Below are 56972 nucleotides of genomic sequence, written 5' to 3'. Positions count from 1 at the left end.
CCGCCGCGCGAGGCAAGGCGGAGGCGACGCCAGTGCGCCGCCGCCGCCTCATCCCGCCGCGAAGACCTGATTCAAGCGATCGAGATAGCCGCGCTTGGCGGCGGCGTCCGCGAAGCTGGCTTCGAAGCTGTTGACCGCGAGTTGCCACGCGTGTTGCACCGTGAGCCCCGTGGCCGCGAAGGTCTGCAGGAAGTTCTCGTTCATGTAGCCACCGAAATAGGCCGGATCGTCCGAGTTGACGGTGGCGACCAGTCCCGCATCGAGCAGCGCGCGCAGGTTGTGCCGGGCGAGGTCGGGGAACACGCACAGCTTCAGGTTCGACAGCGGGCACACGGTCAGCGGAATGCGGTCCTGCGCGAGGCGCTTCATCAGGGCCGGGTCCTGGGTGCTCTGCACGCCATGGTCGATGCGCTCGACCTTCAGCACATCGAGCGCGCTCCACACATAGGCCGGCGGCCCCTCCTCGCCCGCATGCGCGACGAGATGAAAGCCCAGCTCGCGGCAGCGCGCGAACACGCGGGCGAACTTCTCGGGCGGGTGGCCGAGTTCGCTCGAATCGAGGCCCACGCCGATGAACTTGTCGCGAAAGGGCAGCGCCTGCTCCAGCGTGGCGAAGGCATCGTCCTCGCTGAGGTGGCGGAGAAAGCACAGGATCAGCGCGGCATCGACGCCCAGCTTCTGCCCGGCGTCCACGCAGGCGCGGTGCAGGCCGTCGATCACGGTCTTCATCGCCACGCCGCGCTCGGTGTGCGTCTGCGGGTCGAAGAACATCTCGGTGCGCACCACGTTGTCGGCGGCCGCGCGTTCGAGGTAGGCCCAGGCCATGTCGTAGAAGTCCTGCTCCTTCAGCAGCACGCTGGCGCCGGCGTAGTAGATGTCCAGGAAGCTCTGCAGGTTGGTGAAGGCGTAGGCGCGGCGCAGCTCCTCGACGCTCGCATAGGGAATGGCCACGCCGTTGCGCCGCGCGAGCGCGAAGATCAGCTCGGGTTCGAGCGAGCCTTCGATGTGGATGTGCAGCTCGGCCTTGGGCATGCGCCGCAGCAGTTCGGGCAGGCGCTCGGCCGCAATGTGGTCGAAGCGCGGAGCGTCGGTCGTGTTCATCAGGAGAAGACTCCGAAAGTGATGCCGCGCATCTCGATGGCGGCGGTCTGTGGAAGAAGCCCGGTCCTCCAACGAAAAAGGGTTGCCACGGGGCAACCCTTCGCGCCGGAGATCCCGGACTGCCGTGCGAATTACTTCTTGTCGCCGCCGGGCACCTTGCCTTCGACGCCCTTGACGTAGAAGTTCACGCCCGAGAGGAACTTGTCGTCGGCGACCGTGTCCTTGGCGACCACTTCCTTGCCGTCCTGGCCGAGGATCGGGCCCTTCCAGATCGCGAAGCTGCCGTCCTTCAGGCCCTTCTTGATCTCATCGATCCTGGCCTTGGTGGCGGCCGGCACGTCATCGGCGATGGAGACCATGTCGATGGCGCCCTCCTTCACGCCCCACCAGCTCTGGCCCGTCGTCCACTTGCCGTCCAGCACGTCCTGCGTGGCCTTGATGTAGTACGGGCCCCAGTTGATCACGGCCGAGCCCAGGTGGGCCTTAGGACCATAGGCGGTCATGTCCGAATCCCAGCCGAAGGCGCGCTTGCCTTTTTCCTGCGCGGTCTTGAGCACGGCCGGCGAATCGGTGTTCTGGAACAGCACGTCCGCGCCGCCGTTGATGAGGGCCGTGGCGGCCTCGGTCTCCTTCGGCGGGCTGAACCATTCGTTGACCCACACCACCTTGGTCGTGATCTTCGGGTTGACCGACTGCGCGCCCAGCGTGAAGCTGTTGATGTTGCGCAGCACTTCGGGGATCGGCACCGAGCCGACCACGCCCAGCGTGTTGGTCTTGGTCATCGCGCCGGCGATGACGCCCGCCATGTACGCGCCCTCGTAGGTGCGGCTGTCGTAGGTGCGCATGTTCTCGGCGGTCTTGTAGCCGGTGGCATGCTCGAACTTGACGTCCTTGTTGTCGGCCGCGACCTTGAGCATCGGCTCCATGTAGCCGAAGGTGGTGCCGAAGATCAGCTTGTTGCCCTGGCTCACCATGTCGCGGAACACGCGCTCGGCGTCGGCCGACTCGGGCACGCTCTCGACGAAGGTGGTCTTGATCTTGTCGCCGAATTCCTTCTCGAGCGCCTTGCGGCCGTTGTCGTGCGCGAAGGACCAGCCGCCGTCGCCCACCGGGCCGACATAGGCGAAGGCGATGTTCAGGGGCGCCGCGGGCGCCGGAGCCGCCGCCGTCGGTGCCGGGGCGGCGGGCGCCGCGGCCGGGGCCGCCGCCTCTTCCTTCTTGCCGCAGCCGACCAGCGCGGCCGAAGCCACCGCCGAGAGGGCGACCAGTTTGAGCAGGGAACGCTTGTTCAGGTTATTCATTGTCAGGAATCCTCAAAGGACAGGTTGGCGACGCACGGAAACTAAACCAGGATTATGAGCCGGGGTAGAAGGGTTTCCCGATGGAAGCCGGCATGTTGATGCGGATGAACGCGGGGTTGCGCGAGATCAGCGCCAGCACCACGATCGGCGCGATGTAGGTCAGCATGCTCAGGAACTGGCTGGGCACGTTGACGCCCGTGCTCTGCAGGTAGAACCCGAGCATCGAGACGCCGCCGAACAGGTAGGCCCCGAGCAGCACGCGCACCGGCCGCCAGGTCGCGAAGGTGGTGAGCGCCAGCGCGATCCAGCCGCGGCCCGCGACCATGCCCTCGACCCACAGCGGCGTGTAGACCGTCGACAGGTAGGCGCCCGCCAGCCCGCACAGCGCGCCGCCGGCGATCACGGCCACGAAGCGGATGCGCCGCACCGGATAGCCCAGCGCATGCGAGGACTCCGGCGACTCGCCGACCGAGCGCAGCACCAGGCCGGCGCGCGTGCGGTAGAGGAACCAGATCAGGCCGAAGGTGAGCGCCACCGCGAAATACACCATCGGGTGGTGCCTGAACAGCGCCGGCCCGACGAGCGGAATGTCGCCCAGCACGGGGATGGCGTACGAGACGCTTTCCGGCAGCTTGGCCTGCACGAAATTGATGCCCGCGAAGGCCGAGAAGCCGACGCCGAAGAGACTGAGCGCGAGCCCGGTCGCGTACTGGTTGGTGTTGAGCCAGATCACCAGCACGCCGAAGAAGGCCGCGAGCACCGCGCCGGCCAGCATGCCGGCCAGGAAGCCGAGCCAGTGGTTGTGCGTGGTCGCCACGGTGGCGAAGCCCGCGATGGCGGCGCACAGCATCATGCCCTCGGCGCCGAGGTTGACGATGCCGGCCTTCTCGTTGATCAGCAGGCCCAGCGCCGCGATCGCGAGCACGGTGCCGGCGCTGAGCGTGGAGCCCAGCAAAAGTGCGTAGCTTTCCATCATGCAACTCCTTCGACGACGGGGGGCGCCACCGGGGCGGTGAGCGGGGTGCTGGCTTGCAGCGACGAGGTGCCCGCCTGCGGCGCCGTCTCGGCGGCGGGCTTGGGCGCGGCCTTGCGCCGGATGCGGTAGGCGATCAGCGTGTCGCAGGCCAGCAGCGTGAACAGCAGCAGGCCCTGGAACACGCCGGTCAGCGACTTGGGCAGCCCGAGCCGCGACTGCGCGAGTTCGCCGCCGATGTAGAACATGCTCATCAGGATCGCCGAGAAGACCATGCCCACCGGATGCAGCCGCCCGACGAAGGCCACGATGATCGCGGCGAAGCCGTAGCCCGCCGGCACATAGGGCGTGAGCTGCCCGATCGGGCCCGCCACTTCGAGCGCGCCCGCCAGGCCCGCCGCGCCGCCGGAGGTCAGCAGTGCGATCCACACCGCGCGCCGGGCGGAGAAGCCCGCATAGCGCGCGGCCGCCGGCGCCAGGCCGCCGACCTGCTGCGCGAAGCCGGCCCGCGTGCGGAACAGGAACACATAGAGCGCCCCCACGCCGACCAGCGCGATCACCAGCCCGATGCTGACCCGCGAGCCCTTGATAAGCCGCGGAATCTGCGTCACCGCCTCGAAGGTCTTGGTCTGCGGGAAGTTGTAGCCCAGCGGGTCCTTCCACGGCCCGTAGACCATGTAGCCCAGCAGCAGCGTCGCCACGTAGACCAGCATCAGGCTCACCAGGATCTCGTTGGCGTTGAACTTGTCGCGCAGGAAGGCGACGATGCCCGCCCACACCATGCCGCCGACGATACCGGCGGCCAGGATGGCGGCCACGATCCACTGCCCCGTGTTCTTGTCCGCCAGCAGCGCGACACCGCCGGCCGCGATGGCGCCGAAGACGAACTGCCCCTCGGCGCCGATGTTCCACACGTTGGAGCGAAAGCACACCGCCAGCCCGAGCGCGATGATCAGCAGCGGCGTGGCCTTCACCATCAGCTCGCCGAGCGCGTAGCCGCTCTTGATCGGCTCCCAGAAGAAGACCGCGAGGCCCTTCACCGGGTCCTTGCCCAGCAAGGCGAAGAGCGCCATGCCGATCAGCACCGTGACCAGCAGCGCCAGGATGGGCGAGCCGTAGCTCCAGAAGCGCGAGAGCTGCGGGCGGGGTTCGAGCTTAAGCATGGGCCACCTCCTTGGATTCGTTCGTGCGGGTCCACAGGCCGCTCATCCACTCGCCGATCTGCGGCACCGTGGCCGCGGCGCGGTCGATCGAGGGCGAGAGCCGGCCCTTGGCAATGACGTACAGGCGGTCGCTGATCTCGAAGAGCTCGTCGAGCTCCTCGCTGACCACCAGCACCGCGCAGCCGGCGTCGCGCAGCGCGAGGATCTCGCCGCGGATCAGCGCCGCGGCGCCGACGTCCACGCCCCAGGTCGGCTGCGAGACGATGAAGACCTTCGGGTTGGCGTCGATCTCGCGCCCGACGATGAACTTCTGCAGGTTGCCGCCCGAGAGCGACCGCGCCGCGGCGTCCGGGCCGCCGGCCTTGACATTGAAGCGCTTGATGATGTCGCTGGCCTGCTGGCGCAGCGCGCCGGCGCGGATCCAGCCGCCCTTGCCCACCGCGTCGCCGCGCGTGAGCAGCAGGTTGTGCGCGAGCCCCAGCGTCGGCACCGCGCCGCGCCCCAGGCGCTCTTCCGGCACGAAGTGCAGGCCGAGCGCGCGGCGCCTGCGCGGCCTGAATTGCGCGGCCTTCTGGCTCAGCACCTCGATCATCGCGGGCTGGGCGCGCGTGTCCTCGCCCGAAAGCGCGTAGAGCAGCTCCTTCTGCCCGTTGCCCGACACCCCGGCGATGCCGACCACTTCGCCCGCGCGCACCTGCAGCGAGATGCCGTCGAGATCGACCCCGAACTGGTCCTCGCGCGCCAGCGTCAACCCCTTGACCTCCAGCGCCACATCCCCCGCGCGCACCGGCCGGTGCTGCAGCGGCGGCGGCTCCGCGCCGATCATCAGGCGCGACAGCGACTCGTTGCTCTCGTTCTGCGGGTTGCACACCCCTGTGACCTTGCCGCCGCGCAGCACCGTGCAGGCGGTGCACAGCTCGCGGATCTCGTGCAGCTTGTGGCTGATGTAGAGGATGCTGCAACCCTCGGAGGCCAGCTTCTTCAGCACGACGAAGAGCTTGACGACGGCCTGCGGCGTCAGCACCGAGGTGGGCTCGTCGAGGATCAGCAGCTTGGGGTCGGTCAGCAGCGCGCGGATGATCTCGACGCGCTGCATCTCGCCGACGGAGAGCGTGTGGACCGGGCGCGAGGGGTCGATGTCCAGCCCGTACTCCGAGGCCTTGGCCGTGATGCGGCGCTCGACCTCGGCCAGCGCCAGGCTCTTCTCCAGCCCCAGCCAGACGTTCTCGGCCACGGTGAGCGTATCGAACAGGCTGAAGTGCTGGAACACCATGCTGATCCCCAGCGCCCTCGCCTCCTGCGGATTTCGCACGTTGACCGGCTGGCCGTTGAACATCACGCTGCCTTCATCGGGCTTGACCGAGCCGTAGATGATCTTCATCAGCGTGGACTTGCCGGCGCCGTTTTCGCCGAGTACCGCATGGGTTTCGCCGGGCGCCACCGTGAGCGAGACGTCGCTGTTGGCGACCACCGCGGGATAGCGCTTGGTGATGTGCGAGAGCTGGAGTCTGTGGATTGTCATGCCTGTGCCTGGCCTTCGTGGTTGTCCGGGGATGGGATCTGGTTTCGAATCAGTCTGCACCGCCGGCGGGCCCGGCCGCCTCGGTGGTTGCGCCAATGGGCCGCAGCGAGGCCGCGACCGCCTTGATCCGGTCGCGCAGCCAGCGCGCGGAGCTCGACGAGTGGGTGCGCTCGTGCCAGAGCTGGTAGTACATGAGGCGCGGCAGGGCCACCGGGCACTCGAGGATCTTCACCGGCAGCCGCTCGACGAAGCGTTCGCAGTACTGCCGCCCGGTCGTCAGCACCAGCAGGCTGGAGGCGACCATGTCCGGGATGAGGCCGAAGTGCGCGCAGCGCGCCGTGATGTTGCGCTGCATGTTCAGCTCGTCGAGCATCTGGTCGATGATCCCGCGCGCGCCCGGGTGCATGGGCGTCGGCGCGATGTGCTCGGAGGCGAGCCAGGTGTCGGTGTCCCAGCCGCGGCGCACGGCCGGATGCTCCTTGTTGACCAGCGAGACGATCTCGTCGCCGAAGAGCCGCGCCATGTGCAGGTCTTCCGGCGGCTTGAGCCAGTTGCCGACCACCAGGTCCACGTGGCCGAGCGACAGGTGGGCGTGGTAGTCGGAGTCGGGCGACAGCGGGTGGATCTCGATCCCGCACAGCGGCGCGTTGCTCTTCACCTGCGACACCAGCATCGGCAGGAAGAGCGGGTCGAGGTAGTCGCTGGCGGCGATGCGGAAGGTGGTGACCGCCGTCCGGGGGTCGAAGCCGCGCGCGTCGCTGAACAGCACCTCGGCCGAGCGCAGGATGGCCGCGGAGGGCTCGATCATGCGCAGGCCGGCGTCGGTGGGCACCATGCCCGCGCCGGAGCGCACCAGCAGCGGGTCGCCGGCCAGCTCCCGCAGCCGCTTGAGGGCCGCGGAGACGGCGGGCTGGTACATGCCCAGGCGGATGGCGGCGCGCGAGACGCTGCGGTCGGTCAACACGGTATGAAGAACCCTGATGAGATGAAGATCGATCTTGTCGAAAAGCGCTTGGTCTCTCATGGCTGCCCACATATTCCTGGAATGTGCGGGCAGTTATACAGCGCTGCATTCACATGAACATGCCCTCAGGCCGCGCTTTCGGCCCCGGCCTGCACCGCGGTCAGCGCGCGCAGGATGGCCTCGCTGGTCGCCGGCGCCCGCAGCGGCGGGTCCACCCGGTGGCCGCCGACCGCCGAGACGGCATCGCGGATCGCGAAGAACACGGAAAAGGGCAGCAGCAGCGGCGGCTCGCCGACCGCCTTGCTGCGGTGGATCGAGTCCTCGAAGTTCTGCCCCTCGAAGAGCCGCACGTTGAACACCGGCGGGCAGTCGTTGGCCGTCGGGATCTTGTAGGTGCTGGGCGCGTGCGTGGTCAGCAGGCCGCTCTGCGGATGCCACACCAGCTCCTCGGTGGTCAGCCAGCCCATGCCCTGGATGAAGGCGCCCTCGATCTGGCCGATGTCGACGGCCGGATTCAGCGACTTGCCGGCGTCGTGCAGGATGTCGGCGCGCAGCAGCTTCCATTCGCCGGTGAGCGTGTCGACGACCACCTCGCTCACCGCCGCGCCGTAGGCGTAGTAGTAGAAGGGGCGGCCCTGCATGGTGTCCTTGTCCCAGCTCAGGCCCGGCGTGGCGTAGAAGCCGTCGGACCAGAGCTGCACGCGGTCGATGTAGGCCTCCCCGACGACGGTGGCAAAGGGCAGCGTGCGGCCGTTGACCTCGACCTTGTCGTTGGCGAAACGCACCGCCTGCGCCTCCCCGCCGTGGCGGCTCGCGGCGCAGGCGGCCAGGCGCTCGCGCAGCTTGCGCGCGGCGTCCTGCGCGGCCTTGCCGTTGAGGTCGGCGCCGGTGGAGGCGGCCGTGGCCGAGGTGTTGGCGACCTTCTCGGTGTCGGTGGCCGTGACGCGCACGCTCTCGAAGCTCACGCCCAGCTCGTGCGCCACGACCTGCGCCACCTTGGTGTTCAGGCCCTGCCCCATCTCGGTCCCGCCGTGGTTCACGAGGATGGAGCCGTCGGTGTAGATATGGACCAGCGCGCCGGCCTGGTTGAAGTGCTTGACGTTGAAGGAGATGCCGAACTTGAGCGGCGCCAGCGCGATGCCGCGCTTGAGCACCGGGCTCCTGGCGTTGAAGCCGGCGATCTCTTCCCGGCGCGCGCGGTAGTCGCTGCCGGTTTCGAGCTCGGCCACCAGCTCATGGATGATGTTGTCGCTGACCACGGCGCCGTAGGGCGTGACGTTGCGCTCTTCCTTGCCGTAGAAATTGATGCGCCGCACGTCCAGCGGGTCGCGCCCGAGCTCGCGCGCCACCGTGTCGAGGATGTTCTCGATCGCGATCGCGCCCTGCGGCCCGCCGAAGCCGCGGAAGGCCGTGTTGCTCTGCGTGTTGGTCTTGCCCGAATAGCCGTGCATGGCGACGTCGGGCAGCCAGTAGGCATTGTCGAAGTGGCACAGCGCGCGCGTCATCACCGGGCCCGACAGGTCCGCCGAATGGCCGGCGCGCGAGACCATGGTGATCTCCGCGCCCAGGATGCGGCCCTCGTCGTCGTAGCCGACTTCGTACTCGTACCAGAAGCAGTGGCGCCGCCCGGTGATGAGGAAGTCGTCGTCACGGTCGAGCCGCAGCTTGACGGGGCGCTTGAGCCTGCTGGCCGCCACCGCGGCCACGCAGGCGAAGAGCGCCGACTGCGACTCCTTGCCGCCGAATCCGCCCCCCATGCGCCGGCATTCGACGTGCACCTCGTTGGCATGCAGGTGCAGCGCGTGCGCCACCAGGTGCTGCATCTCGCTCGGGTGCTGGGTCGAGCAGTACACGTGCATCGCGCCGCCTTCCTTGGGGATGGCGTAGCTGATCTGGCCTTCGAGGTAGAACTGCTCCTGGCCGCCGACGTCCAGCGTGGCCTTCAGGCGGTGCGGCGCCCTGGCGATGGCGGCCTGCGCGCCGCCCTCGCTGGTGCTGCGCACCAGGTGCATCGGCGGCACCACGTACTGGCCCTTGGCGTGGGCTTGCTGGGGCGTGAGCACGGGCGGGGCCGACTCGATGTCCAGCGCGTCCTTCGCGCGGGCGGCGGCGCGGCGGGCCGCATCGCGCGTCCGGGCGATCACCGCGAACACCGGCTGGCCCAGGTAGCGGATGTCGCCGTCGCAGAGGATCGGGTCGTCGTGGACGATCGAGCCGCAGTCGTTGCTGCCCGGGATGTCGGCCGCCGTCAGCACCGCCACCACGCCGGGCATGGCGCGGATCGCCTCCAGCCTCAGGTCCTTGAGCCGTCCGTTGGCGACCGGCGAAAGGCCCAGCGCGCAGTGCAGCGTGCCCGCGAGCTCGGGAATATCGTCGATGTAGGTGGCCTCGCCGGCCACGTGGAGCTGCGCCGACTCGTGCGGCCGGCTGATGCCCACGCGGGCGCCGTCGTCGTGCGCCTTGGCTTCGGCGCGCTCGTCGATGCGCGCGGCGGTGTTCGTCAGGTAGTCGGCGAAGGCCTGCGCGGGTTGCAGCAATGCGGGATCGATGGGTTTGTTCATGTCAGGCTCCTTCCACGGCGGCGATGGCGGCGTGCGGCATCACGCTCCAGACGCTGGTCGCCTCGATCGGCAGCGGGTCTTGCGTGCGCGTCTCCAGCCACAGGCGCTGCAGCAGGTTCTGCGCCACCTGCAGGCGGTAGTCGGCGCTCGCGCGCATGTCGGTCAGCGGCTTGAAGTCCTGCGCCAGCGCAAGCTTGGCGGCGTTGACGCTGGCCTGCGTCCAGGGCTTGCCCAGCAGCGCGGCCTCGGCCTGCGCGCCGCGCTTGACGATCGCGGCCATGCCGCCGAAGGCGAGGCGCACCTCCTTGACCACCTCGCCGTCGAGCGCGATGGCAAAGCCGCCGCACAGGGCCGAGATGTCGCAGTCGAAGCGCTTGCTGATCTTGTAGGCCCGCACCTGGCGCTTCATCGCCGCGAGCGGCACGGCGATGCCCTGCACGAACTCGCCGGGCTCGAGCCGGTTCTTCATGTAGTCGAGGTAGAAATCGGGCAGCGGCATGCGGCGCACGCGTTCGCCGCGGCGCAGTTCGATCTCGGCATCGAGCGCCATCAGCACCGGCGGCGAATCGCCGATCGGCGAGCCGTTGGCGACGTTGCCGCCCATGGTGCCGGCGTTGCGGATCGGCGGCGAGGCAAAGCGCAGCCAGACCTCGCCCAGGGCCGGCACGCGCCGCGCGAGCGCGCCGAAGGCGGCTTCGAGCGAGGCGCCGGCGCCGATGTAGAGCTGCGGGCCCGAGGCCCCGCCGGCGCGCTCCTCGACCGTCTTCATCTCAGCCACGTCGCCGACGAAGATGATGTTGCCCAGGTCGCGGAACTGCTTGTTGACCCACAGGCCGACGTCGGTCGAGCCGGCCAGCAGTTGCGCGGCGGGCTTGGCTTCGCGCAGCGCGGCCAGTTCGGCCAGCGTGGACGGCGCGTGGAAATGGTCCATGCGCTGGCCCAGCGGCGCGGCGTAGCTGAAGGTGCCGTCGCGCCGCAGGCTCTCCAGGGCCTCGACCACGGGCTTCGTCGCCAGCCGCACGGCGGGCAGGTCGAACATGCGCTGGCCCGCGTCGAGGATCGGCCGGTAGCCGGTGCAGCGGCACAGGTTGCCCGACAGCTCGTCGGCCAGTGCCTGGCGCGTCGGCCGCGTGCCCTCGGTCTGGTGGTGTTCGTACGCGGACCACAGCGACATCACGAAGCCGGGCGTGCAGAAGCCGCATTGGGACCCGTGGCAGTCGACCATCGCCTGCTGGACCGGGTGCAGGCGCTGCACCGGATGCTTGTCATGCGGCTGCGTGACCTGGCCCAGCCCGCACTGGGCCTTGAGGTCTTCGACCGTGAAGAGCGCCTTGCCGTGCAGCGTGGGCAGGAACTGGATGCAGGCATTGACCGTCGACAGCCGCAGCCCCCCGACCGCATGGGCCTCGCCGGGCTCGGCCAACTCGCCGATCACCACCGTGCATGCACCGCAATCGCCCTCGTTGCAGCCTTCCTTGGTGCCGGTGCAACGCGCGTCCTCGCGCAGCCAGTCGAGGACCGAACGGGTCGGATGGACGCCATCGACGTCGACGATCCGGCCGCCGTGGAAGAAGCGGATGGGTTGGGTGCTCGGGGTCATGCTCATGCTCGTGGGGCGACTCGTTGTTGCGCGGAAATGGACCAGGGCCTGAAGGTAGTGCGTTGCCGCACTCCACGCATACCATCGTGCCCATATTCCGTATGTGGGCGCCGGTATGCGAGGTACGGGGAAACCCTTGGAACTCAGAGCAATTGTCGCGCCATGGTGGCGCGCGGACCGGCGCTGCCGAGGCGCGACTCAGGCCGTCCCGTGCACCAGCCGCTCGAACACGTCCTCGGAGCCCATCTGCCCGCCCTTGAGCATGATCTCGACGCCGTCGAGCGAACGCGCATCGCTGTGCAGGCGGCACAGGGCGGTTCCGGGGCCGAGCGCCGCCAGGTAGGACAGGCCCCAGGCGTCGAGCGCCTGCACGGCATGGCTCGACGTGTCGCCGCCCGCGATGCCGACCCGGCGCAAGGGCGTATCGGCCAGCACGCGGGCCAGCAGGTCGGCGCAGGCCCGCGCGAGCTCGCGCGCATCGGCGCCGCCGCCGTCCGCCGGCGCCTGGCCGGGCCGATGCGTGCAGGCCAGCACGTTCCTGCCGCTGGCCAGGCGCGCCGCGATCTGCCGCGCCGCGGTCGCGCGCACGAGGGGATCCGGCCCCGCGAGCGAGCCCGCGTCGAGCCACACTTTCTCGAATGAGCGCGCGGCGGCGACCTGGCGTTCGGTCACGGGCGAGAGACTGCCGGCCAGCACCAGCACCGGGCCACGGGCCGGCGCGACCGCCGCGGGCGCGGGCGGGCGGGCGGCGAGCTGGGTGGCGATCGCCTGCACGACGCTGCTGGGCCCGACGGCGAGCAAGGGCGCCGCGCGAGCGCGCGACCACAGCGCCGCGCCGATCTCGGCGAGCTGCGCATCCTCGGCCACGTCGAAGAGAAGCGCCTCGGGCTCGTCCTGCAGCAGCGCCTCGATTTCCAGTTGCAGCGCCGCGAGGCCCTGGCCGTAGGCGGTGTAGGGCAGCGAGCGGATGTCCGCCAAGCCCTGCGGCGCCAGATGCCGTCGCAGGTCGGCCTCGTGCATGGGCGTGACCGGATGGCGGCTCATGGTCGGGTGGCGGTCGATGCGGTAGACCTGCGCGCCCGCGCCCGCCGCCGCGAACAGGTTGCCGAACAGGCAGTAGCGCCCGAGCTTCGGCTGCCCGCCGACGATGGCCGACCATGGTTGCGCGACCGACGCGCGCAGCGCGCCGACCGCCACGCCGATGCTGCCGATGCCGGGCGCGCTGTCGAAGGTGGAGCAGGTCTTGTAGTGCAGCACGCGCGCGCCGAGCGCCGTGAACAGCCGGCCCACCGGCGCCAGTTCCTCGCGCATCTCCTGCGGCTTCATGGCGCGCGCGGCGCCGGCGATGCCGATGCAGTCGAGCGGGCCCGCGCGCGCGAGCCGCGCGGCATCGGGCGGCTCGAGGAACAGCAGCGCGCGCAGCCCGGCCCGCGCGGCGGTGCCGAGCGTGTCGGTGGCGCCGGTGAAATCGTCGCCGTAGAAGAGGATCGCCGGCGCCGGGCTCATGCGCGGCCGAAGAATTCCAGCGCGCGCGCCAGTTCCGGCGCCTCGCGCGCCCGCTCGGCGAGCGCGACGCCCTCGCGCGCCGCGGCCCAGGCCTGGCGGATGCTCGCCACGCCGGCGGCCGCGCCATCCGGGTGCGCGAGGATGCCGCCGCCCGACATGAAGAGCAGGTCATCGGTGCCGACGGCCGACCAGGTCGCCGGCACCGTGCCGGCCCACTGCCCCGAGGAGAACGCCGGCATCACCCGATCGTCGATCTCCCCGGCCAGCGGCGTGAGGCAGTCCCTGGCCGACTCGACGACCTCGCTGTCGGCCTGGGCGAACTTGCCTTGCAGCCCATGCACGTGCATGTGGTCCACGCCGGCCAGCCGCCAGAGGGTCTGGTAGGCCTGGAAGGAGATGCCCAGCAGCGGGTGGCGCGACAGCGCGCCGTAGCCGTTGCGGTGGCCGTGCAGGGCGAGCGGCGTATGGCGGCGCAGCGTCTGCACGGCGGAGAAGCCGCACCAGTTCAGGCTCGCCATCACGCAGCTTCCGCCCTCGCGCTCGACCAGGTCGGCATGGCGGCGCATGGCATCGGTCTCGTCGGTGATGTTGAAGGCGACCATCACGCGCCGGCCGGTGCGCTGCTCGTGCGCGCGCACCACCGCCATCACGGCCGGCACGCGTTCGGCCAGCGGCGCGTGCGCCGGGTCGGCCGACACCTCGTCGTCCTTGATGAAGTCGACACCGGCGGCGCACAGGCGGCCGACCAGCGCCGCCGTCTGCGCCGCCGACAAGCCGACATTGGGCTTGATGATGGTGCCGACCAGCGCGCCCCGCGCCACGCCGACGGCGCGCCGTGTGCCCGCCATGCCGACGCGAGGCAGCTCGAAGCGCGCGCGGTAGGCGGCCGGCAGCCGCATCGATTCGAGGCGCATGCCCGTGACCTCGCCGAGGTCGTAGAGGTTGCCCGCCACTGTCGCGGCCAGCGTCGGCAGGTTGGCGCCGATGTTCGCGAGCGGAAAGGAGATGCCGATGCGCGCGCGCCGCCACGGCCCGCCCGTCTTCCCGCGGTCGAGGAGGGCGTTGGGCAGCGAGGGCGTCTCGGCCGGCGCCAGCTCCAGCACCGATTCGACCGTGGCGCGCGAGCGCCCGCGCAGCTCGTCGGTCTCGCCCTCGACCCGCACGAAGGTGCCGCTCGACTGCTCGCCGGCCATGACCTGCGCGACCTCGGCCGGATCGAGCGGCGTCTCGATCAGGTAGTGCGCCAGCAGGTGATCGGGTCGGGGCGTCACAGCAGGCCCAGGTCCGGAAAGGGCCGCACCGGGTCGAGGCCGTCCCAGCCCTGGGACGACGCGCGGATGAGGTCGAACATCCGGCCCTTGGGCCCCGCCACTTCCGACAGCTCGATCACGGTGCCCGGGTGGTATTCCGTGTCGAAGTAGATGAAGCGCCCGCGCTCGCCCACCTCGCCGCTCATCACCGGCTTGAAGCCCTGGCGCTGCAGGCGTTCCAGGTCGGCGTCGTAGTCGGCGGTCCAGTAGGCGACGTGCTGCAGGCCCGTGCGGCCGGCTTGCAGGAAATCGCGGTACATCGAAGGCACGTCGTTGCGCGTCTGGATCAGCTCGACCTGCACGAAGCCCGAGTTGGCGAGCGCCACCGAGTTGTGCGGCGCATGCGACTCGCCCCGGTAGCGATAGTTCTCGATCGGCACCTTGGGGTTGTAGAACCACGGGCCGACGCCGAGCGTCTGGCTCCAGTGGTTCATGGCGGCTTCGATGTCGTGCACGACGTAGCCCAGTTGGCGAATCTCGCCGAGGAATCGACTCATGAATAGCTCCAAGGAAAAGTGACGCCGCGCGTCGAGCGGGCAAAGCCGGGAACGCCGCGGCCCGGCTCCGCCGGTCCGCAGGAGGCGCTTCGGGGGTGTTTCATTTCAGGAATCCGATGGAGAGCCAGGGGATCGCCGCGACCAGGACCAGCCCCACCAGCAGCGCCAGCATGTAGCCGCCGATGTGCTTGATGCCCTCGGCCGGATCGACCTTGCTGACCGCGCAGGCGCCGTAGTAGCCCACGCCGAAGGGCGGCGCGAACAGGCCGATGCCCATCGCGAAGATCACCACCATGGCGTAGTGCACCTCGTGCACGCCGGCGGCCTTGGCGATCGGGAACAGCAGCGGCCCGAAGAGCACGATCGCCGGGATGCCTTCGAGCACGCTGCCCAGCACGACGAAGGCGACGATCGACACCGCGAGAAAGCCGTAGGACCCGCCGGGGATGGCGCCCATCAGGCGCGCGAGATCCTGCGAGAAGCCCGATTGCGTGAGGCCCCAGGCCATGGCCGTCGCGCAGCCGACGATCAGGATGATCGCGCCCGAGAGCGAGGCCGTCTCCACCAGCATCGGCTTGAGCCGCCGCCAGTCGAACTTGCGGTACACCAGCAGCCCGATCAGCGTCGAGTAGACGATGCCGATGGTCGAGACCTCGGTGGCGGTCGCGACGCCTTCGACCACCGCGGCGCGGATCACGAAGGGCAGCAGCACGGCCGGCAGCGCGACCAGCAGCAGGCGGCCCACCTGGCGCCGGGTGTGCACCTCCACACCGCTCAGGTCCTCGCCACGATAGCGCCAGCGCACCACCAGGCACAGCGCGATGCCCAGCACCACCGCCGGCAGCAGGCCGCCGGTGAACAGCGCCGCGATCGAGATGCCGGTGACCGAGCCGATCGTGATCAGCACGATCGAAGGCGGGATCGTCTCCGTCTGCGCCCCGGTGGCCGACAGCAGCGCGACCAGGTCGCCCGGCTTGGCGCCGCGCTTCTTCATCTCCGGAAACAGCACCGGCGCGATGGCCGCCATGTCGGCCACCTTCGAGCCCGAGATGCCCGACACCAGGTACATCGCGCCGATCAGCACATACGAGAGCCCGCCCCGCACATGGCCCAGCAGGCTCGCCAGGAACTGGATCATGGCGCGCGCCATGCCCGTCATCTCGATCAGCGCGCCAAGGAAGATGAAGAGCGGCACCGCCAGCAGGATCAGGTGCGACATGCCCTCGTCCAGGCGCCCCACCATCACCAGCATCGGCGTGCGCGTGGTGAGCGCCAGGTAGCCGAAGGTCGCGAGCGCGAAGGAGAAGGCGATCGGCACGCCGGAGAACACCGTGGCGGCGACCACCACGACGAAGAAGATGACCAGGTTCAGCTTGCCGAGCGGCGCGAGCAAGGGGCCCGCCAGCCAGAACGCGCCCACCAGCGCGGCGATGCCCAGCACCGAGCACGCGATCTGGCGCCAGCCGCAGGTGCGCAGCAGGCGCAGCAGCGCCATCGCGATCATCAGGCCGACACCGACCGGGATCGCGGCCGCGCGCCAGACGTTGCTGATCTCCAGCGCCGGCGTGACGATGAAGGATTCCTCATGCGCGTAGTCGATCGCGGGCCAGGCGACCAGCACCAGGAAGGCCAGCGAGGCGGCGAGCGCCAGCGCGTCGATCATCGCGCGCGTCGCGGGCCGCACGCGGTCGACCAGCGCCGTCATGCGCATGTGCTCGCCGCGCCGCAGCGCCACCGCCGCGCCCAGCATCGACAGCCAGAGAAAGAGGATGGACGCCAGTTCGTCCGACCACACCAGCGGCGAGTGGAAGACGTAGCGCGCGGTGACGCCCGCGAACAGCACGCCGATCTCGGCCAGCACCAGCAGCGCCGCCACCGCCTCGACCGTCGCGCCCAGCCAGCCGTCGGCGCGGCGGGCCAGGTCGCTCAGTGCATTGGAAGGCAGGCCGAAGGACGCGGCCTCCAGGGTGGAACCGTGGGCCATCCGGATCAGGCGAGCTTGCCGACCGCGCCTTCGACCAGGGCCCAGGCCTCGTCGCCGAAGCGCCCCTTCCACTCGCCGTAGAAGCCGGATTCGCGCAGCTTGGCGCGGAAGGTATCCGAACTCGGCCGGTTGATGCTGAGTCCCTTGGCCTGCAGGTCGCCGACCACCGAGTCGTTGAGCTTGCGGATGTCGTCGCGCTGCTGCAGGCCGGCCTCGTTGATGGCGCGCGCGACGATGGTCTTCAGGTCGTCCGGCAGCGCCTCCCAGGCGCGGCCGTTGGCGACGAACCAGTAGCCGTCCCAGATGTGGTTGGTGAGCGAGCAGAACTTCTGCACCTCGTAGAGCTTGGCCACCTGGATGATGGGCAGCGGGTTCTCCTGCGCGTCGACGATCTTCGTCTGCAGGGCCGAGTACACCTCGCTGAACTGCAGGCTCGCGGGCGAGGCGCCCAGGCCCTTGAACATCGAGATCGACAGCGGACTCACCGGCACGCGGATCTTCAGGCCGTCCATGTCCTTCGCGTCGCCCACCGGCGCCTTGCTGCTGGTGGTCTGGCGAAAGCCGTTGTCCCACATCTTCTCGAAGGCGTAGAGCCGCGACTTGGCGATGGCGCCGCGTACGTGCGCGCCCAGCTTGCCGTCCATCGCGCTCCACACCTGGCCGTAGTCGGAGAAGGCGAAGCCCACGGCATTGATGGCCGCCACCGGCACCAGCGTGGCAATGACGAGGGCCGAGGGCGTGAAGAAGTCGATGCCGCCCGAGCGCACCTGCGCCAGCATGTCGGTGTCGCCGCCGAGCTGGTTGTTCGGAAAGATCTTGATCTCGACGCGGCCCTTGCTCTCCTTGAGGATGCGATCGGCCGCCTCCTGCGCGCGGATGTTCAGCGGATGGCTCAGGGGCAGATTGTTGCCGTACTTGTACGAGAACTCCGCGGCGCGCGCGATGCTCGGCAAGGCCGTCACGAGGCTCGCGGCGGGAAGGGCTGAAAGCGTGCGCAGGGCGCTGCGGCGGGTCATCGTCTGCATCTCTGTCTCCGTTGTGTTGATGATGCGATTTGATGCATCATTGGTCGAATTCCAAGCTGACGATAGGTTCAGCGTCTCCCATCGTCAAATCGGCTTTTGATGGTTTTTGATGTACACGGGTTAACCCTTTGCCTTCATCCCCACTGTCGCCTCCTCCCGCGACCGATGCCCGGCGCGCGCGCGTCGTCGACATCGCGCGCTCGGCCCGGGTGTCGACCGCCACCGTCGACCGCGTGCTCAACCGGCGCCCCGGCGTGCGGGATGCGACCGTGCACCGCGTGCTCAAGGCCGCGGCCGAGCTGGCCTACCTGCCCGAGACCGATCTCTACGCCGCGCTCGCGCCGCCGCCGCTGCGCCTGAGCTTCCTGCTGCCGGCGGGCACCAACCGCTTCATCCGCATGCTCGGCGACATGGTCGGCTATTCGCAGGAGCACTGGGCGCCCTTCAACGTGAAGTGCCGCGCCGAGTTCATCGAGAGCTTCAACCCGCAGGAGCTGGCCGCCGCGCTGCTGCGCCACGGCCAGCGCTCGGACGGCATCGCGATGATGGCGCTGGAGCATCCGGCGGTGCGCGAGGCCGTCGCCACGCTGGCGGCGCGCGGCGTTCCGGTGGTGACGCTGATCTCCGACCTCTCGAACTCGCAGCGCGCCGCCTACATCGGCCTGGACAACCGCGCGGCGGGCCGCACCGCGGGCTACCTGATCGGCCGCTTCATCGGCGCGCGCGCGGCGAAGGTCGCGCTCATCGCCGGCAGCCTGAGCTACAGCGCGCACGAGGAGCGCGAGGCCGGCTTCCTGCACGTGATCGAGGAGATGTTCGAGCGCCTGCAGGTGGTCGGCCTGCGCGAAGGCCAGGACGACGCCGAGAAGAACTACCGCCAGACCCTCTCGCTGCTCGACCAGCATCCGGAGCTGGCGGGCATCTACAACATCGGCGGCGCCTCCGACGGCGTGGCGCGCGCCCTCAAGCAGGCGGGCCGGGAGCACAAGGTGGTCTTCATCGGCCACGGCCTCACGCCCGACACGCGCGCGCTGCTGATCGACGGCAGCATGGACGCGGTGATCACCCAGAGCCCGCACAGCACGCTCATGAACTGCGTGCGCATCTTCACCAACCTGCGCGACCGGCGCGAGATCCAGAGCGGCGTGGAGAGCACGCGCAGCCAGGTGATCTTTCGCGAGAACCTGCCCTGAGCGCGCCGCCCGGAGCCTTCTGGCTTCGCGCGGCCTCCGCTAAGATGCGCCACTCCCATGGCTGCTCCTCGTCCACGCGCCCGTCCGCCGCGCCACCTCGTGTGGCTGCTGTGGATCGCCTTGCTGCTGCCGATCGCGCAGGCCGCCGCGGCCTGGCATGCGCAGTCGCACACGGCGCAGGAAATCAGCCACAGCGCCGACGCCCATGACAAGCAGGCGCCGCAGCCGGAGCGCTGCGACCTGTGCCTGACGGCGGCCGGCCTTCACGGCGGAGCGCTCCCGAGCGCCCTGCCCGTCGTTCCACGCCTGTCGATGCGGCACGAAGCGCCGCTCGCCGCCTTTGTCGGCACATGGCAGGAACGGCTCGCGCGCGCCTACGAAAGCCGCGCGCCCCCCGCCTCCTCGCTCTGATCCTTGACCGTGTGTCCGCCCCGCCGCAAGCGGGGTGGACGCGTTCATCGTCCTTGCCTGGAATGTCGACCTCATGCACACCCTTTCCCGGACCTGCCTTGCGCTGGCCCTGACCACGCCATGGGGCGCCATGGCGGCGCCCCCCTCGTCCGAAGTCGATGCGCTTCGGCAGGAAATCAACGCCATGCGCGCCGATTACGAGACGCGCCTGCAGGCGCTCGAACAACGCGTCAAGGCGGCGGAGGCGAGCGCATCCGCGGCCGCCGCCGCGCCCGCAAGCGCGCCCCCGGCTGCGAGCGCGCCGCCTGCCCAGGCGGTGGCCTCCTCCAGCGGCGGAGGCGGTGGCGCCAATGCCTTCAATCCGTCCCTGTCGCTGATTCTTTCGGGCGGCTACACCCGCACCACGCAGGACCCGGCGCGCTACGCGATCACCGGATTCCCGCTGCCGCCGGATGCCGAGATCGGCCCCGGCACGCGCGGCTTCAGCCTGTCGGAGACCGAGCTCGGCTTTGCCGCCAGCATCGACCCGTGGCTGCGCGGCGCGGCCAACATCGCGCTCGAGCCCGACAACTCGGTCTCGGTCGAAGAGGCCTTCGTGCAGACCACGTCGCTGGGCAACGGCCTTTCCGTCAAGGCCGGCCGCTTCTTCTCGGGCATCGGCTATCTCAACTCGCAGCACTCGCACACCTGGGACTTCGTCGACAACCCCCTGGCCTACCAGGCCATGCTCGGCACGCAGTACGGCGACGACGGCCTGCAGTTGACCTGGATCGCGCCCATCGACCAGTACATCGAATTCGGGGCCGAGCTGGGGCGAGGACGCAGCTTCCCCGGCGGGAACAACAACCGCAACGGTGCCGGCATGTCCGCGCTGACGCTGCACACCGGCGGCGACATCGGCGACAGCAACAACTGGCGCGCGGGCGTTTCCATGCTGAACACGAAGGCCACGGACCAGAGCCTGGTCGCGACGAACGCGGATGACACGTCCTTCGGCAGTGCCTTCAGCGGCAGCACGCGCGTGTGGATCCTCGACGGGGTGTGGAAATGGGCGCCGAACGGCAACGCGACGCGCACCAATTTCAAGCTGCAAGGCGAGTACCTGCGCAGCACGCGCAGCAGCGATCTGTCGACCGACGCCGGCATGCCCGGCGCCTTCAGCGTCGCGCAATCGGGCTGGTACGTGCAGGGGGTCTACCAGTTCATGCCGAACTGGCGCGTCGGCCTTCGCACCGAGCAGCTCGACCCGGGCACGCCGGATTTCGGGCTCGCCTCCGCGGCGCTCTTCACGGGCTACCGGCCGCGCAAGAACTCCCTCATGGTCGATTTCAACCCGAGCGAGTTCTCGCGCATCCGGCTGCAGTTCGCGCAGGACCGCGCGCGCATCGGCCACGTCGACAACCAGATCACCCTGCAATACCAGATGAGCCTGGGCGCGCATGGCGCCCACAGCTACTGACAGCCATGACCGCATCGCAAAGGACCACCATGACGAAACGCCACGCCCTTGCCGGCCTGCTCGCCGCGCCACTTCTGCTGCTGACCCTGCCCGCCCAGGCGGCGCTCCATGTCTTCGCCTGCGAGCCCGAGTGGGGCGCGCTCGCGCAGGAACTCGGCGGCGACCTGGTCGAGGTTTCGGTTGCCACCAACGCCCTGCAGGACCCGCACCAGATCCAGGCCAAGCCGAGCCTGATCTCGCGCGCGCGCGGCGCCGACATCGTCGTGTGCACGGGCGCGGAGCTGGAGATCGGATGGCTGCCGGTGCTGCTGCAGCAGTCGGGCAACGCGAAGATCCAGTCGGGCCAGCCCGGCAATTTCGCGGCCGCGGATTTCGTGCGCAAGCTCGAAGTACCGACCCAGGTCGATCGCTCGCAGGGCGACGTGCACGCGGCGGGCAATCCGCACATCCAGACCGACCCCCGCAACATCGCCCTGGTGGCTGTCGCGCTCGGCCAGCGCCTGCAGCAGGTCGACCCTTCGCACGCCGCCGACTACGCCCGGCGCCAGGCCGACTTCACGCAGCGCTGGCAGCAGGCGGTCGGGCGCTGGTCCGCGCAGGCCGCGCCGCTCAAGGGGGCCGCGGTGGTCTCGCAGCACAACGCCTTCGCGTACCTCTATGACTGGCTCGGCCTGAAGGAAGTCGCGGTTCTCGAACCGAAACCCGGCGTCGAACCCACGGCGTCGCACCTGCAGGAAGTGCTGTCCACGCTCAAGGGCAAGCCCGCGCGCATGGTGATCTACGCCGCCTACCAGGACTCGCGCCCTTCGGACTGGCTCAGCAAGAACGCCGGCATCCCCGCGGTGAAGGTCCCCTTCACCGTCGGCGGCACGGACGGCGCGAAGGACCTGTTCGGACTCTTCGACGACACGGTGTCGCGGCTTGCTGCTGCCGGGACCAGGCCGTGAACTGGAGCGCGCTCGACTGGAGCATCCTCGGCCCGGCGCTGGTCGCCGGGCTGCTGGTGCTCGCCACGCATGTGCCGCTCGGCATGCAGGTGCTGGATCGCGGCATCGTCTTCATCGACCTCGCCATCGCGCAGATCGCGGGACTCGGCGTGATCGCCGCCGACGCGCTCGGCATGCCCGAGGGCGGCATCGCGGTGCAGATCGCGGCGGTGTCGGCGGCATTGCTCGGCGCCTGGCTGCTGACCTGGACCGAGCGGCGCGCGCCGCAGCAGCAGGAGGCGTTGATCGGCGTGATGTTCATCCTCGCGGCCTGCGCGGGCATCCTGATGCTGGCCGGCAATCCGCACGGCGGCGAGCACCTGAAGGACCTGCTCGTGGGGCAGATCCTGTGGGTCAATACGACGCAGCTCCTGTGGCTGGGCGGCATCTCGGCCGTGCTGATCCTGGCGCTGTGGCGCGGCTGGGTGAGGCGGCTCGGCCGCTTCGGCTTCTACGCGGTCTTCGCGATCGCCGTGACGGCCTCGGTGCAGCTCGTGGGCGTCTATCTCGTCTTCTCCAGCCTCATCATCCCCGCCCTCGGCACGCGCGCGCACGGCGGCGGGCGGCGCCTGGGCCTGGCCTACGGGATCGGCGCGGCGGGCTATGTGCTCGGGCTGGCGCTGTCGGCCCTGTTCGACCTTCCATCGGGTGCCGTGATCGTGTGGGCGCTCGCCGCCTGCGCGCTGGTCGGCGCGATGAGCCATCCAGAAAAGAGACCCATCGATGTCCAATGACTTGAGCGGCGATCGCGGCGCCGGCACGCGACCCCCGGAAGCCCGGGGCTTCCCGCCCGGCAGACTCCTCCAGTGGCTGCGGTACTACGTGCAGCTGCTCGGCCTGCGCGGCAAGGGCCTGGTCCTCGTGGCCGCGCTCGCGGTCGTCGCGTGGATCAACTCGGGCATCTACATGGTCCAGCCCGACGAACAGGGCGTCGTCCTGCGATTCGGCCGGTGGGTCGACACCACGCAGCCGGGGCTTCATTACCACCTGCCCTACCCCTTCGAAGCCGTGCTGTTTCCCAAGGTCACGCAGGTCAACCAACTCCAGCTCGGCAGCGGCGTCTCCGCCATCTCCAATGGCCAGGAGGAATCGCGCGAGCGCCAGATGCTGACGGGCGATGAGAACATCGTCGAAGCCGGATGCGCCGTGCTCTGGCGCATCAAGGATGCGGGCCAGTACCTGTTCAAGATCGAGAACGCCGAGGCCGCGCTCAAGGTGAGCGCGGAAAGCGCCCTTCGGGAAGTCATCGGGCGCACGCCGATCCAGGCCGCGATGTCCGACAAGCGGCAGCAGATCGCCGACCAGACCCGCGAGCTGCTGCAATCGCTGCTCGACAAGCAGAACTCGGGGATCCTGGTCACGCAGGTCCAGCTGCAGCGAGTCGATCCACCCGCGGCTGTCATCGATGCGTTCAACGACGTGCAACGCGCCCGCGCCGACCAGGAACGCGCGCGCAACGAGGCGGAGGCGTATGCGAACGACATCCTGCCGCGCGCGCGCGGCGAAGCCTCGCACATCGTCCAGGAGGCGGAAGCCTACAAGTCGCAGGCCGTCAACCTCGCCGAGGGCGACGCGAAGAGCTTCCTTGCCGTCTATTCCAGCTACGCGAAGGCCAAGGACGTCACCGCATGGAGGCTCTACATGGAGAGCGTGGACGAAGTGCTGAAGAAGGCGGGCAAGGTGATCATCGACACCTCCGGAAAGGGAGTCTCCAGCGTGGTTCCCTACCTTCCCCTTGCCGGGAACGAGAAGGCGGCCGCACCCAAGGAAGGCGAAAAATGAAGACTCCCCTGCGAGTCGGGCTGATCGCCGCCGCGATCGTCACGGCATGGCTCCTGTCCAACACGCTCTACACGGTGAAGGAAGGCGAGCAGGCACTGGTGGTGAGGCAAGGCGCGCCCATCAAGGTCGTGACGGAACCGGGATTGAAGTTCAAGGTGCCGCTGATCGATTCGGCCATCTACTACGAAGCGAGGCTGCTGACCCTGGAGCCGCCACCGGAACAGGTGATCCTCGGCGACCAGAAGCGCATCGTCGTCCAGGCCTACGCGCGCTACCGCATCTCGAACCCGCTGCGCTTCAACCAGTCGGTGCGGACGCTGGCGCTGGCCGCGCCCCAGCTCGGCCAGATCGTCAGCTCGTCGCTGCGCCGCGTGCTCGGGCAGGTGGTGTTGCCATCGCTGCTTTCGGCGCAGCGCGCCAGGATCGTCGAGGACATCCAGGACGAAGTGACGGAGAAGGCCAGGGCCATGGGCATCGAGGTGGCCGAAGTGCGGCTGCACCGGGCCGACCTCCCGCTCGAGACCAGCCAGGCCATCTACGACCGCATGAAGTCCGAACGACAGCGCGAAGCGAAGGAACTGCGCGCGCAGGGCTTCGAATGGGCCCAGCAGATCCAGGCCAAGGCCGAGCGGGAGCGGACGGTGACGCTGTCCGAAGCCCAGCGGCAGTCGAGGATCACGCGCGGTGAAGCCGACGCCGCGGCCAACAGCATCGTGACGAAGGCGTTCGGGGAAGACCCCGACTTCTACCGCCTGTACCGCTCCTTGCAGACCTATCGCCAGTCGCTGGCGGGCACGGGAGCGACGCTCGTCCTGTCGCCGGATTCGTCCTTTCTTCATTCCTTCAAGGCTGGCCCCGATGCCGCGTCGAAGCGGTGACGCCCGCACGACGAGACTATCCCCGCGCGGCCAATCGCGGATCGCTTGTGCTGGAGGGGGCACATGGGCATTGACAGTCTCATCCATGACCTGAACCTGGTGCTGGAGGTCTCTTTCCTGGACCTCCTGCTGAGCGGCGACAACGCGGTCATGATCGCGCTCGCCTGTCGCTCGCTGCCCCCTCGACAGACGAGGCAGGCCATGATGCTGGGCACGGGCGTTGCCATTGCGCTTCGCGTCGTCCTGACGCTGCTTGCCGGCGCCATTCTCCAGATTCCGGCGCTGAAGCTGCTGGGTGGCGTGGCGTTGATGGTGATCGCCATCCAGCTCACAATCGAGGGCACCGACGACGGACCGGCGCACGCCTTCGTGCCGCGTGGCGATGGCCGCCGATCGAGCCTCCTGTCGGCGATCTGGACGATCGTCGTTGCCGACCTGGTCATGAGCGTCGACAACGTGCTGTCGCTGGCCGTGGTGGCGAACGGCAGCTGGTGGGTGCTTGCGCTGGGCCTGCTGCTGAGCGTGCCGCTGCTGCTGTTCGGCAGCTGGTACATCAAGTCGCTGCTGGAGCGCCACCCCGTCCTGACGCGCTTCGCGGGCGCGCTGCTCGGATGGTTCGCGGGGGACATCGCGGTGTCGGACCCCTGGTACGTCGGCTGGGTGGACACCCAATCTCCGGCACTGCGCTTCGTCGTTCCCATCGCGGTCGCCGTGTACGTCGTGGTGCAGAGCCGCATCATCGAAGGTGCGCGGCCGACAGCCCTGCCGATGAAGCCCTTGCCCCCGCCGCGGCCGCGGGTGGCCGAGGAAGCGCTCGAAGAAGCAACGCAAGCCCGCGCGCTCGAAGCCCTCTCCGCGCCGGCGATCGACGCGCGGCCCGAGGTCGCGCCGCGCGGCATCGAGGTGGCGGATGAGCCCGTTGCCACACGCCCGACCGGCGGGCTTTCGCCTCGCGCCCTGACGGAGTCGAGTCCCCGCGCCATTCGATGGCTGGCGGTGGGCATCGGGGGCGTGGTGTGCCTCGGCGTCGTGTATGGCGTGATGAATGCACGCATGCCCGTGCCCGATCAGCTGGCGCGTTTCGATTGCCCGGCCAAGGACATCAGCCTCTACTACAAGGCAGGGGGCCAGAGAATCCGGCTCACCAGTGGCGTCGCCGAGGTCCAAGGCGTGGTCAAGCCGGACAACCAGATCGACTGGGGCGACTACCAGGCGGCGAGCACGCGCCTGGGCTTCTTCCCACCGACCAAGGTGCTGTCGAGCAATTCGGAATCGCTGCGCGTCGAGGGCGACATGTTCGACGACGTGACCTGCCATGTTCGCTGAGACGACGATCCGGGGCGCCGTCAGTGGCAGTTCAGCATGGCGCGGGCACACTGTCGCGGCAGCCACCGCTTCGCATCGAAGGCCTCGGCACGCGGCGCTGCTCCAGAAGGTCAAGCTCTTGAAGAATCCCAAAGGCAAACACGCCATCCATCGCGCGATCGTGAGACGTGTCCTCGCGGTCACGCTGATCGTCGCCGGGGTCAGCATGCTCATGTCCGGCATCGGCTCGGTGCTGGTCCACTGATTTCCCCGCATCCCATCCCACCGCGGCGCCGCGAGCCTCGGGCGATGCCTCGTTCCCCCTCCCCTGCCTCGAACCTGAAATGACGTTCCTCAACATCCTCGTGCTCGCCTTGGTGCAAGGCGTCGCCGAATTGCTCCCCGTCTCCAGCTCCGCGCACGTCATCGCGGCAGAGAAGCTGATGGGCCTGGACCCGGCCGCGCCGGAGATGACCTTTCTTCTCGTCATGCTGCACACCGGGACGATGTTCGCGGTGATCGGCTATTTCTGGAAGTCCTGGCGAACGCGCTATTTCGCCTCGGGCGCGGCGTTCTGGAGCACCGCCAGGCTGATCGTGCTCGCCACCGTGATGACGGGGATCATCGGACTCGCCCTGATGACCTTCATCGAGAAGATCATCCTGCGTGGTTCGCCGCATGCCGAGATCGAGCAACTGTTCGGCAACCCCTATGTGATGGCCGCGGGGCTCGCCACGGTCGGCGTGATGATCATCCTGTCGGGCCTGCGGAAGCCGCAGGCCCTGAAGCTCGGAGGCTGGCAGTCGGCCTGGATCGGCGCCGTCCAGGGGCTGTGCCTGCCCTTCCGCGGATTCTCGCGCTCGGGCGCCACGATCTCGACCGGGCTCTTCCTCGGCGTCGACAGAATGCGCGCCGAGGAATTCAGCTTCGCCCTCGCGGTCGTGCTGACGCCGCCGGTGATCCTGAAGGAAGGCTATCGGCTGCTCAAGAGCCAGGGCGACGCTCCGCTGGGCGCCACGCACGGCCTGCTCGCGGCCCTGGGCCCGAGCCTCGGCGGCATGGTCTGCAGCTTCGTCGCGGGCTGGCTGGCGCTGCGCTGGCTGTCGCAATGGCTGGAAGCCGGGCGTTGGCACTTCTTCGGCTTCTACTGCCTCGTCGCCGCGGCGGGCGTGCTCGCCCTGGGCCGCTGAGCGCCGCCTGGCGGGCCCTCAGGCCCGATCCGTGGCAAAGAGCGCCATGATCACCTCGCGCAGCCAGCGGTTGGCCGGATCGGCCTCGAAGCGCTTGCTCCAGTGCAGCGAGACAGCGAAGTCGCGCAGCGGGAACGCCGGCTCGACGATCGCGTAGCCGCCCTCCTCGGCAAAGCCGCGCGCGATGTTGCGCGGCATCACGACCGCCAGGTCGGTGGCGCGCACGATGGCCGGCAGCACCATGAAATGCTCGGTCGTGAGCCGCACCCGGTCCTCGAGGTTGAGCAGTTGCAGGATGCGCAGCGTCTCGGTGTGGGTGCGCACCGCCACGTACTCGAGCTTGCGCAGCGCGTCCATCACCGTCTTCGCATTGCGCCGCCCGCGCGCGAAGGGATGGCCTTCGCGCAGCAGCACGATGTAGCGGTCCTTGAGCAGGTGCGCGCGCTGGGTGTCGCTCACGCTGGCCAGGAAGCCGAAGGCGAAGTCGACGCGGCCGCTGTCGAGCGCCGGCGCGATCTCGGTCGGCAGCAGCGGCAGCGTCTCCAGCCGCACGCCGGGCGCCAGTTCGCCCAGGCGCGCCATCAGCGCCGGCAGGAAGCGGCCCTCGCCGATGTCGCTCATGTGGATGCGAAAGGTCTTGCGCGATGACAGCGGATCGAAGCGGTCCGACTCGTTGAGCGCGTCCTCCAGCGTGCCCAGCGCCGACTGCACCGCCACCGCCAGCCGCTCGGCGCGCGGCGTTGGCGCGACGCCGCCCGGCGCGCGCGTGAAGAGCGCGTCCTTCAGCAGCAGCCGCAGGCGCCCCAGCCCGTGGCTGGCCGCGGGCTGCGTGAGCCCGAGCGATTCCGCCGCGCGGCTCACGCTGCGCTCGCGGTAGACCGCGTCGAAGAGACGCAGCAGGTTCAGGTCGATGGTTTCGATATGCATGGCATGCATGTTACTTAGCCGGATTATCTTATTGAAGCGCGGGCGCGGCGAACGCACACTCCACACCGGCGACCACAGCCGACCTCACAAAGAAGGAGACAAACCATGCCGAAGATCCGTTCGCTCGCGACGCTCGCCGCATTGCTTTGCGTCGCCATATCCGCCATCGCCCAGACGCCGCCGGCCGATGAGCCGGGCTGGGCCAAGGGCCGCCCGAAGACCGACGCGGCCAACCGGCTGGCGCCGGTGCCGGCCTTCCCGATCCCGACCGCCGCCGACAAGCTGCCGACCGCCAGGTTCAAGCTGCCGCCGGGCTTCAAGGTCGAGACCTGGGCCTCGGGCGTGCTCGACGCGCGCGAGCTGCGCCAGGGCGCCAAGGGCAACATCTTCGTGAGCACACTGTTCGTGGGCAACAAGGTCTATGCGATCCCCGAGCAGGGCCCGCACGAACCCAAGACCATCATCGACAAGACGGAATTCGCCACCGGCATCGAGTTCTACAAGGGCGCGCTCTACCTGGCCACCAACACGAAGATCCTTCGCTACGACGGCATCGAGGACAAGCTCGACAACCCCGGCACGCCGGTGGTGCTCAACGACAAGCTGCCCGGCGGCCAGGACCACAGCTGGCGCTACCTGCGCATCCGCAACGACAAGCTCTACTACGCGGTGGGCGCGCCCTGCAACCTGTGCGAACCCGACGACGCGCACGGCCGGATCTTCCGCATGAATCTCGACGGCAGCGGTGTCGAGACCGTCGCGCGCGGCGTGCGCAACACGGTGGGCTTCGACTTCGACCCCAAGACCGGCGACCTCTGGTTCACCGACAACGGGCGCGACTGGTTCAGCGAGGACCTGCCGAACGACGAACTCAACCACGTCACGGCGCCGAACCAGCATTTCGGCTATCCGTACTGCCACCAGGGCAACATCCTCGACGCCGAATTCGGCTGGGGCAAGAGCTGCGACGACTACGTGAAGCCCGCCGCGCTGCTGGGGCCGCATGCGGCGGCGCTCGGCCTGACCTTCTATCACGGCAGGATGTTCCCCGCCAGGTACAAGGGCGCGATGTTCATCGCCCGGCACGGCCCGTGGAACCGCACGCTCAAGTACGCCGACATCGCGGTCGCCTGGCCCGACGGCAAGGGCGGCGCCAAGGTCGAGCCCTTCATGACCGGCTTCGTGCAGGACAACAACTACCTGGGCCGCCCGGTCGACTTCCTGGTGCTGAAGGACGGCTCCATGCTGGTAAGCGACGACCACGCGGGCGCCATCTACCGCATCAGCTACGGCGGTAAATGAGGACGCCTCGACCACGCGCGTTCACGGTCGCGGCGGCAGCCCTGTTCTGGCTCGCGGCGCCGGCCGGTGCCCAGGGCACCCCGGGCGCCGGCGCCTACGCCCAGCGCTTCGCCGCGCTATGCGCGGCCTGCCACGGCGCCAACGGACGCAACGACACCATGCCCGGCACGCCCGTGCTGGCCGGGCAGCACTCCTTCTATGCGATCACGCAGCTCTTCCTGTTTCGCGAAGGCCGGCGACCGAACGAGGCCATGACCGCCGTGGCCAAGACCATGAAGGACGACGACCTGCGCGGCTTCTCCGATTTCATCGGGACGCTGCCGCCGGTGCCCGCGCCGGCCGCGGCCACGCCGCCCGACGCGGCACGCATGGCCAAGGGGCAGGCGCTGGCGCAGGAGAACCGGTGCGTGATCTGCCACGGCGCCGACCTCGGCGGCGGCCAGCAGGTGCCGCGCATCGCCCAGCAGCGCGAGGACTACCTGCAGCTGAGCCTGCGGGAGTTCAAGTCCGGCAAGCGCGTCGGCTACTCGCAGGTCATGGGCGAGGCGGTGAGCCGCATCACGCCCGAGGACCTCGACACCCTCGCCTACTACGTCGCCCGCTTTCCCGGGCCGAACCCGGCCAGATAGACAAACGGAGTCAAGACTTTTGGAAGTTTCATTCAGCAAGGAAATCGAGGCCCTGCGCCTCGGTGCCGGGGATACCTTTCACGGCGAGGGCATCCTCGCGATCACCAAGGGACTGCTGCAGTCCGGCGTGGCCTACGTCGGCGGCTACCAGGGCGCGCCGGTGTCGCACCTGCTCGACGTGATGGTGCAGGCCAAGCCCTACATGGACGAGCTCGGCGTGCACGTGGAGGCCTGCTCCAACGAGGCCTCGGCGGCGGCGATGCTCGGCGCCTCCATTCACTACCCGCTGCGCGGCGCCGTGACATGGAAGTCGATCGTCGGCACCAACGTGGCGGCCGATGCGCTGTCCAACCTCTCGTCGCCGGGTGTCAAGGGCGGGGTGCTGATCGTGGTGGGCGAGGACTACGGCGAGGGCGCCAGCGTGATCCAGGAGCGCACGCATGCCTACGCGCTCAAGTCCAGCATGTGCCTGCTCGACCCGCGGCCCGACCTGGGCGTGATGGTCGGCATGGTCGAGCATGGATTCCGGCTCTCCGAATACTCCAACATGCCCTGCATGATGGAGCTGCGCATCCGCACCTGCCACGTGCGCGGGAGCTTCGAGTGCAAGGACAACGTCCCGCCTTTGATCTCCACGCGCGCGCTGATGCGGGAGCCGGCCGGCTTCGACTACATGCGGCTCGCGCACCCGCCCGTCACCTTCCGCCACGAGAAGCTCAAGGGCGAGGAGCGCCTGCCCGCCGCCCGCCGCTACATCGCGCAGCACAAGCTCAACGAGCTGATCCCCGGCACGCACGCCGACCTCGGCATCATCGTGCAGGGCGGGCTCTACAACGCGCTCATCCGCAGCCTGCAGCAACTCGGCCTGGCCGATGCCTTCGGCGCGACGGACATCCCGCTGCTGGTGCTCAACGTCGCCTACCCGCTGGTGCCCGAGGAAGTCGCCGACTTCTGCGTGGGCAAGCGGGGCGTGCTGGTGGTGGAGGAAGGCCAGCCCGAATACATCGAGCAGGAGATCGCCACGCTGCTGCGCCGCCGCGACATCCAGACGCCGCTGCATGGCTGCGACATGCTGCCGGCGGCCGGCGAGATCGGCGTCGAGGTGCTCGCCACGGGCCTGAGCCAGTTCGCGCAGCGCTACCTGCCCGCGCACGCGCAGGATTCGGCCAGGAGCTGGCTCACGGGCAATCGCGAGCGGCGCGCCGCGGTCGCGACCCGGCTCGAAGCGCCCCTGCCCAACCGGCCGCCGAGCTTCTGCATCGGCTGCCCCGAGCGCCCCGTGTTCTCGGCGCTCAAGCTCGCGCAGCAGGACAGCGGCCCGGTCCACATCGCGGCCGACATCGGCTGCCACGCCTTCGGCACCTTCGAGCCCTTCTCGATGGGCCATTCGATCCTCGGCTACGGCATGAGCCTGGCGAGCCGCGCGGGCGTCTCGCCGATGATGCAGCGCCGGGCGCTGTCGATCATGGGCGACGGCGGCTTCTGGCACAACGGCCTGCTCACCGGCGTGCAGAGCGCGCTCTTCAACGGCGACGACGCGGTGCTGCTGATCTTCAAGAACGGCTACACCTCGGCCACCGGCACGCAGGACATCATCTCCACGCCCGACGAGGAGATGAAGGAACACGCGGTCGACAAGCAGCAGAGCCTGGTCGACAAGAACCAGACCATCGAGGCAACCCTCAAGGGCCTGGGCGTGCAGTGGATGCGCACGGTGCACACCTACCACGTCGACAAGATGCGCGCGACGCTCAACGATGCCTTCACGAGCGACTTCAACGGGCTGAAGGTCATCATCGCCGAAGGCGAGTGCCAGCTCGAGCGCCAGCGCCGCATCAAGCCGTGGATCGCCAGCCTGCTGAAGAAGGGCCGGCGCGTGGTGCGCGTGAAGTACGGCGTCGACGAGGACGTGTGCAACGGCGACCACGCCTGCATCCGCCTGTCGGGCTGCCCGACGCTCACGCTCAAGGACAACCCCGATCCGCTCAAGGTGGACCCGGTGGCGGTGGTGATCGACGGCTGCGTGGGCTGCGGCCTGTGCGGCGAGAACGCGCACGCCGCCACGCTGTGCCCGAGCTTCTATCGCGCCGAGGTGGTGCAGAACCCCAGATGGCACGAACGCCTGATGCACAGTCTGCGCGGCGCCGTCGTTCGCGCACTGCAACCCGCATGAACATGAACCGCACCCAACCCATCACCCTGCTCGTCTGCGCCCTCGGCGGCGAGGGCGGCGGCGTCCTGACCGAATGGCTGGTCGACACCGCGCGGCACGCCGGCTACGCCGCGCAGAGCACGTCCATCCCCGGCGTCGCGCAACGCACCGGCGCCACCACCTACTACATCGAAGTCTTCCCGGTGCCGCTGGCCGAGCTCGCGGGCCGCCGGCCGGTGTTCAGCCTGAGCCCGGTGCCGGGTGCGCTGGACGCCATCGTCTCCTCCGAGCTGCTCGAAACCACGCGCCAGATCGGCAACGGCATGAGCGCGCCGCAGCGCACGCTGGTCATCAGCTCGTCGAGCCGCACGCTGACCACGGCCGAGCGCATGCAGCCGGGCGACGGACGCGCGGATGCGCAACAGCTGCTGGACGTCGTCAAGGCCTTCAGCCGCGAGCACCATGTGTTCGACATGGCGGCGGCCGCGCGCGAGGCCGGCACGGTGGTCAGCGCGGTGATGCTCGGCGCGATCGCCGGCAGCGGGCTCTACCCGTTCCCGCGCGAAGCCTACGAGCGCGTGGTGCGCGGGGGCGACACCAGCGCGCCGGAGAAGCTCGGCAAGATGGCCGCGGCGAGCCTGCGCGGCTTCGCGAAGGCCTTCGATGCCGTCAGCGCGCCGCGCGCGCAGGCCGCGCTGGTCACGCGCCTGCTCGCGAGCCAGGGCCATGAGGCGCCGGCGGCGCAAGCCCCGCTGCCAGGCGGCATCGCCAGCGCCTTTCCGCTTGCGGTGCACGACATGCTCGCGCTGGGCCACGCGCGCGTGCTCGACTACCAGGACGCGGACTATGCCGCGCTCTACGTGAAGCGCCTGCGGCAGGTGCTCGACGCCGAACGCGCATCCGACCCGGCGGGTGCCAACGGCTACGAGATCACGCGCGAGATGGCGCGCTGGCTCGCACTGTGGATGGCCTTCGACGACATCGTGCGCGTGGCCGAACTCAAGAGCCGCGCCAGCCGCGCGCGCCGCGTGCGCGACGAGGTCAAGGCCGGCGAGGAGGACATCGTCAAGGTCTACGACCACTTCAAGCCGGGCGCGCCCGAGTTCGCGGCCCTGCTGCCGGCCTCGCTCGCGCACCGCGTCACCGCCTGGGACCGGCGCCGCAAGACGCCGTGGGCGCTGCCGCTCAAGGTCGGCAGCCACTCGGTGTTCGGCATGCTGTCGCTGCGCCTGCTGGCCTCGCTGCGCTGGCTGCGCCGGCGCGGCAGCCGCTTCGCCGAGGAGCAGGCGCTGATCGGCCGCTGGCTCGACGCGGTGGTGAAAGGCACCCGCGCCGACTGGCGCCTGGGCCGCGAGATCGCGCTGTGCGGCCGGCTCATCAAGGGCTACGGCAGCACCAACGAACGCGGCAAGCAGAACCTGCTGCATGTGATCGACCATCTGGCGAGCGCGCCGCTGCCCGACGGCTCCCCGTCCGGGCGCGCCACCGCGATTGCCGCCGCGCGCGATGCGGCGCTCGCCGACGAGGCCGGCACCGCGCTCGACGCCGCGCTGGTGCGCCATGGCGCGCCGCCACGGCCGGTGAAGGCACAACCCATCCGCTGGATGAAACGCACACCACAGGCACGCTGACTCAAGGTAAGTGCCGATTTCGCGTGCGTGTCGATTCTTATAAAAAAGAACGGAATCGCGCGCCGCGCCTTGCTTACACAACCAGGAGACCTCCCCCTATGTTCACCACCCGATTCCTGAGATCGGCGAGCACCCGTGCCGTGCTGGCGCTCGCGGCCACGCTGGCGCTGGCCGCCATGCCCGCGCAGGCCCAGGACAAGCCCGTCAACCTCAAGATGTCGAGCTGGGTGCCCGCGCAGCATCCGCTCAACCCCTCGCTGCAGGCCTGGGCCGACGACATCAAGAAGGCCTCCAACGGCACCATCACCGCGACGCTGTTCCCTTCGGAGCAGCTCGGCAAGGCCTTCGACCACTACGACATGGCGCGCGACGGCATCGCCGACTTCGCCTACATCAACCCGGGCTACCAGCCCGGCCGCTTCCCGATCATGGCGGGCGCCTCGCTGCCTTTCCTGTTCGCCAACGGCAAGGGCGGCTCGGCCGCGATCGACGCCTGGTACCGGCCATACGCGGCCAAGGAGATGAAGGACGTCAAGTTCTGCTTCGCCTTCGTGCACGACCCCGGCACCTTCCATGCGCGCAAGAAGATCACGCTCCCCACCGACATCAAGGGCATGAAGATCCGGCCCGCGACCAGCACCATCGGGCAGATGGTCACTTCGCTGGGCGGCACCAACGTGCAGGCTTCCGCGCCCGAGTCGCGCGACATGCTGGAGCGCGGCGTGGCCGATGCGATCACCTTCCCCTGGGGCTCGATCGGCCTGTTCGGCATCGACAAGGTGGTGAGCTACCACATGGACGTGCCGCTCTACGTCACGCCCTTCGTCTGGGCGATGAACCAGAGCAAGTACGACAGCATGTCGGCCGCGCAGAAGAAGGTGATCGACGACCACTGCACGAGCGAGTGGGCCCAGAAGGTCGCCACGCCGTGGGCCGATTTCGAGTTCGCCGGCCACGCCAAGATCGCCGCGCAGCCGGGGCATGAGATCTACAAGCTCACGCCGGAGCAGCTGGATGCGTGGCGCAAGGCCGTGGCGCCCGTCGAGGCGCAGTGGGCCGAGAGCGTGAAGAAGGTGGGCCAGGATCCGAAGGCGGTCATGGATTCGCTGAAGGCGAACCTCGCCAAGAGCCAGTCGGCCCTGTGATGGCGCGCCACGAGCTGGCGTCCCCGAGGGGCCGCCGCGCCTGGCCGCCCCCGGCGGGGGAATGGCGAAGCGACACGCAGTGCGCGCAGCCTGGGGGCGGGCAATGAGGATCATGGACAGGATGATCAACACGATCGAATGGCTCGCGGCCATGTTCGTCGGGATCGTCGCTCTCAACATCTTCATCGCAGTCGTCCTGCGGAAGTTCTTCAATGCCTCGATCCCGGATGCCTACGACTTCGGCCGCATGCTGCTGGGCATCCTGATCTTCTGGGGCATCGCCGCCACCAGCTACCGCGGCGGCCACATCACGGTGGACCTGGTGTGGACCGCGGCGGGCCCGCGCATGAAGCGCGCGATCGACGTGTTCGCCACGCTCGTCCTGCTCTTCGTCGTCGCGGTGCAGACCGCCACGCTGTTCGACAAGGTGCGCGGCACCTATGTCGACCACGTGCTGACCTACGACATGAACATCCCGACCTGGCCCTTCTATGCGGTGGCCTGGCTGGGCGACGTGTCGGCGGTGGTGCTGATCGCCATCCGCACCTATCGACTGATCTTCCACCCCGAATTGCTCGAAGAGACGAAGCCCGAGATGAAAGCCGACGAATGAGCACCGACCTGATCGCCGTCCTCGGCTTCGTCGTTCTCTTTGCATTGATGCTGCTGCGCGTGCCGGTCGGCATGGCGATGGGACTGGTGGGCGTCACGGGCTACGCGTGGATCGTCGGGCCCGGCCCCGCGCTCAAGCTGGTCGGCCAGACCTCCATGCGCACCGTGACCGACTACACCTTCGGCGTGATCCCGATGTTCATGCTGATGGGCGCGCTGGTGTCGGTGTCGGGCGTGAGCCGCGAACTCTTCAAGGCCGCCAACTCGATGATCGGCCACCTGCGCGGCGGCCTGGGCGTGGCGACGGTGCTGGCCTGCGGCGGCTTCGCGGCCATCTGCGGCTCCTCTGTCGCGACCGCGGCCACCTTCTCGGCCGTGGCCTACCCGGAGATGCGGCGCTTCAACTACCCGCAATCCTTCTCCACCGGCGTGATCGCGGCGGGCGGCACGCTGGGCGCCATCCTGCCGCCGTCCACCGTGCTGGCGGTGTACGCCATCCTCACGCAGCAGGACATCGGCAAGCTCTTCATGGCGGGCATCATCCCCGGCATCCTGGCGATGGCGATGTACGTCATGACCATCGCGCTCATCGTGCGCTTCCGGCCGAACTGGCTGCCGGGCGGCGAGGTCAGGCCCTGGGCGGAACGCGTGGCGGACCTGAAGAACGTGTGGGCGCCGCTGGTGCTCTTCGTGTTCGTGATCGGCGGGCTCTACGGCGGCTTCTTCACGCCGACGGAGGCCGGCGGCGTGGGCGCGAGCGGCGCCTTCATCCTCGGCGTGCTGCGCCGCAAGCTCGACGGGCCGAAGATCCGCGAGGCCCTGCTCTCGGCCACTCGCACGGCGGCGGCGGTGTTCACGGTGCTGATCGGCGCGCTGCTCTTCGGCTACTTCCTCACCATCACGCAGAGCCCGCAGAAGCTCACCGAGTTCCTCACCAGCCTGGGCATCGGCCGCTACGGCGTGCTGGCGCTCATCATGCTGATGTACCTGGTGCTGGGCTGCCTGATGGACGCGATGGCGATGATCATCCTGACGGTGCCGATCATCTTCCCGGTGATCGTGCACCTGGGCTTCGACCCGATCTGGTTCGGCGTGATCATCGTGATGACGGTGGAACTGGGGCTGATCCACCCGCCGGTGGGGATGAACGTCTTCGTCATCAAGAGCGTGGTGAAGGAGGTGAGCTTCACCACCATCTTCAAGGGCGTGCTGCCCTTCATCCTGACGGACATCCTGCGGCTGGTCATCCTGATCACGTTCCCGATCATTGCCTTGTGGCTGCCGACGAGGATGTGAGCACCCCCAGGCTTGCCCACTTCGTGTGGCCGCCTGCCCCCTTGCAGGGGGCAATACCGGTGGACCGGCCGAGCCGGATCCACGGTATTTCTGGAATGGCGCGCTGAGAATCTGATCGGATTGATACCCTTATGAGCATTCAAGTCATCTACACCGTGCGCGTCGAATTCGGCGACTGCGATCCCGCCGGCATCGTCTGGTTTCCCAACTTCTTCCGCTGGATCGACGCGGCCTCGCGTCATTTCTTCGCCGAGCGCGGCGTGCCGCGATGGGAAGAAACCGAGAAGACGCTGGGGGTCATCGGCACACCGCTCGTCGACACGCACACGCGCTTCGTCAAGAGCGCGAGCTACGGCGACACGCTGCACATCGCCGTGGCGATTCCCGAATGGCGCGACAGGAGCTTCGTGCAGACCTACCGCGTGACGCGCGGCGAGGACCTGATCCTCCAATGCGACGAGGTGCGCATCTTCGCGGCGAAGCGCGAAGGCGGCGGCATCCGCGCGGTGCCGATTCCGCCGGAGATCAGGCAACTCTGCGAATAGGCCTCGGTCGGCCGCCGGACGCGCGGCGCGCGCCGCCAAGCGCCTATGCCGCGCGCGCCTCGAAGGTGCAGCTCGCGTGGTTCTGCGCCGAGCACTTCAATTCGCTGCTCTGCGCCGGGCAGCCAAGCCACAGGTCCGCCAGCCCGCGCAGCATGCCCTTCACCGCATGGCAGACAGGCTGCTCCGAAGGGCCGAAGGCTTGCGCGAACGGGCTGTTGTGCACTTCCAGGCGCAGCGTGTCGCCGTCCGCTTCGAAGCGCCACGTGCCCCAGCCCAGCTGCGGCGAAGTGCCCTCGATGAGGGTCAGCAGCTTCTCGACGTCGCCGCCGCTATGCGCCAGGTAGGCGCGCGCGCTGTCCGAGCCTTGCTGGTGCACCGCCTGTTCCAGCGCGCCCAGCGCGAGTGCGCGGGTGTCCGGCGGCAGCAGGCGAAACATGGTCATCAGGGCATCGGGCCGCAGCAGCAGATAGCGGCGCGGTCCATCGCGCAATTCGCCCATGGCATCGTCGAAGACGAGCCTGTCCTTGAACTCCGCCACCGGGCCGCCCGCATCAGCCATGGTTCAGGAACTCATCCAGCGTCTTTTCGTTCGGCAGCGCGAACCCGGAGTGCGCCACGCGGCTGGTGGCCGCGGCACCCAGGCGGCGAAGCTTCACTGCCATTTCGGCGGCCTTCAGGACCACCGTCACGCCGTTGACGATGGGCGCGCCGTCGACATGCGCGCCCGGTGCGCCGAAGAGCATCATGGGAATGCCGCCGGTGGGCACGATGACGTCAGCGCCCGCGTCCATCAACCGGCGGGCTTCGCGCACGAACACCTGCTCCAGATCCGCCTTCTTCTCGGGCGAGGCGAAGGCCTCCATCCAGTCGGCCATCGTGGCGTCGACGGCGCGAATTCCGGCCACGCGCCGCTCCAGGCCGTAGCGCTGTACCTGGTCTGCATGGGTCGGGATGAAGGCGTGATTGATGGCGAGCAGCCCCAGCTTGCGCCCGAGCGTGCAGGCGTGCAACAGGCTGGTCTCGCCCAGCCCCAGCACCGGGATGTTCACCGAGGCGCGCGCCTCGTACAGGCCCACATCCTGGAAGTGGTTCATGAAGAACACGTCGTAGCTCTCTCGCTCGGCGCGGATCGCGTTGCGGATCACCTCGCGCGAAAAGCGAAACTCGGACAGCGCGTGCACCGTGGTGACGGAGGGCGTGGTGGTGTGGAACTCCACCTCGAACTCCGGGTCGACGCAGGCCTGCATGTGGGGCAGCAACTGCGCCAGATAAGTGCGGTGGCCCACGTTGTCCGTGGCGCCCTGCGCCCAGATGCGGAACCTGGTCTTGGATGCATTCATTCAGATCACCTTTCCGGGGTTGAGGATGCCCTTGGGATCCAGGGCGTGCTTCACGGCGCGCATCGCCGCCAGTTCCGCGGGGCTGCGCGTGTGGCCCAGGACCTTGCGCTTGAGCAGGCCGATGCCGTGCTCGGCGGAGACGGCGCCGCGGTAACGCCGCGTCAGGTCGTACACCAGCTCCTCGATCTGCGCGCGCGTTTCCGGCCGGCCGCCATCGGCATGCGCGATCACGTGCAGGTTGCCGTCGCCGAGATGGCCATAGACCAGGGCCGTGCCGTTCGGCCAGCGCTCGCGCAGCAGGGCTTCGCACTCCAGCGCGGCGCGGCCGATGTCCGCGATCGCGAAGCTCACGTCGAACGCCGCCATGCCGGGCAGCAGCAGGGGGAATTCCGCCGTGGCATCGCGCACCGCCCACAGCGAGCGAGCGTCGGTGCCGGAACGCGCCACGGCGGCATCTTCGATCACGCCTTCTTCCAGCATGCGGGCCAGGAAGTCATCGAAGGCCGCCGGGTGGTGCACGGCGTCGGCGCCCGCGCTTTCCATCAGCACGTTCATGGCGTGCCGGCCCGGCAAGGGCGCGCGCAGGCCCTTGACCTTCTCCATCATGAAGTCGAGGTAGCTGGGCCACATCACCTCGAAGGCAGACACGCCCCCCGGCAGTTCCGCCTTCGCGCGCCGCAGCAGGGTGGTCACCGCGTCGTAGTTCGGCAGGCCGCACCAGGCGGTGCACACCGAGCGCGGCTGCGGATGCAGCTTGAGCACCACGCGCGTGACGATGCCCAGCGTGCCTTCGGCGCCGGCCAACAGGTGGCGGAAGTCGTAGCCGGTGTTGTTCTTCACCATCTTGTGCAGGCCGCCGACCACGCTGCCGTCGGCCAGCACCGCCTCGATGCCCAGCACCTGGTCGCGCATGGTGCCATAGCGGATGACGCGGTTGCCGCCGGCATTGGTGGAGAGGTTGCCGCCGATGGTGCAGGTGCCGCGGGCGCCCAGGTCCAGTGCGAACAGGAAGCCGGCGGCCTCGGCGGCTTCCTGCACCGCCTGCAGCGTGCAGCCGGCCTGCGCGGTGAGCGTGCCGGAGATCGCATCGACCTCTTCGACCGCGTTCATCCGCTCCAGGCTCACGGCGACTTCGTCGGGACCGCAACAGGCGCCGCCCGCCAGGCCGGTGAGCCCGCCCTGCGCAACCACCGGCTGCCCGAACTCGTTGCAGATCTGGAGCATGCGCGCCAGTTGCCCGGTGCTGTGCGGGCGCAGCAGGGCACGCGGCACACTGGCCGGTGCCCCGCTCCAGTCGCCGTGGCGCCGGTCGGGGATGGCGGGGCCGGTGGCCACGAGATCGGTGCCGAGCGCCTGGACCAGGGCATCGACGGCTTGTTCAGTATGCATGTCGGAAGGTCTTTCGTCTGGAAGTTCAGGGCCGGGCCGCCCGCATCGCCTGGGCGAAGCCGCGCGCGGCGAGGCCGATGTCATTGGCAACCACGGCCAGTTCGTAGCCCTCGGCGAAGGCCTGGCGGGCGGCGTCGGCGTCGGAGGTGAACAGGCCGCAAGGGAGGCCTTGCTGGTGGGCGATGTCGCGGATGCGCGCGCAGCAAGCCTTCAGTTGGTCGGCGCTGGCGTCCGGCATCGACAGCTGCAGGTCGCCGGTGCCGATGAAGATGAAGTCGATGCCTTCGACGGCGCAGATCGCCTCGGCGTTCAGGGCACCCAGCGCGGTTTCGATCATGGCGCCCACGGCGACGTGCTGATTGGCGGCCCGCATGCTGTCGATGCCGGCCAGCAGCGGCCGCACGCCGCCGCCCGAGCGCCTGCCCTGCGGCGGGTAGCGGCTGGCGCTGGCCAGGACGCGCGCGTCGTCCGCGCTTTCCACCAGCGGCGCCATGACCGCGGCCACGCCGGCATCCAGCGCCGCGCCGACGGCCGTCGCCGAGAAATCCGCCGTCCGCGCAATGACGCAAGTGCGCGCCCCCGCCATGCCGGCGGCGGCCTCGAGCGCTGCGCGCTCCCACAGTCCATGCTGGAGATCGAGCACGACGGCGGCTGGCACGGACTGTGCAGCGATCTCGGCCAGCGCGGCGCTGCCGAGGGCCAGCCACACCAGGGGCAGAACGGCGCCGCGTTCCAGCCGTGGCCTGAAGGGATGCTGGAAGGGCGGTGCCTGCGAGTTCATGGGTGGAAGCTCTCCACCGCTTTTCGTCCTGGCCGTCGCGGCCGGGGATTATCGTTGGAGCGGTTGACAACAGTATATTGTTCGTGCCACATTGAAGTCAATGTCCTTTAAGCCTCAACTAAATTTGAAATCACCGGCAAGGCCGGCAAATAGCTTCTGCAGAGGGAGAGTCGCGTTTCCTGTTCGTTGCGGCCTTTGTTTCTGGCGATCCGAGAACAAGGATCAGGTGCCGGATTGACATCAAACTGTATACGGAAGATAGGCGTGGCTCGCTCGACCTCCCCTTTGAAGGGCGTGCCCGAAGCGCAGCCGCAGAGCCGCCAGAGCCTCAGCGCCATCGCCTACGACGCCCTGCGCAGCCGGTTGCGCACGGGCCTGGTGACGCCGGAAGATCGCATGGTGGATCTTGAGATCGCGGCGCAGTTGGGCATGTCGCGCATGCCGGTCCGCGAGGCGCTGCTGCAGCTGGTGGCCGAGGGCGTCCTGGTCAGCACCGCGCGCGGCTATCGCATCCCCACGCTGGCTCCGAAGGACGTGATCGAGGTGTTCGAGCTGCGCAAGCTGCTGGAGCCGCGTGCCGCGGCGCTCGCCGCCCGCGATCTGTCGCGCGCCGGTATCGCGCAGTTGAGCGCGGCGCTGAGCGAGGCCAAGGCCGCCCAGGCCTCGGAGGATTTCCCGCGCCTGTTCCGCGCCAACGTGGATTTCCGCGAGACCTGGCTGGGCGCCGTGCGCAACAAGCGGCTGGCGGCGGTGATCATGCGCTGCTCCGACCAGGTGTTGACCGTGCGGATGTCCACCCTGCGCGGGCCGGGGATCCCTCCGGTCGTGGTCGCCGGGCTGAAGGAACTGTATGCGAGCTTTGCGCGGCACGACTCGGTCGCGGCCCACGACAGCATGTTGAGGTTCGTGCTCGCCGCGGAGAGCGCCTACGCGGCCCTGGGCGATACGAGCGAGCAATGAACCCATTCCATCGGCCGCACCACGCACTGTCCCACTCCCCGCCCATCCCCTTTAACCGGAAGAGAAACGCACCATGACAGATCTCCAACTCCAGCACGCGTTGCAGGACCCGACCCGGCGCCATCTGCTGCTCGGCGCCATGGCTGCCGGTGCGGGCTCGCTCCTGCCGTGGCAGATGGCCGGCGCGCAGACGGTGGACAAGTCCACCCTGTCGATCGCCTACCCGGTGGATGTGCCGACCTGGGACCCGAATGCGCTGTCCATTCCAACGATCCAGAACCTGTATCAGTCGGTGTTCGATTCTCCGCTGCGCTACTCGCCGCAGTTGAAGCTCGAACCGCGCCAGCTGAAGGAATGGAAGTGGGTCGACAACAAGGCCACCCGCCTCGAGGTCACCCTGCGCGACGACATCCTGTTCCACGACGGCACGCGCCTGACGATGGACGACTTCCGCTACAGCCTGGCCGAGCGCGCGAAGGCCGACAAGAAGCTGCTGGTGGGCGGCATGCTCAACACCGTGAGCGACATCGAGGTGAGCTCGCCGACCAAGGGCGTGTTCGTCTTCAACCGGCCGACGCCGGCCGCCCCGATCTACTTGGCCTTCCTTGCCGTCTACGTGGTGCCCAAGGCCTACATGGAGAAGGTGGGTCCCGAGGGCTTCAACGCCAAGCCCATCGGCGCCGGCCCCTACCGGATGGTGGAACACCAGCGCGGCTCGCGCATCGTGCTGGAAGCCTTCGACAAGTACTGGGGTGGTGCGCCCCCGATCAGGCAGGTGGTGTTCCAGATCGTGCCCGAAGGCTCGGCGCGCGTCGCGCTGGCCGAGTCCGGGCGGGTCGGCATGGCCACGCAATTGCCCATGCGCGAAGTGCAGCGGCTGGCGTCGAAGACCGGCATCCTGACCAAGGTCTATCCCGTCTCCGAGGTCTACATGATCCGGATTCCCAGCTATGTGAAGCCGATGGACAACGACCACGTGCGCGCGGCCATGCACCTGTCCATCGACAAGGCGGCACTCTCCAAGGCTTTCTACGGCGGCGTCGCCAAGCCGCTGTCGGTCATGACACCCGAGGGTACGCCCTCCTACGTGCCCGACTTCCACTACCCCTATGACAAGAACAAGGCCATCGCCGAGCTGAAGGCCGCCGGCTACAGCACTTCCAACCCGGTGTCCTTCACGCTGCTGTCCACCAACGGCGTGTTCCCGAACGACTACGACCTGGCACGCGCCATCGCCGCGATGTGGAAGGCCGTGGGCATCAACGCCACCATCGAGGAGACCACGCCGGCCAAGCTGGTCGAGGCGGCGCAGAACGGCAAGCTCGCGGGGCCGCTGCTCTACAGCTGGGTCAACAGCACCGGCGATCCGGAGAACTATGCCGGCCGCATCTTCGACCCGCGGCTGCGCTTCTCGACCTGGAAGGACATGGCGCTGGCCCCGCGCATCGATGCGCTGATGACCGAGGTCGACGAGACCAAGCGCATGGCCGGCTACAAGGCGCTGAACGTCGAGTCGTCCGAGAAGTCCTGGGCCATCCCGCTGCTGCAGGCCGTGGCCACGGTGGCGTATTCGTCGACGCTGCAGCCCACCCTGTTCGACAACGGCTACATCCTGCCGGCCGACATGAAGTACCGCTGAACCGGCCTCGATCCCTGACAGACCGCGCGCAGGTCCCACGACATGTTCCAGATCATTTCCGCGATCATCCTGCGCCGGCTGCTGCTGGCCATCCCGACCCTGCTGCTGTTGTCGCTGGTCGTGTTCGTCGTGCTGCGCATGCTGCCGGTCGATCCGCTCGCGATGCTGCTGCCCGCATCGGCCACGCCGGCCGATGCGGCGGCGCTGCGGGAGCAGCTCGGTTTGGACAAGCCCGTCCCGCAGCAATTCCTGATCTGGCTGTGGCAGGCCCTCAACGGCAACCTGGGCACCTCGATCAACTTCCGCCAGCCGGTGGCCCACCTGATGCTGTCCTCGCTGCCGGCAACACTGGAGCTGACCTTGGCGGGCCTGCTGCTTGCGCTTCTGATCAGCGTGCCGGGCGGCGTGCTGGCCTACGCTCTCTACCAGCGCCGTCGCGAAACCGCCGCGGACCTCGCGGTGGCACTGATGCAGTCGATTCCATCCTTCCTCTGGAGCCTGCTGCTGATCCTGGCCTTCGGCGTGCTGTGGCCCGTGCTGCCCTTCAGCGGGCGAGTCGGCGGAGGGGTGGCGCTGCCCGACATCACCGGCTTCGCCCTCATCGACCTGCTGCTGGTGGGCCACTTCAGCGGCTGGCTCACGGCGCTGTCGCACCTGCTGCTGCCGGCGCTGGCCCTGGCCCTGGGCTTCGCGCCGCTGGTGATCCGGGTGCTCCGCTCCAGCCTGATCGACGCCGCCCACGAACCCTACGTCGAAGCGGCGCGGCTGCGCGGGCTGTCGGAAGCCCGCATCGTGTGGCGCCACATGCTGAAGAACGCGGCGCTGCCCACGATCACCATGATCGGCGTGCAGTTCGGCTTCCTCTTCGGCGGCGCGCTGCTGGTGGAGATGATCTTCGGCTTCCCCGGGGTGGGGAACCTGATGGTGCAGGCGGTGAAGGGCAACGACCTGCCGCTGATCCAGGGCATCGCCCTGATCTTCTGCGTGCTGATGCTGGCGATCACGGTGATCGTCGACGTTCTGTATGCCGTGTTGAACCCGCGACTGAGAACGCTATGACCGCGACTGCCACCACGATGACCTCCCAGGCTCCGACTGCCGTCTCTTTTGCCGTCACCCGCGGCGCGCTGCGCCAGTTGGGTCGCCAGCCGCGCGTGTGGGTGGGCGGCGGCATCCTGCTGGCCGTGCTGCTGCTGGCCCTGCTCGCGCCCTGGGTGGCGCCGCATGACCCGCTGGAACAGGACCTGCTGCACATGCTGACGCCACCGATGTGGGCGTCGGGCGGCGACCCCTCCTTTCCGCTCGGCACCGACGGCCTGGGCCGCTGCGTGCTGTCGCGCGCGATCTACGGCTCGCGCGTGGCCCTGACCGTGGCCATCGTCGCGGCGCTGGGCTCGATGCTGCTGGGAAGCAGCCTGGCGATGCTGAGCGGCTACTTCGGCGGCGTCGTGGATCGCGGCATCAGCTACGTGGTCGATTTGTGGATGTCCTTCCCGCCCGTGGTGTTGTCGCTGATCCTGCTGGTCGGCCTCGGCACCGGCGTCGACAAGGTGATCCTCGCGGTGGTGCTGGTGGACTGGACGCGCTTCTGCCGCGTGGTCCGCGCCGACGTGCTGGTCACCCGCCGCCGCGACTATGTGTTGGCAGCCCGCCTGCTGGGCTTCAGCCACCTGCGCACCATGATGCGCGAGGTACTGCCGGCGGTCGTGCCGCTGATGATCACGCTGTTCTCCATCGAGATGGGCATCGCCATCGTGGTGGAGGCGACGCTGTCCTTCATCGGCCTTTCGGTGCCGGCGCAGGTCACGACCTGGGGACAGATGCTGGCGGACGGCCGCACCGACATGCAGAGCGCCGCCTGGGTGATGCTGGTGCCGGTCGCCAGCATCATCCTCACCGTCCTGGGCTGCAACCTTTTCGGCGACGGTGTCCGCGTCGCGCTGGACCCGCGCCTGCGCCTGCGGAGCGAATGACATGCTGAGTATTTCCAATCTCACATTGACGGCCCGCCTGGGCGGCGCGAAGGTCGACCTGCTGCGCGACGTCTCGCTGAACCTGGAGCGCGGCAAGGTGCTCGGGCTGGTGGGAGAGTCCGGCGCCGGCAAGAGCATGATCGGCCGCGTGATCGCCGGCCACACCCCGGCTGGCTTCGAGGTCACGCGCGGCGCCATCAGGTTCGACGGCCTGGATCTGCTGACGCTGGACGCCAGGGCCTGGCGCCGGCTGCTGGGGCGGCGCATTGCTTTCGTGCCGCAGGAGCCGCTGACCGCGTTGAACCCGGTGCTGACCATCGCCCAGACCTTCGACGAGCACCTCGCGCACCTGGGAGTGCCGTCCAGAGGCCGTCGGCGCCTGATGCTGCAGCAGCTGGAATCGGTCCATCTGCCGAAGCCGGACGAGCTGGCTGAGCGCTATCCGCACGAACTCTCGGGCGGCCAGTGCCAGCGCGTGCTGATCGCCATGGCTTTCGTGGCCAACCCGGCGCTGCTCGTGGCCGACGAGCCGACCACCGCGCTGGACGTCGTCAGCCAGGCCAACGTGCTGCAGCTGCTCGCCGAGCAGAGGCGCATTCACCACACGGCGATGCTGTTGATCACGCACGACCTGCGGCTGGCGGCCCACGTGTGCGACGACATCGCCGTGTTGTACGCGGGCGAGCAAGTCGAATACGGACCGGCGCGCGAAGTGCTGGGGCGCTCGCGCCACCACTACACCTGGGCGCTGGACCACGCCACGCCCGACGTGCACGGGCCGCAGCGCCTGCTGCCGACTCTTGGCGGCCAGATGCCCGGCGTCGCGGCGCTGGGCGCCATCGCCGGCTGTCGCTTCGCGGCACGGTGCCCGCAACGGCAGCCAGCCTGCACGCAGCAGCCGCCCGCCCTGGTCGAGCAGACCGCCGGACACTGGGTCCGCTGCATCGCGCCACGGCCGCTCACGCAGAACGATGTACCCGCCGGCGACAGCCGCGACGCGGCCTGGAAGGCGCCGGCCGGCGACCCCGATGCGCCGCCGCTGGTGGAACTCCAGGACGCGACGCTGCGCTACACCGCACGCCGGGGCCTGCTGGGCCGGCGCAAGGTGCACAACGTGGCGGTCCATCGGCTCTCGCTGAAGGTGCGGCCCGGCGAATTCGTAGGCATCGTGGGGGAAAGCGGCAGCGGCAAGAGTTCGGTGGCGCGCCTGATCGTCGGCGCCGAGTCGCTGACCAGCGGCCGGCTTCTGGTGGAAGGGCAGGAGCGCTCGGGCACCCGCGCGCTGCGGCTCACGCGCGAGCAGGTGCAGATGATCTTCCAGGATCCGCACTCCGCGCTGAACCCGCGCCGCTCGGTGTTTCGGCTCCTGACCCAGGCCTACGAATCCGACCGGATGGCGGCGAAGCTCGAGCGCAAGCCGCGCGAGCAGCATGCCCGCGATCTGCTCAATGATGTCGGATTGCCGGGGGACGCGCTCGCGCGCTTTCCGAGCCAGCTCTCGGGCGGGCAGAAGCAGCGCGTCAACATCGGGCGGGCCTTGTGCGTGATGCCCAGGCTGCTGGTCGCGGACGAGATCGTTTCCGGGCTCGACGTGTCGGTGCAGGCCCAGGTCCTCAACCTGCTGCTCGAGCTGGGACGGCGCCACGGCATCGCGCTGGTGCTGATCTCGCACGACCTGTCGGTCGTTCGCTACCTGTGCTCGCGCGTGGTCGTCATGCAGCGCGGCGACGTCGTCGAGGAGGGCCGGACCGAGACGGTATTTTCCAGCCCGCAGCATCCCTACACGCGTTCGCTGCTCGCCTCCGTGCCACCCGCGGACCCGTCGATCGCCTGGCCGCCCGGGCCAGTGTCAAGTCATGGCTTGCGGCCCATGCCCCTCGACGCACCGTTGACCTGAAGGGCCGAGGGCCAGGTCTCGGAATGGCCAGAGGCTCGCTTCGCAGCGCAACCGCTGCTCTCGCCCTACGGGCGGGCCTCGAAGACGAGATTGAACGGCGTTTCCGCGGCGCGCCGAAAACGGCTGAATCCCCCTTGCTTCACGACAACATCGCGCAGGCGCTGCTCGCCGGCCTGGGCGCCCAGTCCGAGCCCCACCTCCTGCGAGAGGGAGCACGGCGTGCACACCATCGTGGAGGCGGAGTAGAAGATGCGCCCGACCGGGTTCAGGTTGTCTTCCAGTCGATCGTTCGCGAACGGTTCGACAATCATCCACATGCCGTCCGGCGCCAGCGTCTCGCGCACATGGCGCGCCGCCCCGACCGGGTCGCCCATGTCGTGCAGGCAGTCGAAGAATGCAACCAGGTCGAAGTCTCGGCCCGGATAGGTCTTCGCCCCCGCCATCTCGAAACGAACCCGGTGGGCGACGCCCGCCGCGGCGGCGCGCTCGCGCGCGGCCGTGATCGAAGGCTCGTGGTAGTCGTAGCCGACGAAGGTCGACTGCGGGTACGCCTGCGCAAGCACGATCGTCGATGCGCCGAAGCCGCAGCCGACATCGGCCACGCGCGCGCCCGCTTGAAGTCGCTCGCGCATGCCGTCCAGGGCGGGAATCCAGCTCGGTTCCAGGTTCGCGTTGTAGCCCGCCCGGAAGAAGCGTTCGGTGCCGGTGAACAGGCCCGGATGGTGTTCGTGCCAGCCAAGGCCGGTGCCGTCGCGAAAGGCCTTCTGGACCTTGTCGATGTCATGAAACATCGACATCAGGACATCGAAGCCACCCACCATGAAAGCCGGGCTGCTGTCGTCGGCAAGCACCAGCGCGGCCTCGGGCGAGAGAGCAAAGGTCTGCGCCTTCGGATCGTAGTCGACGAAGCCGCTGGCGGCCTGCGCGCTGAGCCACTCCTGGGCATAGCGCAATCGCAGACGCGTCCTGTCGCTGAACTGGTCGACCGTCATCGGGCCGGCGCCGGCCATCGCCTTGTACAACCCGAGCCGGTCTCCGAGGATGACGAGCGGCGCGCCGGCGAGCGCGCCGAACTCCGTGACCATCCTGCCCATCAGGGCATTGAGCCTGTCTTCATCGATCTGCATGACTTCACTCCTCAGGGTTGCGTCGTGCCGCATGAGCGATCACGCGCGCGACGGGTCGGACTCGATGGATATTCGGGTCCTGGTGTCCCGCGGTTACGCGCCTCGCACCAACGTCGGCGCCGGGGTCCTGGCCGACAAGATGAGGGTCAGCCCCTGTTCCCGAGTGCAGTAAGAATTACGTAAGATTCGCGCCTACGCCCCAACCAATGTACCCATGATCGACGTCGAATTGCCAGCGCCTGTTGCAACCGTTCGCAACCTCATTGCCAGCCGCGGGATCGTTCCGGCCCTGGCCATGCTCAACGACAGGACGCCCTTTCGATTCACGGCGATCTACAAGTTGAACGGCGATGTCATGCACGCGACGCACGCCTTCGACCGCGACTGCGAATACCGCACCTGGCTGAAGGTGGTGCCTCTGCCAAAGAGCTTCTGCCGGTATGCGATCGAGCATGGCGAGTTCGTGACCAGCCATGCTTCCAGGGATCGACGCCTGACGAATCGGCCCTATGCCGGGATGGTCGAGTCGTACTACGGGCGGCTGCTGAGGCGCGAGTGCGGCACGCCCTATGGCACCTTCATCCATTTCGATCTGGAGCCACGCGACATGCCCTCAGAAGAAATCCGCTTTCTGAGCGATGTGATCCCGCAGTTCATCGACTACCTGGAATGAACGGACGCCGACGGCTCACTCCTTGACCGATCCCGTCATCCCCGACACGTAGTACTCGACGAAGAAGGAGTAGATGAAGGCCACCGGCAGCGAGCCCAGCAGCGCCCCCGCCATCAGGGGCCCCCACTGGTACACATCGCCCTGCACCAGTTCGGTGACCACGCCCACCGGCAGCGTCTTGATCTCCGAGGAGGAGATGAAGGTCAGCGCGTAGATGAACTCGTTCCACGACAGCGTGAACGCGAAGATGCCGGCCGAGATGAGCCCCGGGACCGCCAGCGGCAGCACGATCTTGACCAAAATCTGCCAGCGGCTCGCGCCGTCGATCAGCGCGCACTCCTCCAGCTCGGCCGGGATCGAGCGGAAGTAGCCCGTCAGCAGCCAGGTGCAGAAGGGGATCAGGAAGGTCGGGTAGGTCAGGATCAGCGCCCAGCGCGTATCGAAGAGCCCGAGGTTGAACACCACGTTCGCCAGCGGAATGAACAGGATCGACGGCGGCACCATGTAGGCCAGGAAGATCGACAGACCCACCTGCTTGGAGCCCTTGAAGCGCAGCCGCTCGATCGCGTAGGCCGCGAACACCGAGGCCGCGAGCGAGAAGAATGTCGACACCACCGACACCAGCACCGTGTTCCAGAGCCACTGCGGGTAGGAGGTCTCGAACAGCAGCTTGTGGAAGTGCGCCAGCGTGGGCGCGATGACCCAGAACGGGTTGCCTTCGCGCGACAGCAGTTCCGCGTCGGGCTTCACCGAGGTGATCGCCATCCAGTAGAACGGAAACAGCAGCACGATCAGGAACACCACCAGGGGCAGGTACACCGTCACCACCTTGCGCGGCAGCGAATCCAGGAAACCCATGCCGATCGTGTCGACCTTTCCCTGCTTGCTCAATTGAACGGCACTCATTTGTCGGCCCCTCCCTGTTGCCAGGCGCGGCGCTGCAACCCGAAGAAACTGAACATCACGCAGGCGAGCAGGAAGGGCACCATCGCAATCGCGATGGCCGCGCCCTCGCCGAGCGCGCCGCCCGAGATCGCGCGCTGGAAGGACAGGGTGGCCATCAGGTGCGTCGCATTGAGGGGCCCGCCGCGCGTGATGACGTAGATGAGCTGGAAGTCGGTGAAGGTGAAGAGCACGGAGAAGGTCATCACCACCGCGATGATCGGCGTGAGCAGCGGCAGCGTGACGTGGCGGAACTGCTGCCACGGCGTGGCGCCGTCGATGGCCGACGCCTCGTAGTACGAGGGCGAGATGGTTTGCAGCCCCGCGAGCAGCGTGATCGCCACGAAAGGCACGCCGCGCCAGACGTTGGCGATGATCACCGCGAAGCGCGCGTTCCACGGGCTGCCGAGGAAGTCGATGTACGTGTCGATGAGCCCCATCTTCACCAGCGCCCAGCTGATGATGGAGAACTGCGAGTCGTAGATCCACCAGAAGGCGATCGCCGACAGCGCCGTCGGCACGATGTAGGGCAGCAGGATCACCGCCCGGAAGAAGGTCTTGAAGCGGATGTTCTTGTTCAGCAGAACCGCCAGCCACAGCCCCAGGAAGAACTTGAACACGCTCGCCACGAAGGTGTAGAAGATCGTATTGAAGAGGGCCAGCCGCGTGACGGCGTCGCCCCACAGGTACTCGTAGTTCTCGAGTCCGACCCAGGACCCCGGCCGCCCGACCTTGGCGTCGGTGAAACCGAGGTAGGTGCCCAGCCCCAGTGGATAAGTCAGAAACAGCAGCAGCAGCAGCGCCGCCGGCAACATGAACATGAAGCCGAGCGCGTTGCGACTGTTCTGCATCCTTGCCAGAAATGTCATGGGGCGGGCTGCCTTGATCAGAGCTTGTAGTAGCGTTCGGCGCGCTTCTGGGCGCGTTCGGCGGCTTCCTTGGGGGTCTTGGCGCCGCTTGCGGCTTCAGCCACCATGTTGGGGATGATGAAGTCCGCCGCGCAGCCGGCCGATGCGTAGCCCAGCTTGCCGTCGTAGCCGGCCGGGCGCAGGTTCTTCACCGAATCCCGGTACGGCATGTTCTTCGGGTCGGAAGTCCAGATCGTGCTGTTCTCGTAGAAGCGCAGCGGCTGCGCGACATAGCCGCCGCCGCCCTGCAGCCAGGGGTCGTACTGCTCCTTCTCCATCATGAAGCGCAGGAACTCCTTCGCGGCGTTCGGAAACTTCGTGTACTTCATGATCATCTGGTTGAAGAACAGATGCGATTCGGTCGGCACGCCCACGGGCCCGATGGGGAACACCGCGTGGTTGATGTCGGCGGCCATTTCCTTGACCTTGGGGTCGGTCGCGTTCTTCGCCGCGTAGTAGATCGAGATGCCGTTGTTGGTGACGCTGATCTGGCCGTCGAGGAAGGCCTTGTTGTTGTTCGGGTCCAGCCACGAGAGCGTGCCGGGGATGAAGTTGGCATACAGCTCCTTGCCGTATTCCAGTGCCTTCAGCGTCTCGGGGCTGTCGATCACGACCTTGTTGTTCTTGTCGACCAGCTTGCCGCCGAAGGCCCAGATCAGCCAGTTGGTCCAGGTGCTGTCGCCCGTCGCGTTGCCCAGCGCCATGCCGCCGGGTGTGCCCTTTTCCTTCAGGGCCTTGTAGAGCTTCAGGAAGTCGTCGGTGTTCTTGGGGAAGGTGTCGAAGCCGGCGGCCTTGACCATGCTCTCGCGGTAGACGATGAGCGAGCCCGATGCGCCCAGCGGCAGGCCGATCCACTTCTTGCCGTCGGGCCGCATGAAGGCCTCGCCCGCCGGGTACCAGCCGCCGTATTTTTTGCCGAGGTACTCGGCCAGGTCGGTGACGTCGAGCAGCTTGTCCGGATAGAGGTTGGCGTCGTCGTTGGTCGACAGGATGATGTCCGGGCCGGCGCCGGTGTTGGCGGCCACGGCCGCCTTGGGCCGAACGTCTTCCCAGCCCTCGTTGTCCACGCGGACCTCGATGCCCGTGGTGTCGGTGAACTTCTTGACGTTGGCCATGTAGGCGTCGATGTCGCCCTGCACGAAACGGCTCCAGCGCAGCACGCGCAGCTTGGCGCCCTTCTCGGGCTTGAAGCTCATCGACTGGGCTTGCGCGAGCGGCGAGAAGATCGTGCCGCCGACGCCCAGCGTCGCCGCGGCGGCCATGCCGGCCGAGCCTTTCAGAATCTTGCGGCGATTGTTGAAGTCACTCATGGATGTCTCCTGTTGATGATCGGGCCGTGATGAAGCTCAGGCCACCAGCCGTTGGCCGGTGCCTGCGTCGAAGAGATGGGCGCGCTGCAGGTCGGGCTGCAGGTGGATGACGGTGCCGGGCGCGAAATCGTGGCGCTCGCGGAACACCGCGGAGATCTCGGCGCCCTCATGACGGCACGCCACGAAGGTATCCATGCCGGTCGGCTCCATCACGACGACGCGCGAGGGGATGCCGCCGGCGTCCGCCAGGATCAGGTGCTCGGGCCGCGTGCCGTAGACCACCGGCTGGCCATCCGTGCCGCCGGCGCGCAGGGGCGCGTCGAGTTGCGTTCCGTCCTGCAGTTCCACCCGCGCGCCCCCGGCACCGCGGCGCAGGATGCCCGGCAGGAAGTTCATGGCGGGCGAGCCGATGAAGCCGGCGACGAACTGGTTGGCGGGACTGTCATAGAGCTCCAGCGGGCTGCCGGTCTGCTCGATGCGGCCGTCGCGCATGACGACGATCTTGTCGCCCATCGTCATCGCCTCGATCTGGTCGTGCGTGACGTAGATCGAGGTGGTCTTCAGGCGCTGGTGCAGCTCCTTGATCTCGCCGCGCATCGCCACGCGCAGCTTTGCATCGAGATTGGACAGCGGCTCGTCGAACAGGAACACCTGCGGATCGCGCACGATGGCGCGGCCCATCGCGACGCGCTGGCGCTGGCCGCCCGAGAGCTGGCGCGGATAGCGGTCGAGCAGCGGAATGAGCGCGAGGATTTCGGCGGCGCGCTGGACCTTGGTGTCGATGGTCGCCTTGTCCGTCTTCGCCAGGGCCAGCGCGAACGCCATGTTGTCGCGCACCGTCATGTGCGGGTACAGCGCGTAGTTCTGGAACACCATCGCGATGTCGCGCTCCTTCGGCGGCAGGTCGTTGACGCGCTTCTCGCCGATGCGGATCTCCCCGCTGTTGATCTCCTCCAGTCCCGCGATCATGCGCAGCAGCGTCGACTTGCCGCACCCGGAGGGTCCGACCAGCACGGTGAAGGAACCGTCCTGGATGTCGATGTCCACGCCGTGGAGGATGGGGACATCACCGAAATTCTTCTTGACCGCCTGGATCGTGACACTGGCCATGCACTGGAGTCCTGATAGGTTCGCCGTACTTCGGCGCAAGCGGCTCGGAAGGCCCGGGCCGCAACCGCGCAGTATTGGCATTGGCCCGGGCCCGCGCATCAGGGCAAACCGGTACGCATTAACCCCCGGAAATTTGTATGATGACCTGATAACCGATCAAATTCCCACCACCATGGCGCGAGCCACCTCCGCCACCTCCCAGCCCCAGCAGTTGATCGTCGATCGGCTTTCGGACCGGCTGGCGGCGCGCTTGAGCGCGCAGATCGAATCGGGCGAACTCAAGCCCGGCGACCGGCTGCCGACCGAGCTGCAGCTGGCCTTGATGCACGGGGTCTCGCGCACCGTGGTGCGCGAAGCGGTGCACCAGCTCAAGTCCAGGGCCCTGGTGCTGTCGCGTCAGGGGTCTGGCGTCTTCGTGGCCGCGCGGCCGATCCACAAGCCGCTCGAGTTCGACCCGAGGGTGCTGAACTCCGTTCAGGCCGTGGTCCATGTGGTCGAGGTGCGGCGCGTGCTGGAAGGCGAGATCGCCGCGCTCGCGGCCGAGCGGGCGACCAAGACCCAGATCACCGCGCTGCGGCGCGCACTGGAGGCCATCGACCAGGCGGTCGCCGCCGGGCGCGACGGCGTCGCCGAGGACCTGGCCTTCCACCGCGTCATCGGCGAGGCCACCGGCAACCCGCAGTTCCGCCTGCTGCTCGGCTTCCTGGAGCAATATCTGCGCGAAGGCATGCGCATCACGCGCGGCAACGAAGCGCGGCGGGCGGATTTCATGGTCGCGGTGCAGCTCGAGCACCGCGCCATCTTCGAGGCCATCGCCGCGCACGATCCCGTCGCGGCGCGCCTCCATGCCACCGAACACCTCACCCGCGGCGAGCAGCGGCTCGTCGAGGGTGGCGTCATCGACGCCCAACGGCGCAGGGCGGCCGCCAAGGCCGCGCGCAAATCGACGAAATGAAGGAGACAGCAACATGAAACTGATGATCACTGGCGGCGGCGGCTTCGTGGGCGCGCGCCTGGCGCGCACGCTCTTGAGACGCGGCACGCTGGCGGGCGAGCGCATCGATCGCCTCGTCCTCACCGACATCGCGCCGCCGCCGGCCGACCTGCTGGCGGAGGGGCGCGTCGAGGCGCGCACCGGCCCGCTGCTCGCACAGGCCGACGCGCTGCGCGAGGAGGCCTTCGACGGCGTGTTCCACCTGGCTTCGGCCGTGTCCGGCGAATGCGAAGCCGACTTCGACCTCGGCCTGCGCTCCAACCTGGACAGCACGCGCGCGCTGCTCGATGCGATCAGGGCCCATGTCAACGCGGGCGGCAAGGCGCCGCGCGTGGTGTTCTCCAGTTCGGTGGCGGTGTTCGGCCCCGACCCGGCCGTGCCGCTGCCCAAGATCGTGGCGGACGACACGCTCCCGGCGCCGCAGACCTCCTACGGCACGCAGAAGCTGATCTGCGAGCACCTCATCGCTGACTACACGCGCAAGGGCTACATCGACGGCCGCGCCGCGCGCCTGATGACCGTGACCGTGCGCCCCGGCCGGCCGAACGGCGCCGCCTCTTCCTTCTTCAGCGGCATCATCCGCGAGCCGCTGGCGGGCATCGAGTCGATCTGCCCCGTCTCGCCCGAGGTGTCGCACCCGGTGTCCTCGCCCTCGCGCACCATCGACGGCCTGATCGCCGTCTACGAAGCCAGCCGCGAGGCCTTCTGCGGCCGCACCGCGCTCAACCTGCCCGCGCTCAATGTGCGCGTGAGCGACATGCTCGAGGCGCTGGAGCAGGTGGCGGGCCCGGCCGTGCGCGCCCGCGTGCGCTTCGAGCGCGACGAGCGCATCGCCGGCATCGTGGCCAACTGGCCCAGCGGGGCCTCGGCGGCGCGGGCCGCGCGGCTCGGGTTGCTGCCGCACGAGAACTTCGCCGACATCATCCGGCAATACATCGACGACTGCTCGGCGCTGCCGAGCGCAAGTGAGACCCTCAAGGGCATGAACCGGTGAAATCCATGAAACCCACGAAACCAAAGAACGCCAAGATCACCAAGTCCTCCGCCAGGAAAGGCGCCAGGAGCCTGCGCTCGCAGGCCTGGTTCGACAACCCGTCCAATGCCGACATGACGGCGCTCTACCTGGAGCGCACCATGAACTTCGGCTTGAGCTTCGAGGAGCTGCAGTCGGGGCGCCCGATCATTGGCATCGCGCAGACCGGCTCGGACATCGCCCCCTGCAACCGGCACCACCTGGTGCTGGCCGAGCGCGTGCGCGAAGGCATCCGCGATGCCGGCGGTGTCGCCTTCGAGTTCCCGATCCATCCGATCCAGGAAACCTGCAAGCGCCCGACCGCCTCGCTCGACCGCAACCTGCAATACCTGTCGCTGGTCGAGATCCTGTACGGCTACCCGATCGACGGCGTGGTGCTGACCACCGGCTGCGACAAGACCACGCCGGCGCAGATCATGGCGGCGGCGACGGTGGACATCCCCGCCATCGCGCTCAACGCCGGGCCGATGCTCAACGGCTGGTACCAGGGCGAGCGCACCGGCTCGGGCACCATCGTCTGGAAGGCCCGCGAGATGATGGCCGCGGGCGAGATCGGCTACCAGGAGTTCCTGAAGCTGGTGGCATCGTCCGCGCCTTCGACGGGGCACTGCAACACCATGGGCACGGCGTCGACCATGAACTCGCTGTCCGAGGCGCTGGGCATGACGCTGCCGGGCAGCGCGGCCATTCCCGCGCCCTACCGGGACCGCCAGGAGATGGCCTACATGACGGGCAAGCGCATCGTGGAGATGGTGCGCGAGGACCTGAAGCCCTCGGACATCCTCACGCGCGCGGCCTTCGAGAACGCGATCGTGGTGAACTCCGCCATCGGCGGATCGACCAACGCGCCGATCCACCTGAACGCCATCGCGCGCCACATCGGCGTGCCGCTGACGACGGCCGATTGGGAAAAGCACGGCTACAAGATCCCGCTGATCGTCAACCTGCAGCCCGCGGGCGAATATCTCGGCGAGGACTACTACCGCGCCGGCGGCGTGCCCGCGGTGGTGGCCGAACTGATCGCCAAGGGCAAGATCCAGCCGGCCCTCACCGCCAACGGCAAGACGCTCATCGAGAACTGCGAAGGCAAGTTCACCAGCGACCCCAAGGTGATCTTCCCCTATGCGAAGCCGATGAAGAAGAACGCCGGCTTCCTCAACTTCACCGGCAATCTCTTCGACTCCGCGATCATGAAGACCAGCGTGATCTCGCCGGAGTTCCACGCCCGCTACCTGGAAGACCCGGAGGACCCGATGGCCTTCGAAGGCAATGCGGTTGTCTTCGACGGGCCGGAGGACTACCACCACAAGATCGACGACCCGAAGATGAAGATCGACGCCCACAGCGTTCTCTTCATGCGCGGCGTCGGGCCGGTGGGCTATCCGGGCGCGGCCGAGGTGGTGAACATGCGCGCGCCCGCCTACCTGCTGAAGAAGGGCATCACCGCCCTGCCCTGCATCGGCGACGGGCGGCAGTCGGGTACCTCGGGTTCGCCCTCGATCCTCAACGCCTCGCCGGAGGCGGCGACCAGCGGCGGGCTGGCGCTGCTCAAGACCGGCGACCGCGTGCGCATCGACCTGAAGAAGCGCACGGCCAACATGCTGGTATCCGATGAAGAGATCGCGAAGCGACGCGCCAGCCTCGAGGCCGCCGGCGGCTACCCCTATCCGCCGAGCCAGACGCCGTGGCAGGAGATCCAGCGCGGCATCGTGGACGAGTTGTCGGAAGGCATGGTGCTGAAGCCGGCGGTTAAGTACCAGAAGATCCACGCGACCTTCGGCATTCCGCGCGACAACCACTAGGGCCTGTTAACACAAGCGAAGTCCATCGGCGATCAGCGCGAAGCTGATGAAGCCGAGGAACATCACGTCGAGTTTCTCGAAGCGCGAGAAGATGCGGCGGAATCCCTTGAGGCGCCGGAACAGCCGCTCGACTTCATTGCGGCG

Annotated in this window: 50 protein-coding genes and 1 pseudogene; 27 read left to right on the top strand and 24 right to left on the bottom strand. The window is 68.5% G+C overall.

Annotation, left to right across the window (positions count from 1 at the left end):
- Positions 1–48: 48 nt before the first annotated feature.
- The 13 genes from AC1DNF_RS23665 to AC1DNF_RS23605 form a co-directional block, all read right to left on the bottom strand.
- Positions 49–1101 carry an adenosine deaminase gene (locus AC1DNF_RS23665; RefSeq protein WP_478151082.1) on the bottom strand — a complete coding sequence of 351 codons (1053 nt, stop codon included), beginning with the start codon at positions 1099–1101 and terminating at the stop codon, positions 49–51.
- Positions 1102–1232: 131 nt separating this feature from the next.
- Positions 1233–2402, bottom strand: coding sequence for a BMP family ABC transporter substrate-binding protein (locus AC1DNF_RS23660; protein ID WP_478151081.1), 1170 nt, complete (start codon positions 2400–2402; stop codon positions 1233–1235).
- 52 nt (positions 2403–2454) lie between these two features.
- Positions 2455–3375 (bottom strand): ABC transporter permease, encoded by a 921-nt coding sequence (locus tag AC1DNF_RS23655; protein WP_478151080.1) that lies wholly within the window; start codon positions 3373–3375, stop codon positions 2455–2457.
- Positions 3375–4538, bottom strand: coding sequence for an ABC transporter permease (locus AC1DNF_RS23650; RefSeq protein WP_478151079.1), 1164 nt, complete (start codon positions 4536–4538; stop codon positions 3375–3377). The genes AC1DNF_RS23655 and AC1DNF_RS23650 overlap by 1 nt, the downstream gene beginning before the upstream one ends.
- The gene (locus tag AC1DNF_RS23645) at positions 4531–6060 is read right to left on the bottom strand and encodes an ABC transporter ATP-binding protein (RefSeq protein WP_478151078.1); all 1530 of its coding nucleotides are present in this window, start codon (positions 6058–6060) and stop codon (positions 4531–4533) included. Before AC1DNF_RS23645 ends, AC1DNF_RS23650 begins: the two co-directional genes overlap by 8 nt.
- Before the next feature lie 49 nt (positions 6061–6109).
- Positions 6110–7084, bottom strand: coding sequence for a LysR family transcriptional regulator (locus AC1DNF_RS23640; protein ID WP_478151077.1), 975 nt, complete (start codon positions 7082–7084; stop codon positions 6110–6112).
- 65 nt (positions 7085–7149) lie between these two features.
- Complete coding sequence (gene xdhB, locus AC1DNF_RS23635; RefSeq protein WP_478151076.1) at positions 7150–9585, bottom strand: xanthine dehydrogenase molybdopterin binding subunit; 2436 nt, start codon at positions 9583–9585, stop codon at positions 7150–7152.
- A gap of 1 nt (position 9586) precedes the next feature.
- Positions 9587–11191: a xanthine dehydrogenase small subunit gene (gene xdhA / locus AC1DNF_RS23630; RefSeq protein WP_478151075.1), complete on the bottom strand. Its 1605-nt coding sequence runs from the start codon at positions 11189–11191 to the stop codon at positions 9587–9589.
- Between the two features lie 192 nt (positions 11192–11383).
- The gene (locus tag AC1DNF_RS23625) at positions 11384–12691 is read right to left on the bottom strand and encodes a four-carbon acid sugar kinase family protein (protein WP_478151074.1); all 1308 of its coding nucleotides are present in this window, start codon (positions 12689–12691) and stop codon (positions 11384–11386) included.
- Positions 12688–13962 carry a ribulose-bisphosphate carboxylase large subunit family protein gene (locus tag AC1DNF_RS23620; RefSeq protein ID WP_478151073.1) on the bottom strand — a complete coding sequence of 425 codons (1275 nt, stop codon included), beginning with the start codon at positions 13960–13962 and terminating at the stop codon, positions 12688–12690. Before AC1DNF_RS23620 ends, AC1DNF_RS23625 begins: the two co-directional genes overlap by 4 nt.
- Positions 13959–14498 (bottom strand): VOC family protein, encoded by a 540-nt coding sequence (locus AC1DNF_RS23615; RefSeq protein ID WP_478151072.1) that lies wholly within the window; start codon positions 14496–14498, stop codon positions 13959–13961. Before AC1DNF_RS23615 ends, AC1DNF_RS23620 begins: the two co-directional genes overlap by 4 nt.
- A 100-nt stretch (positions 14499–14598) precedes the next feature.
- Complete coding sequence (locus AC1DNF_RS23610) at positions 14599–16482, bottom strand: TRAP transporter large permease (protein ID WP_478151071.1); 1884 nt, start codon at positions 16480–16482, stop codon at positions 14599–14601.
- A 5-nt stretch (positions 16483–16487) separates the two neighbouring features.
- Positions 16488–17507, bottom strand: a complete 1020-nt coding sequence (locus AC1DNF_RS23605; RefSeq protein WP_478151070.1) for a TRAP transporter substrate-binding protein — start codon at positions 17505–17507, stop codon at positions 16488–16490.
- 143 nt (positions 17508–17650) lie between these two features.
- Here AC1DNF_RS23605 and AC1DNF_RS23600 point away from each other — a divergent pair, with 143 nt between their 5' ends.
- From AC1DNF_RS23600 to AC1DNF_RS23555, 10 genes are all read left to right on the top strand, one after another.
- Positions 17651–18700, top strand: coding sequence for a LacI family DNA-binding transcriptional regulator (locus AC1DNF_RS23600; protein ID WP_478151102.1), 1050 nt, complete (start codon positions 17651–17653; stop codon positions 18698–18700).
- Positions 18701–18757: 57 nt separating this feature from the next.
- Positions 18758–19111: a hypothetical protein gene (locus AC1DNF_RS23595; RefSeq protein ID WP_478151069.1), complete on the top strand. Its 354-nt coding sequence runs from the start codon at positions 18758–18760 to the stop codon at positions 19109–19111.
- A 73-nt stretch (positions 19112–19184) separates the two neighbouring features.
- Positions 19185–20570 (top strand): hypothetical protein, encoded by a 1386-nt coding sequence (locus tag AC1DNF_RS23590; RefSeq protein WP_478151067.1) that lies wholly within the window; start codon positions 19185–19187, stop codon positions 20568–20570.
- 29 nt (positions 20571–20599) lie between these two features.
- On the top strand, positions 20600–21517 hold the full coding sequence (locus AC1DNF_RS23585) for a metal ABC transporter substrate-binding protein (RefSeq protein WP_478151066.1): 918 nt from the start codon (positions 20600–20602) through the stop codon (positions 21515–21517).
- Positions 21514–22290 (top strand): metal ABC transporter permease, encoded by a 777-nt coding sequence (locus AC1DNF_RS23580; protein ID WP_478151065.1) that lies wholly within the window; start codon positions 21514–21516, stop codon positions 22288–22290. Before AC1DNF_RS23585 ends, AC1DNF_RS23580 begins: the two co-directional genes overlap by 4 nt.
- Entirely contained in the window at positions 22280–23338 is a 1059-nt protein-coding gene (gene hflK, locus AC1DNF_RS23575) for an FtsH protease activity modulator HflK (protein WP_478151064.1), read from the top strand. The genes AC1DNF_RS23580 and hflK overlap by 11 nt, the downstream gene beginning before the upstream one ends.
- Positions 23335–24216 (top strand): protease modulator HflC, encoded by an 882-nt coding sequence (gene hflC / locus AC1DNF_RS23570; RefSeq protein ID WP_478151063.1) that lies wholly within the window; start codon positions 23335–23337, stop codon positions 24214–24216. Before hflK ends, hflC begins: the two co-directional genes overlap by 4 nt.
- A gap of 63 nt (positions 24217–24279) precedes the next feature.
- Complete coding sequence (locus AC1DNF_RS23565) at positions 24280–25542, top strand: YjbE family putative metal transport protein (protein WP_478151062.1); 1263 nt, start codon at positions 24280–24282, stop codon at positions 25540–25542.
- A gap of 118 nt (positions 25543–25660) precedes the next feature.
- Positions 25661–25786: a hypothetical protein gene (locus AC1DNF_RS23560; RefSeq protein ID WP_478151061.1), complete on the top strand. Its 126-nt coding sequence runs from the start codon at positions 25661–25663 to the stop codon at positions 25784–25786.
- 79 nt (positions 25787–25865) lie between these two features.
- A complete protein-coding gene (locus AC1DNF_RS23555; RefSeq protein WP_478151060.1) occupies positions 25866–26711 on the top strand; it encodes an undecaprenyl-diphosphate phosphatase in 846 nt (281 codons plus the stop codon).
- An 18-nt stretch (positions 26712–26729) separates the two neighbouring features.
- Here the strand turns inward: AC1DNF_RS23555 and AC1DNF_RS23550 are convergent, their stop codons facing one another.
- A complete protein-coding gene (locus tag AC1DNF_RS23550) occupies positions 26730–27638 on the bottom strand; it encodes a LysR family transcriptional regulator (RefSeq protein WP_478151059.1) in 909 nt (302 codons plus the stop codon).
- A 105-nt stretch (positions 27639–27743) separates the two neighbouring features.
- Here AC1DNF_RS23550 and AC1DNF_RS23545 point away from each other — a divergent pair, with 105 nt between their 5' ends.
- From AC1DNF_RS23545 to AC1DNF_RS23510, 8 genes are all read left to right on the top strand, one after another.
- A complete protein-coding gene (locus AC1DNF_RS23545) occupies positions 27744–28940 on the top strand; it encodes a PQQ-dependent sugar dehydrogenase (protein ID WP_478151058.1) in 1197 nt (398 codons plus the stop codon).
- On the top strand, positions 28937–29569 hold the full coding sequence (locus AC1DNF_RS23540; protein ID WP_478151057.1) for a c-type cytochrome: 633 nt from the start codon (positions 28937–28939) through the stop codon (positions 29567–29569). Before AC1DNF_RS23545 ends, AC1DNF_RS23540 begins: the two co-directional genes overlap by 4 nt.
- 19 nt (positions 29570–29588) lie before the next feature.
- Entirely contained in the window at positions 29589–31742 is a 2154-nt protein-coding gene (locus AC1DNF_RS23535; RefSeq protein WP_478151056.1) for a thiamine pyrophosphate-dependent enzyme, read from the top strand.
- Positions 31743–31744: 2 nt separating this feature from the next.
- Complete coding sequence (locus AC1DNF_RS23530; RefSeq protein ID WP_478151055.1) at positions 31745–33352, top strand: indolepyruvate oxidoreductase subunit beta family protein; 1608 nt, start codon at positions 31745–31747, stop codon at positions 33350–33352.
- Positions 33353–33450: 98 nt separating this feature from the next.
- The gene (locus tag AC1DNF_RS23525; protein WP_478151054.1) at positions 33451–34497 is read left to right on the top strand and encodes a TRAP transporter substrate-binding protein; all 1047 of its coding nucleotides are present in this window, start codon (positions 33451–33453) and stop codon (positions 34495–34497) included.
- Between the two features lie 112 nt (positions 34498–34609).
- On the top strand, positions 34610–35110 hold the full coding sequence (locus tag AC1DNF_RS23520) for a TRAP transporter small permease (RefSeq protein WP_478151053.1): 501 nt from the start codon (positions 34610–34612) through the stop codon (positions 35108–35110).
- The gene (locus tag AC1DNF_RS23515; protein WP_478151052.1) at positions 35107–36405 is read left to right on the top strand and encodes a TRAP transporter large permease; all 1299 of its coding nucleotides are present in this window, start codon (positions 35107–35109) and stop codon (positions 36403–36405) included. Before AC1DNF_RS23520 ends, AC1DNF_RS23515 begins: the two co-directional genes overlap by 4 nt.
- A 131-nt stretch (positions 36406–36536) precedes the next feature.
- A complete protein-coding gene (locus AC1DNF_RS23510) occupies positions 36537–36950 on the top strand; it encodes an acyl-CoA thioesterase (RefSeq protein ID WP_478151051.1) in 414 nt (137 codons plus the stop codon).
- Between the two features lie 43 nt (positions 36951–36993).
- On the opposite strand, the gene AC1DNF_RS23505 is transcribed toward AC1DNF_RS23510, so the two are convergent.
- From AC1DNF_RS23505 to AC1DNF_RS23490, 4 genes are read right to left on the bottom strand one after another with little or no spacing between them, the layout of a single operon-like run.
- The gene (locus AC1DNF_RS23505) at positions 36994–37509 is read right to left on the bottom strand and encodes a V4R domain-containing protein (protein WP_478151050.1); all 516 of its coding nucleotides are present in this window, start codon (positions 37507–37509) and stop codon (positions 36994–36996) included.
- On the bottom strand, positions 37502–38290 hold the full coding sequence (locus tag AC1DNF_RS23500; protein ID WP_478151049.1) for an aspartate/glutamate racemase family protein: 789 nt from the start codon (positions 38288–38290) through the stop codon (positions 37502–37504). The genes AC1DNF_RS23505 and AC1DNF_RS23500 overlap by 8 nt, the downstream gene beginning before the upstream one ends.
- Positions 38291–39679: an FAD-binding oxidoreductase gene (locus AC1DNF_RS23495; RefSeq protein ID WP_478151048.1), complete on the bottom strand. Its 1389-nt coding sequence runs from the start codon at positions 39677–39679 to the stop codon at positions 38291–38293.
- 25 nt (positions 39680–39704) lie between these two features.
- Entirely contained in the window at positions 39705–40460 is a 756-nt protein-coding gene (locus AC1DNF_RS23490) for an HpcH/HpaI aldolase family protein (RefSeq protein ID WP_478151047.1), read from the bottom strand.
- 264 nt (positions 40461–40724) lie between these two features.
- On the opposite strand from AC1DNF_RS23490, the gene AC1DNF_RS23485 reads away from it, so the two are divergent.
- From AC1DNF_RS23485 to AC1DNF_RS23465, 5 genes are all read left to right on the top strand, one after another.
- A complete protein-coding gene (locus AC1DNF_RS23485) occupies positions 40725–41420 on the top strand; it encodes a GntR family transcriptional regulator (RefSeq protein WP_478151046.1) in 696 nt (231 codons plus the stop codon).
- Between the two features lie 73 nt (positions 41421–41493).
- On the top strand, positions 41494–43059 hold the full coding sequence (locus AC1DNF_RS23480; RefSeq protein ID WP_478151045.1) for an ABC transporter substrate-binding protein: 1566 nt from the start codon (positions 41494–41496) through the stop codon (positions 43057–43059).
- 42 nt (positions 43060–43101) lie between these two features.
- Positions 43102–44118, top strand: coding sequence for an ABC transporter permease (locus tag AC1DNF_RS23475; protein ID WP_478151044.1), 1017 nt, complete (start codon positions 43102–43104; stop codon positions 44116–44118).
- Complete coding sequence (locus AC1DNF_RS23470; protein WP_478151043.1) at positions 44115–45032, top strand: ABC transporter permease; 918 nt, start codon at positions 44115–44117, stop codon at positions 45030–45032. The genes AC1DNF_RS23475 and AC1DNF_RS23470 overlap by 4 nt, the downstream gene beginning before the upstream one ends.
- A gap of 1 nt (position 45033) precedes the next feature.
- Positions 45034–46929, top strand: a complete 1896-nt coding sequence (locus AC1DNF_RS23465) for a dipeptide ABC transporter ATP-binding protein (protein WP_478151042.1) — start codon at positions 45034–45036, stop codon at positions 46927–46929.
- A gap of 65 nt (positions 46930–46994) precedes the next feature.
- Here the strand turns inward: AC1DNF_RS23465 and AC1DNF_RS23460 are convergent, their stop codons facing one another.
- The gene (locus AC1DNF_RS23460; RefSeq protein WP_478151041.1) at positions 46995–48056 is read right to left on the bottom strand and encodes a class I SAM-dependent methyltransferase; all 1062 of its coding nucleotides are present in this window, start codon (positions 48054–48056) and stop codon (positions 46995–46997) included.
- Positions 48057–48270: 214 nt separating this feature from the next.
- On the opposite strand from AC1DNF_RS23460, the gene AC1DNF_RS23455 reads away from it, so the two are divergent.
- Positions 48271–48729: a hypothetical protein gene (locus AC1DNF_RS23455; protein ID WP_478151040.1), complete on the top strand. Its 459-nt coding sequence runs from the start codon at positions 48271–48273 to the stop codon at positions 48727–48729.
- A gap of 15 nt (positions 48730–48744) precedes the next feature.
- On the opposite strand, the gene AC1DNF_RS23450 is transcribed toward AC1DNF_RS23455, so the two are convergent.
- Genes AC1DNF_RS23450 through AC1DNF_RS23435 form a run of 4 tightly spaced genes read right to left on the bottom strand, consistent with a single transcriptional unit; the run spans position 48745 to position 52999 of the window.
- The gene (locus tag AC1DNF_RS23450) at positions 48745–49635 is read right to left on the bottom strand and encodes a carbohydrate ABC transporter permease (protein WP_478151039.1); all 891 of its coding nucleotides are present in this window, start codon (positions 49633–49635) and stop codon (positions 48745–48747) included.
- Complete coding sequence (locus AC1DNF_RS23445) at positions 49632–50540, bottom strand: carbohydrate ABC transporter permease (protein ID WP_478151038.1); 909 nt, start codon at positions 50538–50540, stop codon at positions 49632–49634. Before AC1DNF_RS23445 ends, AC1DNF_RS23450 begins: the two co-directional genes overlap by 4 nt.
- Before the next feature lie 17 nt (positions 50541–50557).
- Complete coding sequence (locus tag AC1DNF_RS23440) at positions 50558–51889, bottom strand: ABC transporter substrate-binding protein (protein WP_478151037.1); 1332 nt, start codon at positions 51887–51889, stop codon at positions 50558–50560.
- Positions 51890–51925: 36 nt separating this feature from the next.
- Positions 51926–52999 carry an ABC transporter ATP-binding protein gene (locus AC1DNF_RS23435; protein WP_478151036.1) on the bottom strand — a complete coding sequence of 358 codons (1074 nt, stop codon included), beginning with the start codon at positions 52997–52999 and terminating at the stop codon, positions 51926–51928.
- Between AC1DNF_RS23435 and AC1DNF_RS23430 the strand changes: the two genes are divergently transcribed.
- The 3 genes from AC1DNF_RS23430 to AC1DNF_RS23420 are packed head-to-tail and all read left to right on the top strand — an operon-like array spanning position 52971 to position 56828.
- Entirely contained in the window at positions 52971–53954 is a 984-nt protein-coding gene (locus tag AC1DNF_RS23430) for a FadR/GntR family transcriptional regulator (RefSeq protein WP_478151035.1), read from the top strand. The genes AC1DNF_RS23435 and AC1DNF_RS23430 overlap by 29 nt on opposite strands.
- A gap of 13 nt (positions 53955–53967) precedes the next feature.
- Positions 53968–54987 carry a D-erythronate dehydrogenase gene (denD, locus tag AC1DNF_RS23425; protein ID WP_478151034.1) on the top strand — a complete coding sequence of 340 codons (1020 nt, stop codon included), beginning with the start codon at positions 53968–53970 and terminating at the stop codon, positions 54985–54987.
- A gap of 5 nt (positions 54988–54992) precedes the next feature.
- On the top strand, positions 54993–56828 hold the full coding sequence (locus tag AC1DNF_RS23420; protein WP_478151033.1) for an IlvD/Edd family dehydratase: 1836 nt from the start codon (positions 54993–54995) through the stop codon (positions 56826–56828).
- A 6-nt stretch (positions 56829–56834) separates the two neighbouring features.
- Here AC1DNF_RS23420 and AC1DNF_RS23415 read toward each other — a convergent pair.
- Positions 56835–56972 (bottom strand): annotated as a pseudogene (locus AC1DNF_RS23415) (IS5-like element ISCARN85 family transposase); the annotation flags it as partial.

Source organism: Variovorax sp. 01T432, from assembly GCF_056398605.1.
Note: the sequence above shows the minus strand (reverse complement) of the source record. Positions and strands in the feature narration are given on the sequence as shown.

Coding starts and splice junctions, on each gene's coding strand:
- AC1DNF_RS23665 (WP_478151082.1), bottom strand. CDS start 1,101: ATGAACACGACCGACGCTCCGCGCTTCGACCACATTGCGGCCGAGCGC.
- AC1DNF_RS23660 (WP_478151081.1), bottom strand. CDS start 2,402: ATGAATAACCTGAACAAGCGTTCCCTGCTCAAACTGGTCGCCCTCTCG.
- AC1DNF_RS23655 (WP_478151080.1), bottom strand. CDS start 3,375: ATGGAAAGCTACGCACTTTTGCTGGGCTCCACGCTCAGCGCCGGCACC.
- AC1DNF_RS23650 (WP_478151079.1), bottom strand. CDS start 4,538: ATGCTTAAGCTCGAACCCCGCCCGCAGCTCTCGCGCTTCTGGAGCTAC.
- AC1DNF_RS23645 (WP_478151078.1), bottom strand. CDS start 6,060: ATGACAATCCACAGACTCCAGCTCTCGCACATCACCAAGCGCTATCCC.
- AC1DNF_RS23640 (WP_478151077.1), bottom strand. CDS start 7,084: ATGAGAGACCAAGCGCTTTTCGACAAGATCGATCTTCATCTCATCAGG.
- xdhB (WP_478151076.1), bottom strand. CDS start 9,585: ATGAACAAACCCATCGATCCCGCATTGCTGCAACCCGCGCAGGCCTTC.
- xdhA (WP_478151075.1), bottom strand. CDS start 11,191: ATGAGCATGACCCCGAGCACCCAACCCATCCGCTTCTTCCACGGCGGC.
- AC1DNF_RS23625 (WP_478151074.1), bottom strand. CDS start 12,691: ATGAGCCCGGCGCCGGCGATCCTCTTCTACGGCGACGATTTCACCGGC.
- AC1DNF_RS23615 (WP_478151072.1), bottom strand. CDS start 14,498: ATGAGTCGATTCCTCGGCGAGATTCGCCAACTGGGCTACGTCGTGCAC.
- AC1DNF_RS23610 (WP_478151071.1), bottom strand. CDS start 16,482: ATGGCCCACGGTTCCACCCTGGAGGCCGCGTCCTTCGGCCTGCCTTCC.
- AC1DNF_RS23605 (WP_478151070.1), bottom strand. CDS start 17,507: ATGCAGACGATGACCCGCCGCAGCGCCCTGCGCACGCTTTCAGCCCTT.
- AC1DNF_RS23595 (WP_478151069.1), top strand. CDS start 18,758: ATGGCTGCTCCTCGTCCACGCGCCCGTCCGCCGCGCCACCTCGTGTGG.
- AC1DNF_RS23590 (WP_478151067.1), top strand. CDS start 19,185: ATGCACACCCTTTCCCGGACCTGCCTTGCGCTGGCCCTGACCACGCCA.
- AC1DNF_RS23585 (WP_478151066.1), top strand. CDS start 20,600: ATGACGAAACGCCACGCCCTTGCCGGCCTGCTCGCCGCGCCACTTCTG.
- hflK (WP_478151064.1), top strand. CDS start 22,280: ATGTCCAATGACTTGAGCGGCGATCGCGGCGCCGGCACGCGACCCCCG.
- hflC (WP_478151063.1), top strand. CDS start 23,335: ATGAAGACTCCCCTGCGAGTCGGGCTGATCGCCGCCGCGATCGTCACG.
- AC1DNF_RS23565 (WP_478151062.1), top strand. CDS start 24,280: ATGGGCATTGACAGTCTCATCCATGACCTGAACCTGGTGCTGGAGGTC.
- AC1DNF_RS23555 (WP_478151060.1), top strand. CDS start 25,866: ATGACGTTCCTCAACATCCTCGTGCTCGCCTTGGTGCAAGGCGTCGCC.
- AC1DNF_RS23550 (WP_478151059.1), bottom strand. CDS start 27,638: ATGCATATCGAAACCATCGACCTGAACCTGCTGCGTCTCTTCGACGCG.
- AC1DNF_RS23545 (WP_478151058.1), top strand. CDS start 27,744: ATGCCGAAGATCCGTTCGCTCGCGACGCTCGCCGCATTGCTTTGCGTC.
- AC1DNF_RS23540 (WP_478151057.1), top strand. CDS start 28,937: ATGAGGACGCCTCGACCACGCGCGTTCACGGTCGCGGCGGCAGCCCTG.
- AC1DNF_RS23530 (WP_478151055.1), top strand. CDS start 31,745: ATGAACCGCACCCAACCCATCACCCTGCTCGTCTGCGCCCTCGGCGGC.
- AC1DNF_RS23525 (WP_478151054.1), top strand. CDS start 33,451: ATGTTCACCACCCGATTCCTGAGATCGGCGAGCACCCGTGCCGTGCTG.
- AC1DNF_RS23520 (WP_478151053.1), top strand. CDS start 34,610: ATGGACAGGATGATCAACACGATCGAATGGCTCGCGGCCATGTTCGTC.
- AC1DNF_RS23515 (WP_478151052.1), top strand. CDS start 35,107: ATGAGCACCGACCTGATCGCCGTCCTCGGCTTCGTCGTTCTCTTTGCA.
- AC1DNF_RS23510 (WP_478151051.1), top strand. CDS start 36,537: ATGAGCATTCAAGTCATCTACACCGTGCGCGTCGAATTCGGCGACTGC.
- AC1DNF_RS23505 (WP_478151050.1), bottom strand. CDS start 37,509: ATGGCTGATGCGGGCGGCCCGGTGGCGGAGTTCAAGGACAGGCTCGTC.
- AC1DNF_RS23500 (WP_478151049.1), bottom strand. CDS start 38,290: ATGAATGCATCCAAGACCAGGTTCCGCATCTGGGCGCAGGGCGCCACG.
- AC1DNF_RS23495 (WP_478151048.1), bottom strand. CDS start 39,679: ATGCATACTGAACAAGCCGTCGATGCCCTGGTCCAGGCGCTCGGCACC.
- AC1DNF_RS23490 (WP_478151047.1), bottom strand. CDS start 40,460: ATGAACTCGCAGGCACCGCCCTTCCAGCATCCCTTCAGGCCACGGCTG.
- AC1DNF_RS23480 (WP_478151045.1), top strand. CDS start 41,494: ATGACAGATCTCCAACTCCAGCACGCGTTGCAGGACCCGACCCGGCGC.
- AC1DNF_RS23475 (WP_478151044.1), top strand. CDS start 43,102: ATGTTCCAGATCATTTCCGCGATCATCCTGCGCCGGCTGCTGCTGGCC.
- AC1DNF_RS23470 (WP_478151043.1), top strand. CDS start 44,115: ATGACCGCGACTGCCACCACGATGACCTCCCAGGCTCCGACTGCCGTC.
- AC1DNF_RS23465 (WP_478151042.1), top strand. CDS start 45,034: ATGCTGAGTATTTCCAATCTCACATTGACGGCCCGCCTGGGCGGCGCG.
- AC1DNF_RS23460 (WP_478151041.1), bottom strand. CDS start 48,056: ATGCAGATCGATGAAGACAGGCTCAATGCCCTGATGGGCAGGATGGTC.
- AC1DNF_RS23455 (WP_478151040.1), top strand. CDS start 48,271: ATGATCGACGTCGAATTGCCAGCGCCTGTTGCAACCGTTCGCAACCTC.
- AC1DNF_RS23450 (WP_478151039.1), bottom strand. CDS start 49,635: ATGAGTGCCGTTCAATTGAGCAAGCAGGGAAAGGTCGACACGATCGGC.
- AC1DNF_RS23445 (WP_478151038.1), bottom strand. CDS start 50,540: ATGACATTTCTGGCAAGGATGCAGAACAGTCGCAACGCGCTCGGCTTC.
- AC1DNF_RS23440 (WP_478151037.1), bottom strand. CDS start 51,889: ATGAGTGACTTCAACAATCGCCGCAAGATTCTGAAAGGCTCGGCCGGC.
- AC1DNF_RS23435 (WP_478151036.1), bottom strand. CDS start 52,999: ATGGCCAGTGTCACGATCCAGGCGGTCAAGAAGAATTTCGGTGATGTC.
- denD (WP_478151034.1), top strand. CDS start 53,968: ATGAAACTGATGATCACTGGCGGCGGCGGCTTCGTGGGCGCGCGCCTG.
- AC1DNF_RS23420 (WP_478151033.1), top strand. CDS start 54,993: ATGAAACCCACGAAACCAAAGAACGCCAAGATCACCAAGTCCTCCGCC.